The organism is Phascolarctobacterium succinatutens YIT 12067 (genome assembly GCF_000188175.1).
GTDB classification, from domain to species: domain Bacteria; phylum Bacillota; class Negativicutes; order Acidaminococcales; family Acidaminococcaceae; genus Phascolarctobacterium_A; species Phascolarctobacterium_A succinatutens.
This window is the reverse complement of the sequence record NZ_GL830857.1, coordinates 1-57,671: the sequence shown is the minus strand read 5'-3', so window position 1 is coordinate 57,671 and position 57,671 is coordinate 1. Positions and strand designations below refer to the sequence as shown.

52 protein-coding genes, 1 tRNA gene, 4 riboswitches and 1 other annotated feature (1 of these 58 running past the window's edge) are annotated in these 57,671 nt (G+C 46.0%); of the genes, 43 read left to right on the top strand and 10 right to left on the bottom strand.

All coding sequences use genetic code 11. The annotated features are described in order from the left end of the window. From HMPREF9443_RS02085 to meaB, 14 genes are all read left to right on the top strand, one after another. Positions 1 to 80, top strand: partial view of a hypothetical protein gene (locus HMPREF9443_RS02085; protein ID WP_009144843.1) — the 3' portion only. It extends 367 nt beyond the left edge of the window; 80 of the gene's 447 nt are visible here — the last part of the coding sequence; its start codon lies beyond the left edge, outside the window; it ends in the stop codon at positions 78 to 80. 136 nt (positions 81 to 216) lie between these two features. Further along, complete coding sequence (locus HMPREF9443_RS02080) at positions 217 to 663, top strand: hypothetical protein (RefSeq protein WP_009144842.1); 447 nt, start codon at positions 217 to 219, stop codon at positions 661 to 663. 3 nt (positions 664 to 666) lie between these two features. After that, the gene (locus HMPREF9443_RS02075) at positions 667 to 954 is read left to right on the top strand and encodes a hypothetical protein (RefSeq protein ID WP_009144841.1); all 288 of its coding nucleotides are present in this window, start codon (positions 667 to 669) and stop codon (positions 952 to 954) included. A 103-nt stretch (positions 955 to 1,057) separates the two neighbouring features. Then, positions 1,058 to 1,132, top strand: a tRNA-Gly gene (locus HMPREF9443_RS02070). Positions 1,133 to 1,309: 177 nt separating this feature from the next. Further along, positions 1,310 to 2,593, top strand: a complete 1,284-nt coding sequence (gene tig, locus HMPREF9443_RS02065) for a trigger factor (protein WP_009144840.1) — start codon at positions 1,310 to 1,312, stop codon at positions 2,591 to 2,593. A 36-nt stretch (positions 2,594 to 2,629) separates the two neighbouring features. Next, positions 2,630 to 3,223, top strand: a complete 594-nt coding sequence (clpP, locus tag HMPREF9443_RS02060) for an ATP-dependent Clp endopeptidase proteolytic subunit ClpP (RefSeq protein ID WP_009144839.1) — start codon at positions 2,630 to 2,632, stop codon at positions 3,221 to 3,223. 25 nt (positions 3,224 to 3,248) lie between these two features. Further along, on the top strand, positions 3,249 to 4,499 hold the full coding sequence (clpX, locus tag HMPREF9443_RS02055) for an ATP-dependent Clp protease ATP-binding subunit ClpX (RefSeq protein WP_009144838.1): 1,251 nt from the start codon (positions 3,249 to 3,251) through the stop codon (positions 4,497 to 4,499). A gap of 123 nt (positions 4,500 to 4,622) precedes the next feature. Further along, complete coding sequence (gene lon, locus HMPREF9443_RS02050) at positions 4,623 to 6,956, top strand: endopeptidase La (RefSeq protein ID WP_009144837.1); 2,334 nt, start codon at positions 4,623 to 4,625, stop codon at positions 6,954 to 6,956. After that, positions 6,949 to 7,599 carry a ribosome biogenesis GTP-binding protein YihA/YsxC gene (gene yihA / locus HMPREF9443_RS02045; RefSeq protein ID WP_009144836.1) on the top strand — a complete coding sequence of 217 codons (651 nt, stop codon included), beginning with the start codon at positions 6,949 to 6,951 and terminating at the stop codon, positions 7,597 to 7,599. The genes lon and yihA overlap by 8 nt, the downstream gene beginning before the upstream one ends. Before the next feature lie 5 nt (positions 7,600 to 7,604). Further along, entirely contained in the window at positions 7,605 to 8,642 is a 1,038-nt protein-coding gene (locus tag HMPREF9443_RS02040) for an AbrB family transcriptional regulator (RefSeq protein WP_009144835.1), read from the top strand. Positions 8,643 to 9,271: 629 nt separating this feature from the next. Further along, a riboswitch (cobalamin riboswitch) is annotated at positions 9,272 to 9,446 on the top strand. A gap of 398 nt (positions 9,447 to 9,844) precedes the next feature. Continuing rightward, positions 9,845 to 10,267, top strand: a complete 423-nt coding sequence (locus HMPREF9443_RS02035; RefSeq protein WP_009144834.1) for a conserved domain protein — start codon at positions 9,845 to 9,847, stop codon at positions 10,265 to 10,267. Between the two features lie 238 nt (positions 10,268 to 10,505). Next, positions 10,506 to 12,731: an acyl-CoA mutase large subunit family protein gene (locus HMPREF9443_RS02030; protein ID WP_009144833.1), complete on the top strand. Its 2,226-nt coding sequence runs from the start codon at positions 10,506 to 10,508 to the stop codon at positions 12,729 to 12,731. Continuing rightward, on the top strand, positions 12,731 to 14,926 hold the full coding sequence (scpA, locus tag HMPREF9443_RS02025) for a methylmalonyl-CoA mutase (RefSeq protein ID WP_009144832.1): 2,196 nt from the start codon (positions 12,731 to 12,733) through the stop codon (positions 14,924 to 14,926). Before HMPREF9443_RS02030 ends, scpA begins: the two co-directional genes overlap by 1 nt. Positions 14,927 to 14,936: 10 nt before the next feature. Next, the gene (meaB, locus tag HMPREF9443_RS02020) at positions 14,937 to 16,112 is read left to right on the top strand and encodes a methylmalonyl Co-A mutase-associated GTPase MeaB (protein WP_009144831.1); all 1,176 of its coding nucleotides are present in this window, start codon (positions 14,937 to 14,939) and stop codon (positions 16,110 to 16,112) included. 802 nt (positions 16,113 to 16,914) lie between these two features. On the opposite strand, the gene HMPREF9443_RS02015 is transcribed toward meaB, so the two are convergent. Then, complete coding sequence (locus tag HMPREF9443_RS02015) at positions 16,915 to 17,847, bottom strand: LysR family transcriptional regulator (RefSeq protein ID WP_009144830.1); 933 nt, start codon at positions 17,845 to 17,847, stop codon at positions 16,915 to 16,917. A gap of 300 nt (positions 17,848 to 18,147) precedes the next feature. Here HMPREF9443_RS02015 and HMPREF9443_RS02010 point away from each other — a divergent pair, with 300 nt between their 5' ends. From HMPREF9443_RS02010 to HMPREF9443_RS02000, 3 genes are all read left to right on the top strand, one after another. Next, the gene (locus HMPREF9443_RS02010) at positions 18,148 to 18,327 is read left to right on the top strand and encodes a hypothetical protein (RefSeq protein WP_040564748.1); all 180 of its coding nucleotides are present in this window, start codon (positions 18,148 to 18,150) and stop codon (positions 18,325 to 18,327) included. A 446-nt stretch (positions 18,328 to 18,773) separates the two neighbouring features. Then, positions 18,774 to 18,971 carry a hypothetical protein gene (locus HMPREF9443_RS02005; protein WP_021720459.1) on the top strand — a complete coding sequence of 66 codons (198 nt, stop codon included), beginning with the start codon at positions 18,774 to 18,776 and terminating at the stop codon, positions 18,969 to 18,971. Positions 18,972 to 18,987: 16 nt separating this feature from the next. Then, a complete protein-coding gene (locus HMPREF9443_RS02000) occupies positions 18,988 to 20,265 on the top strand; it encodes an SLC13 family permease (RefSeq protein WP_009144827.1) in 1,278 nt (425 codons plus the stop codon). 406 nt (positions 20,266 to 20,671) lie between these two features. Here the strand turns inward: HMPREF9443_RS02000 and HMPREF9443_RS01995 are convergent, their stop codons facing one another. From HMPREF9443_RS01995 to HMPREF9443_RS01980, 4 genes are all read right to left on the bottom strand, one after another. After that, complete coding sequence (locus HMPREF9443_RS01995) at positions 20,672 to 21,001, bottom strand: branched-chain amino acid transporter permease (protein WP_009144825.1); 330 nt, start codon at positions 20,999 to 21,001, stop codon at positions 20,672 to 20,674. Continuing rightward, on the bottom strand, positions 20,998 to 21,693 hold the full coding sequence (locus HMPREF9443_RS01990; RefSeq protein ID WP_009144824.1) for an AzlC family ABC transporter permease: 696 nt from the start codon (positions 21,691 to 21,693) through the stop codon (positions 20,998 to 21,000). Before HMPREF9443_RS01990 ends, HMPREF9443_RS01995 begins: the two co-directional genes overlap by 4 nt. A gap of 73 nt (positions 21,694 to 21,766) precedes the next feature. Beyond that, on the bottom strand, positions 21,767 to 22,834 hold the full coding sequence (locus HMPREF9443_RS01985; RefSeq protein WP_009144823.1) for a LacI family DNA-binding transcriptional regulator: 1,068 nt from the start codon (positions 22,832 to 22,834) through the stop codon (positions 21,767 to 21,769). 48 nt (positions 22,835 to 22,882) lie between these two features. Then, complete coding sequence (locus HMPREF9443_RS01980; protein ID WP_009144822.1) at positions 22,883 to 23,611, bottom strand: glycerophosphodiester phosphodiesterase; 729 nt, start codon at positions 23,609 to 23,611, stop codon at positions 22,883 to 22,885. Between the two features lie 249 nt (positions 23,612 to 23,860). On the opposite strand from HMPREF9443_RS01980, the gene HMPREF9443_RS01975 reads away from it, so the two are divergent. The 4 genes from HMPREF9443_RS01975 to glpK all read left to right on the top strand — a co-directional run bounded on the left by HMPREF9443_RS01975 (position 23,861) and on the right by glpK (position 28,432). Beyond that, positions 23,861 to 24,901 (top strand): C4-dicarboxylate TRAP transporter substrate-binding protein, encoded by a 1,041-nt coding sequence (locus HMPREF9443_RS01975; protein WP_009144821.1) that lies wholly within the window; start codon positions 23,861 to 23,863, stop codon positions 24,899 to 24,901. Positions 24,902 to 25,028: 127 nt separating this feature from the next. Continuing rightward, positions 25,029 to 25,511: a TRAP transporter small permease gene (locus HMPREF9443_RS01970; protein ID WP_040564727.1), complete on the top strand. Its 483-nt coding sequence runs from the start codon at positions 25,029 to 25,031 to the stop codon at positions 25,509 to 25,511. Next, the gene (locus tag HMPREF9443_RS01965; RefSeq protein ID WP_009144819.1) at positions 25,511 to 26,788 is read left to right on the top strand and encodes a TRAP transporter large permease; all 1,278 of its coding nucleotides are present in this window, start codon (positions 25,511 to 25,513) and stop codon (positions 26,786 to 26,788) included. Before HMPREF9443_RS01970 ends, HMPREF9443_RS01965 begins: the two co-directional genes overlap by 1 nt. 141 nt (positions 26,789 to 26,929) lie before the next feature. Next, positions 26,930 to 28,432 (top strand): glycerol kinase GlpK, encoded by a 1,503-nt coding sequence (glpK, locus tag HMPREF9443_RS01960; RefSeq protein ID WP_009144818.1) that lies wholly within the window; start codon positions 26,930 to 26,932, stop codon positions 28,430 to 28,432. A 190-nt stretch (positions 28,433 to 28,622) separates the two neighbouring features. Here glpK and HMPREF9443_RS01955 read toward each other — a convergent pair whose 3' ends face one another. From HMPREF9443_RS01955 to HMPREF9443_RS01940, 4 genes are all read right to left on the bottom strand, one after another. After that, positions 28,623 to 29,198 carry a substrate-binding periplasmic protein gene (locus HMPREF9443_RS01955; protein WP_009144817.1) on the bottom strand — a complete coding sequence of 192 codons (576 nt, stop codon included), beginning with the start codon at positions 29,196 to 29,198 and terminating at the stop codon, positions 28,623 to 28,625. Next, positions 29,188 to 29,412: a transporter substrate-binding domain-containing protein gene (locus HMPREF9443_RS11100; RefSeq protein ID WP_009144816.1), complete on the bottom strand. Its 225-nt coding sequence runs from the start codon at positions 29,410 to 29,412 to the stop codon at positions 29,188 to 29,190. The genes HMPREF9443_RS01955 and HMPREF9443_RS11100 overlap by 11 nt, the downstream gene beginning before the upstream one ends. Positions 29,413 to 29,569: 157 nt before the next feature. After that, on the bottom strand, positions 29,570 to 30,514 hold the full coding sequence (locus tag HMPREF9443_RS01945; RefSeq protein ID WP_009144815.1) for a cation diffusion facilitator family transporter: 945 nt from the start codon (positions 30,512 to 30,514) through the stop codon (positions 29,570 to 29,572). 76 nt (positions 30,515 to 30,590) lie between these two features. Further along, a riboswitch (NiCo riboswitch) is annotated at positions 30,591 to 30,685 on the bottom strand. A 178-nt stretch (positions 30,686 to 30,863) separates the two neighbouring features. After that, complete coding sequence (locus HMPREF9443_RS01940) at positions 30,864 to 31,841, bottom strand: M14 family metallopeptidase (protein WP_009144814.1); 978 nt, start codon at positions 31,839 to 31,841, stop codon at positions 30,864 to 30,866. 255 nt (positions 31,842 to 32,096) lie between these two features. Here HMPREF9443_RS01940 and HMPREF9443_RS01935 point away from each other — a divergent pair, with 255 nt between their 5' ends. From HMPREF9443_RS01935 to HMPREF9443_RS01840, 20 genes are all read left to right on the top strand, one after another. Beyond that, positions 32,097 to 33,404, top strand: a complete 1,308-nt coding sequence (locus HMPREF9443_RS01935; protein ID WP_050787091.1) for an MATE family efflux transporter — start codon at positions 32,097 to 32,099, stop codon at positions 33,402 to 33,404. Between the two features lie 103 nt (positions 33,405 to 33,507). Then, a riboswitch (cobalamin riboswitch) is annotated at positions 33,508 to 33,636 on the top strand. A gap of 108 nt (positions 33,637 to 33,744) precedes the next feature. Further along, a complete protein-coding gene (nikB, locus tag HMPREF9443_RS01930; RefSeq protein WP_009144812.1) occupies positions 33,745 to 34,686 on the top strand; it encodes a nickel ABC transporter permease in 942 nt (313 codons plus the stop codon). A gap of 6 nt (positions 34,687 to 34,692) precedes the next feature. After that, entirely contained in the window at positions 34,693 to 35,529 is an 837-nt protein-coding gene (nikC, locus tag HMPREF9443_RS01925) for a nickel transporter permease (RefSeq protein WP_009144811.1), read from the top strand. 82 nt (positions 35,530 to 35,611) lie between these two features. Continuing rightward, on the top strand, positions 35,612 to 37,186 hold the full coding sequence (locus HMPREF9443_RS01920) for an ABC transporter substrate-binding protein (protein WP_009144810.1): 1,575 nt from the start codon (positions 35,612 to 35,614) through the stop codon (positions 37,184 to 37,186). 22 nt (positions 37,187 to 37,208) lie between these two features. After that, positions 37,209 to 38,003: an ABC transporter ATP-binding protein gene (locus tag HMPREF9443_RS01915; protein WP_009144809.1), complete on the top strand. Its 795-nt coding sequence runs from the start codon at positions 37,209 to 37,211 to the stop codon at positions 38,001 to 38,003. After that, positions 37,993 to 38,973 carry an ABC transporter ATP-binding protein gene (locus tag HMPREF9443_RS01910; RefSeq protein WP_009144808.1) on the top strand — a complete coding sequence of 327 codons (981 nt, stop codon included), beginning with the start codon at positions 37,993 to 37,995 and terminating at the stop codon, positions 38,971 to 38,973. The genes HMPREF9443_RS01915 and HMPREF9443_RS01910 overlap by 11 nt, the downstream gene beginning before the upstream one ends. A 939-nt stretch (positions 38,974 to 39,912) precedes the next feature. Then, positions 39,913 to 42,285, top strand: coding sequence for a heavy metal translocating P-type ATPase (locus HMPREF9443_RS01905; RefSeq protein WP_009144806.1), 2,373 nt, complete (start codon positions 39,913 to 39,915; stop codon positions 42,283 to 42,285). A 244-nt stretch (positions 42,286 to 42,529) separates the two neighbouring features. Continuing rightward, complete coding sequence (locus HMPREF9443_RS01900; protein ID WP_148495308.1) at positions 42,530 to 42,739, top strand: FeoA family protein; 210 nt, start codon at positions 42,530 to 42,532, stop codon at positions 42,737 to 42,739. A 17-nt stretch (positions 42,740 to 42,756) separates the two neighbouring features. Next, positions 42,757 to 42,978 (top strand): FeoA family protein, encoded by a 222-nt coding sequence (locus HMPREF9443_RS01895; protein ID WP_040564725.1) that lies wholly within the window; start codon positions 42,757 to 42,759, stop codon positions 42,976 to 42,978. Between the two features lie 14 nt (positions 42,979 to 42,992). Then, on the top strand, positions 42,993 to 45,140 hold the full coding sequence (gene feoB / locus HMPREF9443_RS01890; protein ID WP_009144803.1) for a ferrous iron transport protein B: 2,148 nt from the start codon (positions 42,993 to 42,995) through the stop codon (positions 45,138 to 45,140). A 14-nt stretch (positions 45,141 to 45,154) separates the two neighbouring features. After that, the gene (locus HMPREF9443_RS10685) at positions 45,155 to 45,325 is read left to right on the top strand and encodes a hypothetical protein (RefSeq protein ID WP_009144802.1); all 171 of its coding nucleotides are present in this window, start codon (positions 45,155 to 45,157) and stop codon (positions 45,323 to 45,325) included. A 398-nt stretch (positions 45,326 to 45,723) separates the two neighbouring features. After that, positions 45,724 to 45,806: riboswitch (ZMP/ZTP riboswitch) on the top strand. 76 nt (positions 45,807 to 45,882) lie between these two features. Continuing rightward, the gene (locus HMPREF9443_RS01880; protein WP_009144800.1) at positions 45,883 to 47,094 is read left to right on the top strand and encodes an L-lactate MFS transporter; all 1,212 of its coding nucleotides are present in this window, start codon (positions 45,883 to 45,885) and stop codon (positions 47,092 to 47,094) included. 181 nt (positions 47,095 to 47,275) lie between these two features. Next, positions 47,276 to 47,815: a hypothetical protein gene (locus HMPREF9443_RS01875; RefSeq protein ID WP_009144799.1), complete on the top strand. Its 540-nt coding sequence runs from the start codon at positions 47,276 to 47,278 to the stop codon at positions 47,813 to 47,815. Positions 47,816 to 47,958: 143 nt separating this feature from the next. After that, positions 47,959 to 48,498, top strand: a complete 540-nt coding sequence (locus tag HMPREF9443_RS01870; RefSeq protein ID WP_009144798.1) for a hypothetical protein — start codon at positions 47,959 to 47,961, stop codon at positions 48,496 to 48,498. Between the two features lie 222 nt (positions 48,499 to 48,720). Beyond that, on the top strand, positions 48,721 to 49,002 hold the full coding sequence (locus tag HMPREF9443_RS01865; RefSeq protein ID WP_009144797.1) for a DUF7724 family protein: 282 nt from the start codon (positions 48,721 to 48,723) through the stop codon (positions 49,000 to 49,002). Further along, entirely contained in the window at positions 48,995 to 49,231 is a 237-nt protein-coding gene (locus HMPREF9443_RS01860; protein WP_009144796.1) for a DUF7723 family protein, read from the top strand. Before HMPREF9443_RS01865 ends, HMPREF9443_RS01860 begins: the two co-directional genes overlap by 8 nt. Further along, on the top strand, positions 49,215 to 49,496 hold the full coding sequence (locus tag HMPREF9443_RS01855; protein ID WP_009144795.1) for a DUF4160 domain-containing protein: 282 nt from the start codon (positions 49,215 to 49,217) through the stop codon (positions 49,494 to 49,496). The genes HMPREF9443_RS01860 and HMPREF9443_RS01855 overlap by 17 nt, the downstream gene beginning before the upstream one ends. A 130-nt stretch (positions 49,497 to 49,626) precedes the next feature. Beyond that, positions 49,627 to 50,121, top strand: a complete 495-nt coding sequence (locus HMPREF9443_RS01850; RefSeq protein WP_009144794.1) for a hypothetical protein — start codon at positions 49,627 to 49,629, stop codon at positions 50,119 to 50,121. Positions 50,122 to 50,149: 28 nt separating this feature from the next. Further along, on the top strand, positions 50,150 to 51,469 hold the full coding sequence (locus tag HMPREF9443_RS10270) for a uracil-DNA glycosylase family protein (RefSeq protein ID WP_009144793.1): 1,320 nt from the start codon (positions 50,150 to 50,152) through the stop codon (positions 51,467 to 51,469). A 72-nt stretch (positions 51,470 to 51,541) separates the two neighbouring features. Beyond that, positions 51,542 to 51,754, top strand: a binding site (T-box leader). Between the two features lie 41 nt (positions 51,755 to 51,795). Next, complete coding sequence (locus HMPREF9443_RS01840; protein WP_040564723.1) at positions 51,796 to 54,450, top strand: valine--tRNA ligase; 2,655 nt, start codon at positions 51,796 to 51,798, stop codon at positions 54,448 to 54,450. Between the two features lie 352 nt (positions 54,451 to 54,802). On the opposite strand, the gene HMPREF9443_RS11095 is transcribed toward HMPREF9443_RS01840, so the two are convergent. Beyond that, positions 54,803 to 54,931, bottom strand: a complete 129-nt coding sequence (locus tag HMPREF9443_RS11095; RefSeq protein WP_009144791.1) for a hypothetical protein — start codon at positions 54,929 to 54,931, stop codon at positions 54,803 to 54,805. Between the two features lie 215 nt (positions 54,932 to 55,146). Here HMPREF9443_RS11095 and HMPREF9443_RS10265 point away from each other — a divergent pair, with 215 nt between their 5' ends. After that, positions 55,147 to 55,950: a DUF805 domain-containing protein gene (locus HMPREF9443_RS10265; RefSeq protein WP_050787090.1), complete on the top strand. Its 804-nt coding sequence runs from the start codon at positions 55,147 to 55,149 to the stop codon at positions 55,948 to 55,950. Between the two features lie 173 nt (positions 55,951 to 56,123). Beyond that, positions 56,124 to 57,428 carry a bifunctional folylpolyglutamate synthase/dihydrofolate synthase gene (locus HMPREF9443_RS01830; protein ID WP_009144789.1) on the top strand — a complete coding sequence of 435 codons (1,305 nt, stop codon included), beginning with the start codon at positions 56,124 to 56,126 and terminating at the stop codon, positions 57,426 to 57,428. Positions 57,429 to 57,671: the final 243 nt, after the last annotated feature.

Here is a 57,671-nt window from a genome sequence, read left to right as displayed (position 1 = left end):
CAATCGTTGTCTTTGTAGGCACCTATATTGCCAGCGCGATTATCGCTCAGTGCATTTTGAAGGCTTTGGGACAAATTTAAAAGAATTGCTTTTGAACCGGCATCAGCTTGATGCCGGTTTTTTAAAAGTTTGAGACTTATTGTATACATGCTTTTTTGTTGAAATAATCTGCAAGTTAGAGTAAAATATGACTATAAACCATGAGGAGGTATCAGTATGTCTGAAATCTTAGCGGAAGCAACTTTTCCGAGCGTAATCCATAATAATGAAGTTTGCGAAGAAATCGTTAAATGGGGCAATAAAAATGGTTTCCCTGTACAAAAAGCAAAATTATATAATAAAATGAATGGTTATGTAGGCTTTTCTCCTGATAATTATTTCATTAAAGCAACCCGTCTGCCGCCTGTTCCCGGTGGCTGGAAGGTTGTTGTAGAAAAATATGAGGCTGAAAGCCGCATTATTCCTTTGAATGTTAAGCCCGGTACCAATGAAGTTAACCGTTTCATTCTGAAAATGATGGATGAATATGTTAAGGAAGGCCTGAAAATGGAGCTGAGTGACGAGGTTTATGAATCCTACGGCACTTATCTGCGCGATTTGAAGGTTACCGGTCACACTGTATTGATTAACACCTTTGAAGACTTTATCGAAAACATGCGTTAAGCTATGGCCGGTGTTTTAGAAAAACAGCTGGCGCGGGCGCTGGATATGCGCCTTGCGGTTTTCGCATCCAAGGCAGCAAGCGGCAGCCTGCTGCAGGATGAAATGTCTTTGCGCGCCGCTGCCTATATGGCCAGCGAAATCATTATGCCTTGCTGCTGCATTATGTGCAACAAGGCTAAGCTGGAAGCATTGCTGTCACAGACGAAGCTTTGTGCGGAAAACCAGGAATTAACGCAGCGTCTGGCGGCGCTTGTCTATGATGATTTGGCGCGTTGTAATGGGTTAGGATAGGGCTGAGAAAAAAACTTGAAAAAAATCTCAACTTTTTTCAAAAAAGGTGTTGACAAAAGTCGCCTGATGTCTTATACTTATATTCGTTGCTGATGCACACGATGCGGAAATAGCTCAGTGGTAGAGCACCTCCTTGCCAAGGAGGGGGTCGCGAGTTCGAATCTCGTTTTCCGCTCCACTTAAAAATTTGCCCGACAGATTGCTTCTGTCGGGTTTTTTGGTATTGTCAAGAAGCGAGCATTGTGATATGATATTATGAGCGATTTGTGTCAGCACATTTTCGCTAAGGAAAGCTGACAGTTTAATCCGATTATATTATTTTTTACCCACATAAATTTAAGGGAGGATTTTATTAATGAACGTTACTGTTGAAAGAGTAGAAAATGAGGCAACTTTAAAAATTACCGCTCCGGCTGCTGAGGTAAACGCAGGCTATAAAAAGGCTGTACAAAAAATTGCTGACCAGGCAAATATCCCTGGCTTCCGTAAAGGCAAAGCTCCGCGTGCTATCATTGAAATGCACTATGGCAAAGAAGCTGTAAAACAAGAAGCTTTTGAAATCGTTGCTAACAAAGCATACAGCGAAGCTCTGAATCAGGAAAAACTGATCCCTGTATCCGATCCTAAAGTTGAAGAATCTACCTTCGAAGAAGGCAAAGATATGGAACTGACCATTAAAGTAACCCTGAAACCGGAACCGGAACTGGGCGAATACAAAGGTCTGCATGTAGAGAAAAAAGAAGTTGAAGTAACCGACGAGCAGGTTGACGCTCAAATTAAAGACATGATGGGCCGCGACGCTAAAATGGTAGTTGCTGAAGAAGGCGCTGTAATTGAAAAAGGTGACTTCGCTATCATCGACTTTGCAGGTACTGTTGACGGCGAACCGTTCAGCGGCGGTGAAGGCAAAGGCTATCCTCTGGAAGTTGGTTCCAACTCCTTCATCCCCGGCTTCGAAGATCAGCTGGTTGGCCTGTCTAAAGGCGATTCTACTGACGTAGAAGTAACCTTCCCGGAAGATTACTTTGTTAAAGACCTGGCTGGCAAAGAAGCTATCTTCAAAGTAAACATCCAAGACGTAAAACGCAAAGAGCTGCCGGAACTGAACGACGAATATGTTGCTTCCAAGACCGAATTCAAAACTGTAGAAGATCTGCGTGCTAACTACAAAGAGCGTATGCAAAAAGCTGCTGAAGCTAACGCTAAAGCTGAATACGAGCATGAACTGATTGACCTGGCTGTAGCTAACGCTAAATTCAGCGTTCCGGAAATCATGATCGAAGACAAAATCAGCCAAATGGTTGAAGAAATGAAAATGAGCCTGGAAAGCCGTAAAATGAGCCTGGATATGTACATGCAATACACCGGTCTGGACATGGCTAAAATCCGTGAAAACCAACGCCCGGTTGCTGAAGAAAACGTTAAGACCGATCTGGTTCTGGACGCTATCGCTAAAGCTGAAGACATTCAGGTTGACATGGCTGACGTTGATGCAGAAATCGCTGCTATTTCCGCACAACACGGCGCTTCTCCTGAAGAAGTTAAGAAAATCATCAAAGGCAACGGCACCATGGGCTTGCTGCTGGCTAACATTCTGCGCCGCAAAGCTGCACACGTTGTTATCGACAGCGCAAAATAATTTTAGGTTATACTTACAGTAAAGGAGTGTGACAAAATGAATTATGTGCCTATCGTTGTTGAACAATCTAGTCGTGGAGAACGTTCCTATGATATTTATTCACGTCTTTTGAAGGATAGGATTGTTTTCGTTACCGGTCCGATTGATGACAATATGGCAAATGTTGTAATTGCTCAGTTATTGTTTCTGGAGTCCGAGGATCCGGACAAAGACATCCATCTGTATATTAACAGCCCCGGCGGCAGCGTAAGCGCCGGTATGGCTATTTATGATACGATGCAGTATATTAAGCCTGACGTTTCTACTATCTGCATGGGCATGGCTGCCAGCATGGCATCCGTGCTCCTGGCAGCAGGCGCGCCGGGCAAACGTTTTGCATTGCCGTATTCCCGTGTTATGATTCATCAGCCCTTGGGCGGTGCACAGGGACAGGCAACGGAGATTGAAATCCATGCCCGTGAAATTCTGCGTATCCGTGAAGAAATGAACCAGGTTCTGGCAAAGCATACCGGTCAGACAGTGGAAAAAATTGCTGCCGATACCGAGCGCGATCATTATCTGACAAGTAAAGAAGCTAAGGAATATGGCCTGATTGATGAGGTTGTTTCCCGTAGTAAATCTGCAGAGTAAGATATACTATAAGGAGATTTAAAATATGAATTTTGATGAAGGACATGATGGAAAACCATGCTGTTCCTTTTGCGGCAAGCGTGAAGGTCAGGTAAAAAGACTGATTTCCGGTCGTGGAGTATTTATCTGCGATGAGTGTGTCGACTTCTGCAAATCCATGCTTGACGAGGAAAAAGAAAGCGATGCTGCCGAGCAGTTGGCGAATGCAGCTGATCTGCCGAAGCCTCAGGAAATCAAGGCAATCTTAGATGAGTATGTTATTGGTCAGGATGAGGCTAAAAAAACCTTGTCCGTAGCAGTATATAATCATTACAAGAGAATCAACTACGAAATCCAGAATCCGGAGTCCAAGCGCGACCTGGAGCTGCAGAAATCCAATATTCTGATGCTCGGTCCTACCGGTAGCGGCAAAACACTGCTCGCCCAGACTCTGGCAAAGATTCTGCAGGTTCCCTTTGCTATTGCTGATGCTACTACCTTAACGGAAGCAGGCTATGTAGGCGAGGATGTTGAAAACATTCTGCTCAAGCTTATTAGCAATGCCGATTATGACATTGAAGCTGCTCAACGCGGCATTATCTATATCGACGAGATTGATAAAATTGCCCGTAAATCCGAAAACGTTTCCATTACCCGTGATGTTTCCGGTGAAGGTGTTCAGCAGGCTCTGCTGAAAATCCTTGAAGGTACTGTTGCCAGCGTTCCGCCTAAGGGAGGACGTAAGCATCCGCATCAGGAGTTTATCAATATTGATACAACCAATATCCTGTTTATCTGCGGTGGTGCCTTTGCTGGACTGGAGCATATCATCAATGCCCGCGTAGGTAAGAAAAACCTGGGCTTTGGTGCTGATATCCGCCGTAAGGAAGAGGTTGATAACGAGGCTGTATTTGCCAAGGTATTGCCTGAGGATATCATGAAGTTCGGTATTATTCCGGAATTTGCAGGACGTATGCCGGTAGTAGTAACACTCAATCCGTTGGATGAGGCTGCCCTGGTACAAATACTGACTGAGCCGCGTAATGCTTTGGTTAAGCAATACCAGCGTTTCCTGGAAATGGATGGCGTGGAGCTGGAGTTTGAACCGGGTGCTCTTACTGCTATTGCTGAGGAAGCATTGAAACGTAATGCCGGAGCGCGTGGCCTGAGATCTATTATTGAATCCACCATGCGTAACGTAATGTATGATGTTCCTTCCCGTGATGATGTAACAAAGTGCATTGTTACTGAAGCTACTATACGCCAGCATTGCGAGCCGCAAATGCTTACAAAATAACAAAATATCTAAGGGGGAAGGATTATTATACCTTCTCCCTTATTTTATCGCTATGGCAAGTATGCCTGTGTGCGTACTGCCGATAAATTTCTCTCTTGTTTTGGGAGCTTAAGGAGGGATTATATGGCTAATTTGATAATTACAAAGCCCCTTCTTGCTTTGAGGGGCGTCTTGATTTTTCCGGGCATGATTGCCAATCTGGATGTCGGCCGAGAAAAATCTATAGCTGCTATTGACGCAGCCGAAGGTACGGATAAGCAAATTATTCTGGTTGGGCAAAAACAGCCTGAGCAGGAAAATGTTGCTGCCGATGATTTATATGAATGGGGGGTTCTGGCTAATATCAAGCAAAGGCTGCAGCTGCCTAACGGTGCTGTGCGCTTGCTGGTAGAAGGCCTGGAGCGCGTACATGTGCTGAATGCGTTAGAGGTTCATGAGAATGAGCAGGATTTCTTTGTCGGTGAGGTAGAAGTAGTGCCTGCTGACGATGCGGTCGATGCCGAAGCAGAAGGCCTGCGCCGTCTGCTGCTGGATGCCTTTGAGCAATGGGTACTGCTTACGAAAAAGGTTAATCCCGATACGGTGCAGTCGCTTAAATCTCGTACTGATTTAAGCAAGGTGCCTGATATTATTGTCGGCTATCTGCCGCTGTCTTTGACCGAAAAGGAAGAGCTGCTGGAAATGGCGCCGCTGAAGCTGCGTCTGCGTAAATTATACGAGATTCTGGTGCGTGAGCAGGAAATTGCCGATGTAGCCAAAAATATTTCCGAGCAGGTACACCAGCAGGTGGAGCAGAATCAGAAGGAATATTATCTGCGTGAACAGATTAAGGCTATTAGCAAGGAGCTTGGCGAAAACGAAGACGTGCAGGCAGAAATCGCTGACTACAAGGAGCAGATGTCCAAGCTGGAAATGCCGCAAAACGTTGCGGAAAAAATCAATAAGGAGCTGGGACGTCTGGCGAAAATGCCGTCGATGACGCCGGAGGGAGCGGTAATCCGCACCTATATTGATTCTTTGCTGGCATTGCCTTGGGGCAAATTTACTAAGGATAATTTTGACCTGGATAAGGCTCAGGCTGTTCTTGATAATGACCGCTACGGCCTGAAGAAGGTTAAGGAGCGCATTCTGGAGTATCTGGCAGTACGTGCATTGTCCAAAAGCACACGCGGCCCTATTCTGTGTCTGGTAGGACCTCCGGGCGTAGGCAAGACCAGTTTGGCAAGCAGTATTGCCAAGGCTATTAAGCGTAAATTTACTCGCGTTTCTTTGGGCGGTGTGCGTGATGAAGCGGAAATCCGCGGTCATCGCCGTACCTATATCGGTTCTATGCCGGGACGCATTATTCACGGTATGCAGGCTTGCGGCTGCATGAACCCGGTATTCCTGTTGGACGAGATTGATAAAATGGCTTCTGATTTTCGCGGTGATCCGGCTTCAGCGCTGTTGGAGGTGCTTGATCCGGAGCAGAACAACAGCTTCAGTGACCACTTTATTGAATTCCCGTTTGATTTGTCGCATGTATTCTGGATTGTAACAGCTAATGCCGTAGATACTATTCCGCCGGCTCTGCTGGACCGTCTGGAGATTATCCAGCTGAGCAGCTATACTGATGAAGAAAAGGTTAAGATTGCTCAATTGCATCTTTTGCCGAAGGAGCTTAAGCTGAACGGCTTGGAAAAATATAAGGTAAGCGTCAGCGAAAAGGCTATCCGCCGTGTAATTCACGACTATACCAGGGAAGCAGGCGTGCGTAACCTGGAGCGTAAGCTGGCAGGCATTTGCCGTAAGGTTGCGTTCAAAATCGTCAAGGGCAAGAGTAAGGGCGCTCAGGTAACAGAAAAGAATCTGGAAAAATATCTGGGACCGGTTATTTACCTTGATGATGATATCAGCCTGAAATCAAGTGTCGGCGTTGCCAATGGCCTGGCATGGACCAGTGTCGGCGGCGAGCTGCTGAAGGTAGAGGTGCTGGCGTTTAAGGGCAAGGGCAACCTCACGCTTACAGGTCAGCTGGGCGATGTAATGAAGGAGTCGGCTCAGGCCGGTTATACCTATATCCGCAGCCGTGCGGAAGCGCTGGGGATTGCAGCCAACTTTGGTGAAACGATGGATATCCATATCCACCTGCCGGAGGGCGCTGTGCCCAAAGACGGACCGTCTGCCGGCGTAACAATGGTTACTGCCATGGTATCGGCGCTGACAGGTAAAAAGGTTAAAGGCAAGCTGGCGATGACCGGCGAAATTTCCCTGTCCGGCAAGGTATGGCCTGTCGGCGGTATTAAGGAAAAAATGCTGGCGGCTTATCGCTATGGCGTAAAGACAGTACTGCTGCCGAAGCGCAATATGCAGGATCTGGACGAGCTGCCGGAAAATATTCGTAAGGAAATGCAGTTTATACCTGTTGAGCATCTTGATGATGTTTTGAAGCTGGCATTGGAGGATAAAAATGAGTAAAGATAATTGGGATATTATCCGTGCTAAATATGTGGCCTCTGCAGTACGTGCAGACCAATATCCGCAGCCTGCTCTTATTGAGGCTGCCTTTATCGGCCGCAGTAATGTCGGTAAATCGTCGCTTATCAATTCACTCTGCCGCCGCAACGGCCTGGCACGCGTAAGCTCTACTCCGGGAAAAACGCAGACCATCAACTTTTATGAGCTGGAGGCTAAGCGCGTAGTTGAGGGTGAGGATGAAAGGGCATCCTTTTATCTGGTAGATTTACCCGGCTACGGCTTTGCTAAAACAAACCATAATAATAAGGACCAATGGTCCGGGTTTATCAGCAAATATTTATCCGGCAGTGAAAACCTCGGTGTTGTCTGCCAGCTGATTGATATCCGCCATAAGCCTATGGACAGCGATATGGAATGCTTTAACTGGCTGCGCAGCTGCGGCCTGAAGGTACAGGTTGTACTGACAAAATCCGACAAGCTTTCTAAAAATGCGGCAATGTCCCAAAAGGCACTCTTCAAGCGTGAAATGGGCCTGAAGGAGCATGAGATTATCACTTATTCCTCCTCACAGCATACAATGCGCGGCGAGCTGATTGAGCGCATCATGAATGCTTTATCCGCTAACGGTGTAGAGCAGGAGTAAAAGCTATGTTTTTAAACCGCTTATTGCTTTTTATCATGGCGCTTTGCCTGGGAAGCCTGCTGGTACGCATGCATCTGCCGATACCGTTTTTGCTGGGCGGCCTGCTGACTGCTTTGCTTTGTAAAACTCTGACACATCGCAGCGACGTAAGCTGGCCTAAGCAATGGCGTGAATATGCATTGATGGTTGCAGGCTACGGTATCGGTTCTACCTTTACAGCCGACACTTGGAATAACTTTCTGGCTGAGCTGGTTGGTGTAGCGGAAGCAACGATAGTTATTTTGGCTGCCAGTATTGCCTTGGCCTTTGTTACGGCAAAGCTGGCGCGGGAAAACCTCAAAAGCTGCATTATGGGTATGCTTCCCGGCGGCATGACGCTGACGATGTTGCTTTGCGAGGACGACAAGGAGGTCAATCCTAATGTTGTCATGGTAATGCAGATTCTGCGTCTGCTGGGTGTAGTTATTACTGTGCCGTTTCTTGTAATCTGGCTGCTGAACGCGCAGGTGACGGGCAGCAGCGTAGCATTGCCCAATCATGGCGGAGTGCATTGGCTTGTTGTAGTGCCATTGTCTATATTGGGCAGCTTTATAGCAACAAAAATACATATGCCGACGCCGAAACTGTTAGGACCGATTTTGGCGACGGCTGCATTTTCCGTCTTTGACGGCGGTGTGCAGCCTGTGCCTTTTTGGCTCATGGCGGCGGCGCAGGCCAGCATCGGTCTGTTCATGGGTATGCAGCTTGATGCGGACCGCATCGTAAAAACAGAAAAAATGGTGCCCTATATTCTTATCGGTACGGCGATACTCATTGTTGTGAGTATCGGTATGGCTAATGTGCTTTCCGCACGCTACAGTTTTTCGCTGGTAACGGCGTTTCTGGCGATGGCGCCGGGAGGTATAGCCGAAATGTCTTTAGCCGGTATGAGTATGGGTGAGAATGTTTCGATTATCCTGACCTATCAGCTGGTGCGTGTGCTGGTGATAAATATCTTTATCCCGCCGCTGCTGGCATGGTGGTTTAAGGCTAAGCAGGCATAATTTTAGAGGATTGCAGAAAAATTTTTCATGATTTAAGAAAAATTTTTCTAGCAGTCCTCTTTGCTTTTGTATGTAAAATCCTTGTAAAATAGCATGGTGCAAGGCTTTGAAGCATTATAAACATCTATCGGGACATAAAAAGTCCATAGTGGACAAAAACGTCATAAGGTGTTATACTTAATGCATGTTAAGGCAAGACCTTAAAATAAAGCAGAAGGGATGATATAAAAATGACTTTTGAAAAATTTGTTGAAACTCTGTGCAACTTTAAATGGTATATGATTCACTGATCTCGGGAGGTGAGAATAATGCTGGAAAAATTTGTCAAAGCTTTATATGAAATGAATTTCTACTATATCCATTAACAGGTGGTATAAAAATGAAGATTGCTAAATCGTAAGAACGCTTGCAGCTGAGCTGTAGGCGTTTTTTATTGCCTTAAAGCCGGTTGCGGCTGATATAATAGATTTTTTATTGTATTATATGTAAATTAAACACAAAGAACAGTTAATCAGAAATGGATGCAGCTACACATAAGACTGATATATACATGGAACGAAAACACAAAAATAAAAATCAATGAAAAAGGTTGACAAGATAAATAGTAACTGCTATAATTAAGTCAACAAGTTGATATTGATATTACAGGTGCGAATGCTCAATAGAGAAGCCGGTGAAAGTCCGGCACGGTCCCGCCGCTGTGACGTGGAGCGTGTTTTGTTTATACCACTGGAGGGGTCCTCTGGGAAGGTGAAACACGTGAAGAAGCGAAGCCAGAAGAACTGCCTGTAAGATGCATCGTCGTTTGACCTGCGAGAGACGGGGAGAGATGTCGTAGAGCTGTAGTATAGGCTTGTGCGCCTAGTAGCTTTTGATATTTCACCGTTTTTCAAAAGTCCTGCCCATATTGGGTAAAGGATTCTTTTTGAGAAACGGTTTTCTGTTTCTTATGCCATTGAAGGTCATGTGATGGCTGTGACCTTTTGGAGAGTGGCCGGGCCATCGATGTTATCTGTCATACTTGTCCGCGATACTGGACATATCGTGTTTTTCAAATCCCATTCTCAAATTTTTCTTTTAGCTGAGAACATTTCCTTTCTCCTCTCAAGTACGACAGCGTAGGGGTGCGCTGTCGTGCTGACAATCCAGCCATCACAAATGTGGTGGCTTTATTTTTTGCTGTTTAAAGGGAGGTTATTGATATGAAAGAATTATATTTGGCAGGCAAAATTGCTGAACTGCTAGCAGCCTTTGAAGGTATGAAAGGCGTTGAAGAAGTTGTTGCCGGACGTGCTAAAGCCAGCGGTGAGCTGGAAGTAAAGTGCGTACGTGTGCAATATAACCCCAAAAAGACAGATATCTGCGAGCTTTTGAAAAAATACTTTAATGAAGGTGTAAATCCCTATATCATCGCAGAAGATCCTTTGGAACAGGCTGCTGTTATTTACAAGGCTGCCGAAGATGTTCCGCAGATTGAATACTATGCCCGTTTTATGCAGAACCGCGGCGCAGAGCCGGGTGCTGCTTTAGGCAACATGATTCTTAATGATACTATGCCTGAAGAAAACGAGCTGCGCAGAGTCCAGATTAATTACGGACGTCTGCAGGAGTTCCTGGCAGATTAAACTGCCTGTTATTTTGTTATATACGGCCTGGACAACCGTGACCGTGTATATAAATGCTGTTTGCTTCTTAAAATCTATCCAAGCAAGGATGCGGCACATGTCCCCTGATGACCGGGTGAGAGCGGTCGGATAGCAGCTGCATCAGCAGACGAGATTGGCTGGAGGTGATATGCGTTTCAGCTTGGTGCTGTGAGCTTTTTCACAGTAATGATTAAATTATTAAAGGAGGATTATTTGAATGGCTGATGAACAACAAAAAACTGCAGCAGTCGTTGATGGCGAAAGACCGTTGACAGACAAAGAACTGGAAGCCATGTTGCGTAAGTCAGAGAAAGTAACCGAATTCCCGGAGGTAACTTTTGATGAATTTACCGAACCCACCTGGGATGAATGGGTGGAGGCATGTAATGCACTGTTGAAGGGCAAACCCTTTGACAAGATCATGTATACAAAAAACTACGAGGGCATTACCTTTGACCCGATTTATACTCGTAAAGGCACTGATGCAATTCTGCCGACCAACGATTATCCCGGTATGGGCGATTTCCTGCGTGGCGCAACTGTTAACGGTTATGTACACGAGCCTTGGGGCATTGCACAAGCTTGCGATGAAACCCTGCCGGCTGAAAACAACGAGCTGCTGAAGGAAGAAATTTCCAAGGGCTCCACTGTTTACAATATCAAACTGGATACTGCAACCAAAAACGGCGTAGACGTTAAAGATGCAGAAAAACCCGGCGATATTGGCGTGAACGTTACTACCGTTGAAGATATGAGCGTTCTGCTGGATGGTCTGAAACTTGACAAATATCCTATTATGATGTACACCGGTGCCGGCGCTAAAAACCTGCTGGCTCTGACTGTTGCTGCTCTGAAGGGTGCAGGTCATGATGTAAAAACCCTGCGCGGCGTTATCGGCGGCGACCCGATCGGCGAGCTGGTAAAAACCGGTAAAACCGAAACCTCTCTGGATGCTTTGTATGATGAAATGGCTGAAACCATTAAATTTGCTAAAGCTAATACTCCGGAGCTGCGCACTGTTTTCATCAACAGTGATGCTTACACCGATGGCGGTGCTGAAGCAGTACAAGAGGTTGCTTACACCTTTGCTACTGCAGTTGAATATGTACGTCAAATGCAAAAACGCGGTGTTGAACTGCACGATATTGCTAACTCCCTGTACTTCTGCTTCAACCAAGGTGCTAACTTCTTCATGGAAATCGCAAAACTGCGTTCCCTGCGTATGATCTGGGCAGCTATTATGGAAGCATTCGGTGCTGAAGAAGCAGACCGTGCTATTAAAGTTCATGGCCGTTGCGCTCGCTTCACTAAAACCGTTGTTGACCCGTATGTTAACATGTTGCGTAACTGCACCCAAACCTTCTCCAGCGTTGTAGGCGGCGTTTGCACTTATGACAATCCGCCGTTTGACGAGCTGATCCGTAAAGGCGACGTATTCTCCCGTCGTATCGCTCGTAACCTGCATGTAATGCTGCAAGAAGAATTTGGTATGCTGAGCCCGATTGATGCTGCTGGCGGTTCCTGGGGCATTGAAACCCTGACCAAGCAGATTACCGAAAAAATCTGGGCTGAGTTCCAAAAGGTTGAGGAAATGGGCGGCATCATTAAAGCTCTGGAAGCCGGCTATCCGCAAGCACAAGTTGCTGACGTTCTGGCTAAGCGCTTCAAAGCTCTGGAAATGCGCAGCGATCGCGCTGTTGGCGTAAACATGTACCCGAACATGACCGAAGAACCGCTGGAGCGCCGCGAAGAGGACACTCCGAAACTGAAGAAAGAACGCGAAGCTGCTGTTGCTGCTTACGTTGCTGACATCGACACCAACTACCTGGCCGGCAAGCTGGCTGCTGTTGAAACTGTTGAAGGCGCAATCGAAGCATTCAGCAACGGTGCTACTATCGGCCAGGTTGCTGCTGCATCCTGCAAGGCTGAAGCTCCGGAAACCGTTGAAGCAATCGCTGCTCATCACTGGACCGAGCGCTATGAAGCACTGCGTTTCGAAACTGAAGACTATGTTAAGAAAACCGGCAAAAATGTTGAAGTATTCCTGTGCAACATGGGACCGATTCCTCAACATAAAGCTCGTGCCGACTTCTCCACCTCTTTCCTGCAGGTTGGTGAATTCAACGTTCATCTGAACGATGGTTTCCAAGACGGCGAAGATGGCGATCAATACGAAAAATGCCTCAAAGCTTTCAAAGAAGGCGACTACGATGTTGCAGTTATCTGCTCCACCGATGCTACCTATCCGGAAATCGTTCCGAAACTGGCTCCGATGATTAAAGCAGCTATGAAACCGTCCGCTACTCTGTTCCTGGCCGGCGCTGCTCCAAAAGACATGGAACAAGTTTACAAAGATGCTGGCGTTGACGATTTCATCAGCGTAAAAGCTAACTGCTTCCAAACTCTGAAGATGCTGCAAAAGAAGAAAGGGATGATTGAATAATGAGCATTAATCCGGATTTCACTAAAGTAGCCCTTCCTGATCATCCTTCTTGTTCTTATGACGAATGGAAGAAAAATCTGGAAGAAAAAATGGGCGAAAATTATGATGCCCTTTATGATACTACCTTGGAACGTATTCCTAAAGCTCCGCTGTACACCAAGGATATCTATGATAAATGTAACCATTTGGACTTCATGAGCGGTATTCCTCCGTTCCTGCGTGGTCCTTACTCCACAATGTATGTATTCCGTCCGTGGACTGTACGTCAATATGCAGGTTTCTCCACTGCGGAAGAATCCAACGCATTCTATCGTCGTAACCTGGCTGCAGGCCAAAAAGGTCTGTCCATCGCGTTCGACTTGCCGACTCACCGCGGCTATGACGCTGATAACCCGCGTGTAGTTGGTGACGTTGGTAAAGCAGGCGTATCTGTTTGCTCCATGCTCGATATGAACATCCTGTTCTCCGGTATTCCTCTGGATCAGATGTCCGTATCCATGACTATGAACGGCGCAGTACTGCCTGTACTGGCATTCTTCATCGTATCCGGTGAAGAACAAGGTGTTGATAAATCCATCATGGCCGGTACCATTCAGAACGATATTCTGAAAGAGTTCATGGTACGTAACACCTACATTTATCCGCCTGCTATGTCCATGCGTATCATCGGTGATATTTTCGAATATACCACCAAATATATGCCTAAATTCAACAGTATTTCCATTTCCGGTTACCATATTCAAGAGTGCGGCGCAACCTGCGACCTTGAATTAGGCTACACTCTGGCCGATGGTATGGAATATATCCGTACCGGTGAAGCTGCAGGCCTGCCTGTAGACGCATTCGCAAAACGTCTGTCCTTCTTCTGGGATATGGGCAAAAACTACTTCATGGAAGTTGCTAAAATGCGTGCTGCTCGTGTTCTGTGGGCTAAGATTCTTAAGAGCTTCGGCGCTAAGAACCCGAAATCCATGGCACTGCGTACTCACAGCCAGACTTCCGGCTGGTCTCTGACCGAACAGGATCCGTTCAACAACATCTCCCGTACTTGTATGGAAGCTATGTCTGCTGCTCTGGGCCATACCCAATCCCTGCATACAAACGCACTGGACGAAGCTATCGCACTGCCGACCGACTTCTCCGCTCGTCTTGCTCGTAACACCCAGCTGTACATCCAGGATGAAACCAAAGTCTGCAAGATTATCGATCCGTGGGGCGGTTCCTACTATGTTGAATACCTCACCAACGAAATCATTCGCCGTGCTTGGGCTCATATCCAGGAAGTTGAAGCACTCGGTGGTATGGCAAAAGCTATTGCAACCGGCCTGCCGAAAATGCGTATCGAAGAGTGCGCAGCCCGTCGCCAAGCTAACATCGATAGCGGTAAAGAAACCATCGTTGGCCTGAACAAATATCGTCTGGCTAAGGAAGATCCTCTGAACGTACTGTCCATCGATAACACCGCTGTACGTAACGCTCAGATTAAACGTCTGGAAAAACTGAGAGCAGAACGCGACAACGACGCTGTTGCACGCGATCTGGAAGCTATTACCCGCGCAGCAGAAACCCGTGACAACGGCAACCTGCTGGAAATGGCTGTACAAGCTGCTCGCGACCGTGCTTCCCTCGGTGAAATTTCTGACGCAGTTGAAAAAGTATCCGGTCGTTTCAATGCTGTAATCCACACTGTATCCGGTGTATACTCCAGTGAATTCAGCGGCAACGATGACATGGAAAAAGCTACCAAACTGGCTGATGAGTTTGAAAAACTTGAAGGCCGTCGTCCTCGTATCTTCCTGGCTAAAATGGGCCAAGACGGTCATGACCGCGGACAAAAAGTTCTGGCAACCTCCTTCGCTGATATGGGCTGGACCGTCGACGTTGGTCCTCTGTTCCAGACTCCGGAAGAATCTGCACAAGACGCTGTAGATAACGACGTTGATATGGTTGGCTTCTCTTCTCTGGCTGCAGGTCATAAAACCTTGCTGCCGGCAATCGTTGAAGAACTGAAGAAACGTGGCCGTGAAGATATCATGGTATGTATCGGCGGCGTAATTCCTGCACAGGATTACGACTACCTGTATGAACATGGTGCAGCAGGCATCTTTGGACCTGGTACCAACATTCCTAAGTGCTGCATCCAATTACTGCAAATGTTGGTTGACCGTGCAAAAGCTGAACACGCTGAAGACTGAGGTGATATAAATGCCTGAAACTGGTGAAAAAGATATTAGGCCGAGTTGGGTACCCCTGAAAAAAGATCCTAACTTTGCCTGCTCTGTAATGGGCGGGATTGACAGTGCCGTAAACGCTGTCAGCGAGGAGAAGTATAACCCTGTGGATAAAATTAGGAAATTCCCCTTGAGGAAAAAGCCTAGTCCGGAAGAGTTAATAAAAGGAGTCAGTGAAGGCGATCGTAAAACCTTATCTCAAGCTATTACTCTTATAGAAAGCAATGCACCGAGGGATTTTGATAAAGCACAGCGTGTCCTGCAGGCTCTTCTGCCGCGTACAGGCAAAGCTTTGCGCATCGGCATTTCCGGTGTACCGGGTGCCGGCAAAAGTACCTTTATCGAGTCCTTTGGCCAGATGCTGTGTCATCAGGGCTACAAGGTCGCAGTTCTTGCTGTCGACCCTACCAGCTCTATTACCGGTGGCTCTATTTTGGGTGATAAAACGCGTATGCAGATGCTTTCGCGTGAACCAAATTGCTTTATCCGTCCGTCCCCTGCAAAGGGTACCTTGGGCGGCGTTGCCCGTAAAAGCCGTGAAACCATGCTGCTTTGCGAGGCTGCAGGCTGTGACGTTATCTTAGTAGAAACCGTAGGTGTAGGCCAGTCCGAAATCACTGTCCGTTCGATGGTTGACTTCTTTATGCTGGTAGTACTGACCGGTGCCGGTGATGATCTGCAAGGCATCAAGAAAGGCATCATGGAGGTTGCCGACGCTATCGTTGTCAACAAAGCCGATGGTGACAATCTGCCGAAAGCTATTGTTACCCAGGGTGAGTATGAGCGTATGATTGAATTCATCCGCCCTGCTACCGAAGGCTGGAAAACTCACGCCTACAGATGCTCTGCTTTGACCAAGGAAGGCCTGCTTGAGCTTTGGGCAGTAATGCGCAAGTTCGAAAAGGTTACCAAGGAATGCGGTTCCTTCGACAGACGTCGTAAATCGCAGACTATTTCTTGGGTTAACAGCATGATTGACGAGCATTTACATAACCTGTTCTTTGAAGACCCGATGATTAAAGGACGCTTACCGGCAGTAATGGAAGCAGCTGTTAATGGCGTGGTATCCCCAAGTCAGGCTGTTACCGAGCTGATTAATGCCTTTGATATTGATCGTGCTTCAATGAGGCATCGCAATCAAAACAAATAAAGTCTGGCAAGAAAGCACCCAGTGGTGATTTTTGACCGGCAAGCTAAAGGCTGTCATTGATGAAGCTTCATCGGTGACAGCCTTTTTGTTTTTTATAATGGCTTATAGGTGCTGCAAAACATTAATATAAAAGTGTAAAAACACAATGTAAAACAAAGCGGGGCGTGAGAATTTTTAACCTAAAAAGAGTAAGAGATGCTAATTCTTTTATTGTCAACAAATAAGCGCCTCTTTAGTGATATAAGTTCTTACAATATTTTTTTCGAGAACTTTTTCGCTAAAGTCTTGACATTCTTAATCGGACTTAGTATAATTAAAAGCAACAAATCAATATTTCGTATGAAGCGCTAATTGGTGAAAATCCACACGGTCCCGCCGCTGTAACAGGTTTGCCTGGAGTCAGCAAAGCACTTCGTACAAGCATATGCTTGACCTGCGAGCGACAGGAGAAGATGTTAACAGACAAGATACTGTTTATGTGAGAGTGGCAGCTATCTTAATTGTGCGCATTAACCGTCTTTGCTTGCAAAGACGGTTTTTTTCAACTATCAAATGTGGGTCGAAATATTGATTTCCCAAACATTAGAACAAACCAAGCAAATCGGACAATTTGCTGTTCTGTTACGTAAAGATTTTTCAAATTCTCCTTCTCCTCCAATTTTATCGTGTGTAGCTTGTTACAGGGGTGTGGCAATGCAACAATAAAAAAACCGCCAGGTAAGGCGGCTTTTTTATTGCCTTCGCAAGGAAAGCATAAGCATAGTATTATAAAACAAAAAACCGCCGTGAGGCGGTTTTTGTTTTATAACGAGGAGTTTTTCAGGACTTCATCCAGGTTGCATACCTGTTGTGAATTACGTGTCTTGGAATAGAATTTGAGGAAATGCTGGGCAACGACGGAAAGCGGTCTGTCCTTAACCTTTACTACGGTTTTGTAAACGTCTGCCTTGATGTCGGATATAGGACGGGTGATAAATTCTTCACCAAGGTCCTCTCCGGGCTCTACAGGCACTATAGAAACAGCTGCCTTGACGCGTGTCCATTCCAATGTAGTGCTGCGGGTTGTGCTGGTGCAGGTGATACGCGGCACGATGGATGTCTGCGCACAGGCCTTGAGAAAAATTTCGGAGCAGCCGGAGCTGATGCTCAGAGGTACATCCTCTAATTCCTTAAGGGTGACAACCTTTTTGCTGTCGTCCAAAAAAACAGAGTTTTTATGGAAAACGGCTGTAAGCTCTTCATCGCGACGGAAGAGAACCTCAAAGTTATCCTGATGCTCTACCGGAACACTCAAAATTCCCAGCTCGGTAATACCGTTAAGCATTTGCTGTGTCTGTTCATTTATGCTTGCTTCAAACAGCTCACATTTGATATTAGGATAAAGAGCACAGAAATCCTTGAGTGAGGATTTGATGAATAAAGCACTGCGGGAGTTGGCAATGCTGAAACGCAGGGTGCCTACAACACCGCCCATGATGTTTTCGATTTCGCTTTTGGCAAGATCCTCCAAAGCGCACATGTACTTTGCTTTTTGATAGAGGACGCGTCCTGCTTCGGTCAGGAGAATCTGACGGCTGCCGCGGGTGGTAATTATAAGCTTGGTGCCGAAATAGTTTTCCAGGGCACGCAGCTGCTTGCTGAGGGCCGGCTGAGCGATGTGTACGTAATCAGCCGCACCGGTAAAACTGCCGGCTTCGATAATTGCCAAAAAGTTTCTGTAATTGTCTAATTCCATGTTTTGCAGACCTCCAACTAAAACTAAACTTATGTAAAACAAAAACAGTAATGAATTCTAAATATAGGAATAATATAATTAGTTTATCATATTGCTAGTATGATTTCAAGAATTTAAGTGGTTAAGGCTATTATAGAACAGAAGAATGCTAAAAAGCAATAATAAAATGTCATATCTATAATTCCTATTAGCTATTTTTCTTATTAAGCAATATCTGTTATACTAAATGCGTATAAAGCAGGGGCCTTATACAGAGCAAATTGACAAATTGACTTATTCAAAGCAAAGGAGAGAACAATCATGGCTGAAACAAAAATGGCAGTCGAAAAAGAAATCGGTTTATTCGCACATCTATGCCGTCAACGCAACGGTGCAGCAAAAGTATTCCCGCATTGTGGTGAAAAAGGCTTTGCCTTCAGCAAAAGAGTACAGGGCTTCAAACTGAGCGAAGCATCCCTGAAAGCATTAAAAAGAGGTTAAGAAGAAAGATGAGCTTTGTACTGAACTATCTCAAAGAGTTGGACAGAGAATACTATAGTAAGTGGTTTAAGAATATTTTGCTTTAAGCTTTAGACAGCAGCATTATAATATGCCAGTCCGCGAGCGATGACGTTATAGCCTACCTCCTTGTACGTCGTTGGCAGACTGGCTTTTTGTTCGCCTAAAATATTCCTGACTGATATATGAATAATGCTACATAGGTATTTTTATTCCGGCGATAATTTAATTATAGTATAATGTAAAACTGCCTGCTGTAAAAAATAAGTGGAAATTAGTTCCAAAATATATTTAATTACTTTCCGAAATATACTTAATTCATATAACTTCTATTCCAACTAGGTATTTTTATTATTTTGGAATATATTGTATAATCTCTAACAGTGAAAGGCACTCTCCAAAAGGAACAAGAAAGGAGCTGATAAGTTTTGGACATTGCACTTATCATGAATGATGAAAAAGAAGATTCTAAGATTCGGGAGTACCTGAAACAGGTAGACAAGAAGTTTTACTATCGAGCTATCGAGAACAGGAAAAAGGAAGGTAAAGTCTTCCCGCATCGAGGCGAAGATGGCAAGCTCTTTGTAAACACTTTTCAATATGTAAACCTATTTAAGAAGAAATAAGTGGAGGGAAATTTTTATGACACCAGCAATTAAATGCTTGATTTTGTTAGCAGTAGTTGCACTGTTATTCGTTACCGAAATGATTCCGCTGGCAATGACCGCGGTTCTGGCTGCTATAGCCTGCAGTGCATTGGGCCTGGTTCCTGAGAACCAAATCTTCCTTGGCCTGGCAGATTCTACTGTAGTTCTTTTTGGCGGTATGTTCGTCGTTGGCGCTGCTATGTTTTACACCGGCCTTGCTCAAAAGGTTGGCGGCGCTGTAGTAAAGCTGTTTGGTACCAATGAAAACAGCCTGATGTTTGGTCTTATGATTATTGCAGCTGTTATGTCTGCGTTCTTGTCTAACACTGGTACCACCGCTTGCCTGATTCCTGTAGTTATGGGTATCTGCGCACAAGCAAAGCTTTCCGCTTCTCGTCAGCTGATGCCGTTGGCTTTCGCTGCCGGCCTTGGCGGTACCTGTACCTTGATTGGTACCCCGCCGAACATTCTGGCAAACGTTGCTCTGAAAGCAGCTGGTATGCCGGAGCTGCAATTTGGCTTCTTTGAATATGCCTACATCGGCATTCCTATTACTGTTGCCGGCATAGTTTACATGATGTTCCTTGGCAAATATATTCTGCCGGAAGCTAAAACCGACGAGGTTGCAGATGTAGAGCAGGAGATTGATGCTACTAACACTACTCCTAAAAAACAGATGATCTGCGGTATCATCATGGTTGGCGTTATCGGTTCTATGGCAACCAGCGTCGTTCCTCTGGAACTGGCTGCTGTTGTCGGAGCGGTACTGTGCGTACTGACAGGCTGCATCACTGAAAAACAAGCCTATAACTCCATTGACTGGATTACTATCTTCCTATTTGCAGGCATGATTCCTGTTGCAACAGCTATGAACACCAGCGGCGCCGGCAAGCTGATTGCTGAATTTACCGTAAGCCTGATGGGCGGTAACCCGTCTCCGTATCTGGTAACTGCTGTACTCTTCGGTCTGGCAGTTGTCCTGACTCAGTTTATGAGCAACACCGCTTCTAAAGCTCTGCTGTGCCCGGTTGGCATTGCACTGTCTACTCAAATGGGTGCATCTCCGAAAGCTGTACTGATGGCAATCCTGATTGCTTCCAGCTGCGCATTCGCTTCTCCGGTAGGTACTCCTCCGAACACCCTGGTACTTGGCCCTGGCAAGTACAAATTCATGGATTATGTAAAATGCGGCGGCGGCTTGGTAGCAGTCAGCATGATTGTTGCAATCATCGTTATTCCTATCGTATGGCCGTTCTTCCCAACTGCAGCATAATTAATTAAAGACATAAGTCTTACCACCTTTCTTAAAACGTCTGCAACGCTCCCAAATGGGAGCGGTCAGCAGACGCAAATTGGATAGAGAACAATTTATTATAGACGGGGCGGAAGCTGCCCTGACGCACAAAGCTTCAAAGATGCTTACAATTACAAATTCCTTCTTTCTGTATATATTTGCTTAGGGGACATTGGCAGTATATATAGGATATAAATGAAAAGACTACCCTTCGTCATGTTGGACAGAGCATGGCGGAGGGTAGTTTTAATTTTGTACGGCAGATAAAAAACATTCCCCTATACTATATATAATAGTAGAAAATCAATTTACCATTATATATGGGGAATATTATCTTTCGTATTACAGCTTTGCTGATATCTTTGTGCTTGCTTTCGAACATTCTTTACATAAATACATATTGCACCAGCAGCATATAGCCTATAGTGCCTGCTGCTATCGTCAGCAGCAGATTGCGCAGGGTTGCCTGCAGGATAACTGTCAGCGCTACGGCTATGGCTTCAGGCAGGCCGTGGCTGCCGCTAAGAATTTGCGTATCCTTGAGGGAGTAGACAACAAGCATGCCCATAACGGCCGCAGGCAGCATTTTACCTAAAAATGCTACCAGAGGCGGCGTTTTTTTATTGGCCGGAAACAGGATGAAGGGCAGAAAGCGCGTTAACATCGTACCTGCGACAACGGCGGCAATGGTTATGATTTGTTCTGCGAAGCTCATAATTTAATGCCCCCTTTGTAATATGCGGTGATGAATACCAGCAGCAGAAGCAGCATAGCCGGCGGAATAAAGCTTTGCGGACCGATGAGCACGAGGCAAACCAACGGAATGACAATGCCTAAAACAGCAGGAGTGTTATTTTCTGTCGATTGCCATTGGCTGACGAAAATTGCCGTGAAGAGAGCGACGAGGGCAAAGTCCAGGCCTTTGGTATTGATTTGCAGACTGTTGCCTAAAAGACCGCCGATGGTTGCGCCAGCTACCCAGTAGATTTGGTTCAGCAGATTTACGCAGAGCATGAAGCAGCCCTTGTCGATGCCTTCAGGTATAACAGTATTGCAGTTGATGGCGAAGGATTCATCACACATACCGAAGATCAGATAAAATTTCTTCAGACCGGTATTCTTATACTTTTCCAACATGCTCAGGCCATAGAAAAGATGACGCGAGTTAATCATCAGTGCCATAAAAAAGCAGTATAAAGGATTGAAGGGGCTCAGCAGCATCGTGACCAGAACGAATTCCATGCTGCCGGCAAAGACAAGCGCACTGGTAAAAAACGGATACCAGGGCGAAAAGCCCTTGCTGCAGATGTAAAAGCCGTAGGAAATGCCTAAAAAAAGAAACGCTGCGCAAATTGGCAGCGTTAGTGGAAAAGCAGCTTTGAGTGCTTTTGTATATTTGTTGTTCATAATTAAAACCTGCACAATTCTTTAATTCATAGAAACTATGTAGGCTTTATTGTACAGTATCCTGCGGGAATTGTCAACGCATGGGAGCAGTGCCGCTGCTGGAGCGGGCAACAAGACGGCATTTGTATTCTACATGGGTAATAGGCTCAAATTTACCGTGGTGCTCGTAGCTGGCTATTTCCTCCTGCAACAGCTTAAAGGCGCTTTTGCCGCATTCTGTCAGCGAGTTGTCGATAGTTGTGAGGCTGACACCGCGCAGATACGAGGGGAAGATGTTATCGAAGCCGCAAAGGCTGATATCATCGGGAATCCTTAGGCCTCTGTCGATAATGGCATTATATGCACCGTAGGCAACCATATCGTTGATAGCGACCATGGCTGTTGTTTCCGGCGCTGTATCAAGACAACGGTTGGCAAGCTCATAGCCTGTGCTGTATTCTACTTCAACGTGCGAAAGCTCGTAGTCAGAAGTAATCTCTTGGGTGAAGAGGGAAAGCTTGGCATCTGCTGCCTTGCAGGCATCCTCCAGACCCTGATAGCGGCGCACACGTGAGGTGTGCTGATCGTTGAGCGTTGTAGAAAGATAGGCAACATGTTTATGTCCCAAATCCGTAAGATGCTTGCCGATGAGCTGACCTGCAGTAAAATTATTCATATCTACTGTAGCAAGCTCCAGATCACTGCGTCTGTCACCGATGGCAACAACCGGCAGATATTTGCTCAGCTGATATGCCAGCTGCGGCTGTTGGGGAATCATGGCAAAGATGACACCGGCAACGTTGAATTTACGGGCCTGCTCCATGATAAATTTTTCTGTATCCGTATCCCAATAGGTGGTGCGGACGGAGGTGACAAAGCCCTGCTTACGGGCAGCGATTTCAATACCCTGTATAATAGTAGTATAGAAAGGATTGAATAATGAAGGACAGATAATAATAATCAGTGTATCTGAGGGCCTGACGAGGGCGTAGGCCTTTTCCTTGCTGCTTTTGTAGCCGAGCTCAGTGGCGATAGCGTAGACCTGTTCAACAGTTTCTGCATTGAAACGGTCAATACTGCGCCTGTTGAGAATCATCGATACGCTGGCAGGCGAAAGACCTGCCTTGGCAGCAATATCCTTCAGGGTAACCTTCTTAGGCATAAACACAATCCTTTCTAATTTAATTATGTATCAGGTTGCTGATATAAATTATCTGCCTAAAACCTTTGCGGCAATGTCAGGATAATTGGTAATCAGAACGTCAACACCGGCATCAACCAGCTCCTGCATCATTTCAGCATCGTTAGGAGTCCATGCCTGCAGAGCGATGTTGTGTGCGTGCAGATCAGCAGCAACGCCTTCCTTAGCACAGAAATAGGTGCGAGCGTTAACACTTGCAGCGCCTTGGGAAGCAGCATATTCACCGATGTTCATCAGCCAGGTGTCGGTTAAAAGACCGCATTTTGCTTCCGGCATCAGTTTTTTGATTCTGGCAACAGTGTAATGGTTGAAGGAAGAATACCAGATCTGGTCTTCCAGACCGAATTCCTTGACCATAGCAATGAGCTTTTCTTCAATGCCTTCATATTCAAAATAGCTGGTTTTGAGCTCGATATTGGTAATCAGCTTGGTGGTTTTCAGCCAGGTGAAATATTCGCGTAATGTAGGAATGGTTTGGCGAGGGAAGAAGCCTTTGACATTAACGCCTACAGAAAGCATTTTCAGCTCTTCCAGGGTATGGTCCTTCAGCCAGCCGCTGCCGTTAGTGGTGCGGTCGAGCATTTCGTCATGCATGATAACGATTTCACCGTCTTTGGTGAGCTGGATATCCAGTTCAATGCCGTCAGCAACAGTTTCTTCTGCTACCTTTTGGAAAGCAAGCATAGTATTTTCAGGATAATAGCCGCTGAAGCCGCGGTGCGCAAAAATTTGAACCATTTCTATTCCTCCTTGAAATTTTCAATAATGTTCAACACTATCTTAGCATAAGATAAGCGAAAAAACAAGTGGGACACAATAAGGCCAATAGGGATAAAAAACGGCCAAAAACAAGACTGCAAGTGCATTTGCTAAATATGCGTAAAATTATTGACAATTCTGTGTCACTCTGTTAATATGATATCAGATTCAAAACGGGAATCTCTATAATAATAAATTTCAACAAAATTCAACAAGGGATTTAGGAGGATGAACATGAAAAAGATCGTAGCTCTTCTGTTAATGTCTGTTATGATGTTGGCGCTGACCGGTTGCGGCGGTTCTGACAAAAAGGATGAAAAGGCAGCAGGTTCTGACAAAAAGGTTGTTTTGAAGCTGAGCCATGTATTTTCTCCCGATGAGCAGCTGTACAAATCCATGGAATTGGTTGCTGAACGTATCAAGAAGAAAACCAATGGCCGTGTAGAAATTCAATGCTTTGGTCAAAACCAGCTGGCTTGCTACAAGGATGGTCTGGAGCAGGTTGCTAACGGTGCCAACTTTATTTCTGTAGAAGACCCGTCTTATCTGGGTGACTATGTACCTGATTTCAAACCTTTGGTTGGTCCGATGCTGTATCAATCTTATGACGAATATGAGAAGATGATTGAAACTCCGTTGGTTAAGGATATGGAAAAGAAAGCTGAAGAAAAAGGTATTAAGGTTCTGGCTCTGGACTACATCTTCGGCTTCCGTAATGTTATGACCAACAAGGTTATTACTAAACCTGAAGACATGAAAGGCCTGAAACTGCGTACTCCCGGCAGCAAGCTGTTCATTGACACCATCAATGCTATGGGCGCTACTGCTACCAGCCTGCCGTTCTCCGAAACTCTGTCCGGCGTTTCCCAAGGCGTTGTAGATGGTCTGGAAGGCTCCGAATTCACCAACATCGGTACCAAATGCTATGAGCACGTTAAAAACGTAGCTACCACCAAGCATTTCCTGGGTACCTGCGGCGTATACATTTCCACCAAAGTATTCAACAGCCTGTCTCCGGAAGATCAGAAGATCGTTGCTGAAGAATTTGCTTACGGCGGTAAAGAAATGACCAAGATTTCCACCGAATCCTATAACAAGGTTTATAAGGAACTGGAAAGCAAGGGCGTAAAATTCAACGATGTTAACCATGCTGCTTTCGAAAAAGCTACCGAACCTGTATTCAAACAGATGGAAGAAAAAGAAGGCGCAACTCCTGGTATCTATGAAAAGCTGAAAGCTGAGTTGGCAAAAATCCGCGCTGCAAAATAAGCTGTAGATTTTTTCAACATTACTAAACCGTTATAATGAAACACTAAGGAGCTACCACGCTGCATGTATGCGGCGTGACAGCTCCTTCCTTTGCATAAGTATTACTATAAAAAATGGAGGTAAAATTTTGGGTAAAAACCTGAGCTTCGTGCTAAATAATCTGGAAGATTTAGTTGCTGCATTTTTCATCAGCATTACTACTATCCTTGTTGTCATCAATATTGTTCTGCGTTATGTTTTTAACTCCGGCCTTGTTTGGTCTGAAGAGGTTGCTACCGGCTGCTTTGTCTGGTCGGTATTTATCGGCGCTGTTGCCGTATTCAAGCATCGTGGTCACGTTGGCGTTGATATCATTGTTAAGAGAATGCCCCAAGGTATGCAGAAGGCTATCGGCCTGATTACCGACGTTATTCTTGTCGCGCTCAACGGCTACATGTCTTATCTTTCTATTATCTATATTTCCAAATCCTATACGAAAATGACCCCGGTACTGGGTATTTCTTCCGTTTATATCAGTTCTTCCGTACTGATTGCGTTTGTACTCATGACCATGTATTCTATTAAATTTGTCTGGCAGGATGTTACCGGTTCCGGAAAGGAGGAAAAATAATGGCTTATTTGCCCGTCATCATCGTTTTTGTGCTTTATTTTTCCAGTATTCCAATCGCTTATGCCCTGTTCGGTGCAACGATTTCCTACTTTACCTTTTTGGATGCGACTTCTCCTGCGCATCTGGTATTCCAACGTATTATTACCAGCACGCAGTCCTTCCCGCTGCTGGCAATTCCCTTCTTTATTATGGCAGGCTCCATCATGAACTATGCCGGTATCAGCGATAAGCTGATGAAATTTACCGACGTGCTCATGGGTCATATGACCGGCGGTCTGGCTCAGGTTAACGTACTGCTCAGCCTGCTGATGGGCGGTGTTTCCGGCAGTGCTAACGCTGATGCTGCTATGCAGAGTAAAATGCTTGTTCCGGAAATGGAAAAGCGTGGTTACGGCAGAGCCTTCAGTGCCGCGGTAACAGCTGCATCCTCCGCAAGTACGCCTGTAATTCCTCCCGGAATTAACCTGATTATTTATGCGCTGATTGCCAGCGTATCCGTAACTAAAATGTTTATGGCAGGCTATGTGCCCGGCATTCTCATGGCAGTATCTATGATGATTGTTGTTGCCATTGTTTCCAAAAAGCGTGGATACAAGCCTTCGCGTGAAAAGGCTGCTACCTTCGGCGAAATCATGACTCAGCTTAAGGAATCTATCTGGGCGCTGCTGTTCCCGTTCGGTATTATTGCCGGCCTGCGCATGGGTATGTTCACTCCGTCCGAGGCAGGCGCTGTAGCAGTAGTATATTGCATCTTGGTAGGTGTCTTCATTTATAAGGAGCTGAAATGGGAATATGCCTGGCCTATTATGAAGGAAACTATTTACGGTACCAGCTCCGTTGTACTGATTATCGTTGCAGCTTCTTTCTTTGGCTATTATCTGAACTGGGAGCGTATTCCGCAGCATATAACTTCCGCAATGCTTGACTTTACCCGCAATCCGTACATGATGCTGATGCTGGTAAATATCCTGCTGCTGATTTTGGGCATGTTCCTTGAGGGTGGCGCTGCACTGATTATTCTGGCTCCGCTGCTGGTTCCTGTTGTAACCAAACTGGGTGTAGACCCTGTACACTTCGGTATTATCTGTATTGTTAACATTATGATCGGCGGTCTGACGCCACCGTTCGGTTCGATGATGTTTACGGTTTGTGCGATAACGGAAACGCCGCTCGGCGAATTCTTCAAGGAAGTTTGGCCGTTTATCGTAGCGTTGTTAGTAGCATTACTTATTGTCACCTATGTTCCGGGGTTGGTAATGTTCTTGCCTAATTTATAAGACGTCCGATAAGGCACCGTATACATTATCAGGATTCCAATCAAATATAATTAAATATGCTTTTTCAGGAGCTGCTACGAAAGTGGCGGCTCCTTATGTTTTGTGTTATACTTAAAAATATCAAGGAAAGGTCGTGAAAGTATGAAGAATAAATATATCATGGCGCTGGATTTGGGAACTACCAGCTGCCGCTGTATTTTATTTGACAAGCATGGAGAAATCTGCAGCGTAGCACAAAAGGAGTTTACGCAGTATTATCCGCAGGCAGGCTGGGTAGAGCATGATGCCGAGGAAATCTGGGCTACTCAGGTAGGCCTGATGTACGAGGCAATGAGCAAGCTGGATGTTACTCCGGCTGATATTGCCGGTATCGGTATTACGAACCAGCGCGAAACTACCGTAGTTTGGGACAAGAACACCAGTCGTCCTATCTGCAAGGCGATTGTTTGGCAGTGCCGTCGTACCGCTGAATATTGCGATTTACTGAAAATCCGTGGCTATGCTAATATGTTCCGTGAAAAGACAGGCCTGGTTCTGGATGCTTATTTCTCCGGTACCAAGCTGCACTGGATTCTGGAAAACGTACCTCATGCACGCGAGCGTGCGGAAGCAGGACAGCTGCTGTTCGGTACTATTGACAGCTGGATTATCTGGAAGCTGACCGGCGGTAAGGTTCATGTTACGGATTATTCCAATGCTTCGCGTACATTGATGTTTAATATTCATACTCTGCAATGGGATGACGAAATCCTGACTGTTTTGGGCATTCCGCGCCAAATGTTGCCGGAGGTTAAACCATCCAGCTGTGTATACGGTTCTACCGATGCCAAGCTTTTTGAGGCTTCTATTCCTATCGCCGGCGCTGCAGGTGACCAGCAATGTGCGCTGTTCGGACAGACCTGCTTTGCACCCGGCGAAGCAAAAAATACCTACGGTACGGGCGGTTTTATGCTGATGAATACCGGCGAAAAGCCTGTAGACAGCAAAAACGGTCTTGTTACAACTATCGCCTGGGGTGTAGACGGCAAGGTGGAATATGCGCTTGAAGGCTCCATTTTTGTTGCCGGTGCTGCTATCCAATGGCTGCGTGATGAGCTGGGGCTGATTCGCAATGCTGCCGAATCCGAAGCTATGGCGAAATCTGTGCCCGATTCCAACGGCTGCTACATGGTTCCTGCTTTTGTAGGCTTGGGTGCGCCGCATTGGAACCAATATGCGCGCGGGGCGATTGTAGGCCTTACGCGCGGTGTTAACCGTAATCATATTGTGCGTGCAACGCTCGAAGCTATTGCTTATCAGGTGTACGACGTACTGAAGGCTATGGAGGAGGACAGCGGTATTAAGCTGAGCTCGCTGCAGGTTGATGGCGGTGCCTGTGCCAACAGCTTCCTGATGCAGACGCAGGCGGACATCATCAATGTTAAGGTGGAACGCCCGAGCTGCATTGAAACCACTGCCATGGGCGCTGCCTATCTTGCAGGTCTGGCAGTAGGCTATTGGGATGACAAGGAAATGATTAAGGGCAATCACGTTATTGAGCAGACGTTTACGCCTGCTATGGATGAAGAAACGCGTAATCATCTGCTGCGTGGCTGGCATAGGGCGGTGCGTGCGTCCTGCATTAAGCTGCATCCGGAGGATTAAACTGAATATAAAAATACAGCAAAAAAGCCTTGCAGTTTGGACTTACTGCAAGGCTTTTCTGCGTTTTGATGAGTTGAGTGTTTGTTAGCCGGCTTTAGGTGATGCCGGCTGATAAGGAGTATTATAAAAAGAGTATTGTAAGGGGTGTGATATATATAAGCTATTAGCTTTTAGCTGAGTTAGGGGTGTATCAGGACTGTTTTTCGATATCGCCGAAGTAGAATTTGATGAGTCTTTTGTATTCGCCGCTCTTTTTATAGTCGCTCAAAGCAGCGTTAAACTTTTTAATCAGCTCTTCATTTCCTTTTTCAGCATAGACAACAAGATCATCCTGGCGTTCGGAATGGCCTACAACCTGCAGGCAATTGTCGTCATCGGTATGAGTCATATAGTAGGCAGTGGTCAGGTTACCGCAGATAGCGTAATCTGCTTCGCCGGTTTCTACTGCATGTAAAGCGCTGGCATTTTCCGGATATTCAACAATGATGCTGCCGGGGAAGGATTTAGCGACGCGTTCGGCAGAAGCACCTTTTTTGATGGCAACCTTACGGCCGTTCATGCTGTCGATGTCTGCTTTGAGGTTGCTGCCTTTTTTGGCAACGATGGAGAAAGCAGCTTTAGCATAGGAATCACTTGCAGCATAGTCAATGGAACGTGCCTTGGTTTTACTGAAGTTGTTCATGGCAATATCATATTTTTTGTGATTCAGGCCGGGCAGAAGCTCGTCGAACGGGGTATTGATAAATTCAACCTTGTCATAGCCCATTTTTTTTTGCTACATCGTTGATTAAATCGATATCAAAGCCGGTAAATTTATTTTGCTCCTTAAGATAAAGCTCAAAGGGCGGAGAAGCAGGTGATGTTGCCACACGCAACACCTTGTCGGCGGCAGGTGCTTGCGCTGCCTGTTTGTCGCTGCCGCAGCCGGCTGATAAAAGCAGGCACAGCATGCTGACAAGAATAAATAACATCTTTTTCATTAGCAGATACCTCCATGCATTTATTAATATGTTCAATAATACATATGAGCAATCACTCATTAATTACCTAAATTATATACCCCCTTAAGATAGCTTGTCAAGAGGGTATATCAAGAAAAATTTAAAATTATTTTATGTGGCGTAAGCTGAGTTTTGTTTAATTATTCTGATTGTGCGGACGCAAGTCCGGAGGCAGCATAGTGCAGGATTCATGGCTGTCCTCGCTCAAAGGGTTGACATGCACCATGCAATGCTTTACCAGCGGAAAGTTTGCTTCAACAGCGGTGTGTACCATTTCTGCGATGTGATGTGCCTGCAGCAGGGTAAGGTTATCCTTGACGCTGATTTCAATATCAACGTAGATACGGCTGCCGAAAAGGCGGCTGTGCAGACTGTCGAGATGCTCTACGCCTGGAACACGGGAAACAAGGTCTTCCATTGCGATGGTAGTTTCTCCATCGCAGCTGCGGTCAACCATTTTATCCATAGAATCCTTGAATACTTCGTAGGCAGCATATAAAATCATCACGCAGATTACCAGGCTGGCGATGGGGTCTAAAATAGGATAGCCCATGCGTGCGCCCAAAATACCGATAAAAGCGCCGACGGAGCTCATAGCGTCACTGCGGTGATGCCATGCTTCTGCCATCAGTGCGCCGGAATTGATTTTTTGTGCAGCGTTGCGGGTGTACCAGAACATTGCTTCCTTAGCAACAATGGAAATAATGGCTGCCCACAGAGCAAGCTGGCCGGGGATTTCCAGCTCAGCAGGGTCACCTACGATTTTTTCGTAACCACTGTAGCCGATGAGCAGTGCGATAATCGTCAGGATTATTGCCAAAAGAATAGCTGCAATGCATTCAATACGCTCGTGGCCGTAAGGATGGTCATCATCCGAAGCCTTGTTGGAAAATTTTACGCCGGCCATAACAATGAGGGTACCGAAAACATCGGACGCAGAGTGGATACCGTCGGAAACCATGGCAGCGGATTGGGCGACGAAACCGGCAATAAGCTTGCCCAATGATAAAAGCAGATTACCGATAATACTGTTGATGGAAACAATCATAGCGATTCTTTCGGCATCATTTTCAAATTTCATAATAAAACCTCCTAAAGTGATCTTTGCATTTTTGCAGGCCTTTTTACATATAAAAAACGCCTGCGAGATAGTAGTTAACTGTCCCGCAGACGTTGCGTCAAGGTCTGCTGCCCAGAGGGCCCGGCTGCAAAAACCCGGAAGAAGGTTTACCGCCTGATCAGTTTGTACTGTAGCTAAAATTGCAGTGCAAAGAGATTATCTGAATTATAAGCGGTTAGCAAAGGCTTTGTCAAGCGTTTTTTGCAAAATATTTTACAGTTTTCAGAGAAAAAATTCCTGCATAGAGATTAAGTGCTAACTTAAGCAGGAGGATACCTATGGCTAATCGATAAAGGCCATCAAGCAATTTTTACTCTTCGTCATCAAATTCCTTGATGGTGCCGTAGGCTACAAGAATGGTGCCCTTGGGAGATGCCAGTGCAGGGCAGACGTAAAGGATTACGCCTGTCTGCTCTGCGTAATAGGTTGTCAGCGTATTGCCGAAAACGTCGGTAATGCGTCCCAAAACCTGGCCTTCCTCAACAAAATCGCCGCTATGGATGTGGTGCAGCCAGCAGCCTGTTTCCAGCGCTTCCAGATAAATAAGATTTTCTACATCACGCGGAGAGTGATGGCGTGGCTTTACAGGCAGGGAGAACATTTTCAGCTTGCGCAGGATATTGCGGATATCATCCTTGTAGGCTTCGATATCCTCGTGCAGGCAGAGACCGGCACCGCCGCGTTCGATAAGGATAGAAGGAAGTCCGGTGCTGGCGGCGTAGTTATAGGCACCGCCGGTTGCAAGCGAACGTACCATATATTCCATATCGAGTACGCGTGCCACGGAACGGGATTTCTTTTCTACTTCAGGCGTAGGCTGGCCGGGGTAGTAAACATAGGGATGCAGGCTTTCGTGGATATCGCCGCTGTGCATGTCTACATAAAAATCGGCAATAGAGAAGAAGTTATTGCTGATTAAATATGCAGTTTTATCGGCAAGCGTTCCCATGGGGTCACCGGGGAAAACGCGGTTCAGGTTTTTGCCGTCTTCAGGAACAATCATTTCGCGACGTGCCCAGAAGCCCTGGATATTTACCGGGTGCATCATAATCAGGCAGCCTGCTGCTACGTGCTCAGGCTCAATATCGCGGCCCAGCTCCATTGCTGCGGCGATACCGGGATATTCGCCGCCGTGGATGCCTGCGGTAATAAGCAGGGTGGGACCGTCTTGGTCACCGTTGATAATAGTCAGAGGGATTTTTACATTGGTGTCCGGGACAGGCAGGTACGTACGCAGTTTAGTGCCACGTTCAATAGTCAGTCCACATACCTTTAGTGTGTCAGACATGTGCTCACTCCTTTGATATATTTCTCACACTTTTTATAATAATTTTTCTATTAGCGTCAGCTAACTGAAGTCTAAAAAATTAAGCAATGGCGTATAAATTTTTCTTTTGCGAAGAATGGCAAATTTTCCGCAGAAATATTTTTGGCAATTGCTACTTTTTTTACTTGCAATAAATTATAACATATGATAAGCTATTCACACAAGATGTTTTTTTAAAATAAAATTTAGTGCGAATAAACAAGGGAGATAGATAAAGTGAACCTTCTGACTGATAGGGAATACTTGGGACTGACAGTACCGTTTATGCTGTCGACAATGACGCAGCCTTTGATGGGTGCGGTAAATACTGCAGTAATGGGGCAGCTTCCTGACCCTAAATATATTGCAGCAGTTTCTCTTGGAGCTATTTTGTTCAACAATTTATATTGGTTATTTGGTTTTTTACGTGTGAGTACTACCGGTTATGCGGCACAGGCCTTTGGCGCTGCCGATAAAAGACTTGGTATGCTCGCCTTTTTTAAGCCCTTGGTTCTGGCAATGCTGATAAGTGCCTGCTGCATCCTTTTCCAAAAGCCGATTTTGGAACTGTATCTGGCCATGATTGGTGCTGCACCGGAGGTTAACGAGCTATGCCGTGATTATTATTACATCCTTATCTGGGGTGCACCGCTGGTTTTTGGTAACTATGTGACCCTTGGTTGGCTCATGGGCCAGACGCGGGTGCGGGCGAGTGTGTTTATGCAGGTTTCCATGAACGTGCTGAACATGGCGCTGAGTATCTGGTTTGTTTTTTGGCTGCATATGGATATTACGGGCGTGGCTTTTGCTACTTTGCTAAGTCAGCTTTACGGCGGTATCTTGAGTGTAGTACTGATGTACTATTACGGTGATTTTGATTACAAAGCGTTGCCTTGGAGCGAGCTGCTGGATTGGCGTGAGTTTATCGGCATGCTGCAGGTAAACGTCAACCTGATGATTCGTACTGCCTGCCTGCTGACCGTCAACAACATTATTGCGGCAGTCGGAGCTTCCTTCGGTACTGTGGTGCTGGCAGCTAATGCTGTACTGCTGCAGCTCAAGGATATTATGAGCTATCTGATTGATGGTATGGCGAACGGCGCGGCGATTTTCAGCGGCCGTGCGGTAGGTGCGAAGAACGGTAAGCTGTTTGCCGCTACCATAAAAATGACCTTCAAATGGCTGGTGGTACTGGTCGCTATCCTGATGCTCGGCTATCACTTGAGCAATGAGTTCTTTATCCGCCTGTTTACCAATATCGAAGAGGTTGTAGCGATGGCTATGACCTACAATGTGTTTGTTTTATTCTATCCTGTTTGCGCCGGTATCGGCATGGTGCTTTACGGGGTTTTCTGCGGAGCTACCAAAACTGCACCGGTACGCAACATGATGCTGATGGCGCTCTTGGTGTTTTATCTTTTGCAGTGGCAGCTGGTGCCGCTTTGGGGCAACAGCGGACTGTGGCTGGCCTTGCTGGGCTTTATGCTGTCTCAGTCAATAATACTTTTATTCTATTTGTCCTCTTTGAGAAGAGATTTTGCCTAAGCAACACGTTTGTAACAAATTTGTTGCAAATTATGAGAACTAGTATTATTATAAATCTATAATTGTTAGCTTATTCTTTTTTGCTGATATAAGGAACTTTTACAAATCTATACTCTTCTGAGGTGCCTGTCTATGCAGGTAATAATCGGAATACGGTGCAAATCCGTAGCGGTCAAGCCACTGTGATGCCGCAAGGCTAAGTCAGGTTGATTTCCTCAGTTGATATATTCCTGCTAGCGACGGAAATATATATAATTACAATTGTGCACATTGTAAGTATGTATCCTTTCTGCGCTCATTTTGCAGGAAGGGTAATTTTTTTTGATGGAGATGATGTGCTTTGACGAAAAAGCAGCTTCTGTCCCGACTGGGGCAGATCATCCTTGTTCTGCTGGGTATCAGCTTTATTACTTTTGCTTTGGTAATGCTGGCTCCAGGTGACGTTGTTCGCCAGATGATTGCAGGTAACGAGGATATTATTGTTAGTCAGGCCGAAATTGATGCACTGCGTGCTGAACTAGGTCTGGACAAGCCCTTCTTCTTCCAATACCTTGACTGGTTAGGAAGAGCTTTACAGGGCAATCTTGGCTTCTCTTACATGGTTAAAAAGCCTGTAGTTGAAGCACTTATGGAGGGCCTTCCCGGTACTATCGTACTTTCCTTGGCTTCTCTGATTATGATGATGGTGGTGGCAATTCCTGCCGGCATCTACTCTGCCGTAAAGCGTGGCAGCATGGTTGACAATATCGTGCGTGGCTTCACTTTTATGGGCGTATCCATGCCCGGCTTCTGGGTAGGCTTGATGCTGCTGTGGTTTTTTGGTCTGAAGCTTGACCTGCTGCCCATCGTTGGTGGTGAGATTGGTATTGATACCTTGATTCTGCCGTCCCTGACACTGGCTATCGCTATGGCCTCCAAGTATACACGTCAGGTACGTACAGCAATTCTGGAGGAGCTGCATCAGGACTATGTTGTCGGTGCACGTGCCCGCGGTATGAGCGAAAGCCATATCCTCTGGAAAGAGGTTCTGCCGAATGCTATGCTGCCGCTGATTACTTTGCTTGGTTTGTCTTTAGGTAACCTTCTGGGTGGTGCTGCGGTTATCGAGATGGTTTTCCAATGGCCCGGTCTTGGCCGTATGGCGATTGAAGCTATCACCTACCGTGACTTCCAGCTTGTACAAGGTGTTGTTGTGTGGATTGCGTTGATGTATATGGTTATCAACCTCATTGTTGATATCTCTTACAATTATCTTGATCCGCGTCTGAGAAAGGTAAGGTAAGAGCAGATGGAAACAATTATCAATGGTTTTAAAACCAACCGTGCTTTTGCCGTAACCTCTGTTCTGGTGCTGTGTCTGTTGCTGATAGCAATCGCAGCTCCGGTAATTGCTCCCTATGACCCGACTCATGCTGCTATGAAAGATGCCTTTTTGGAACCCGGTGCACAACATCTTTTTGGTACAGATAAGTTAGGTCGTGACTGCTTCAGCCGTGTGCTGTACGGCGCACGAGCTTCTCTGACCGGCGTATTGGTTCTCGTAGCCAGCGTATTTGTTGTAGGTACTACGATGGGCGTTGTTTCCGGTTACTTCGGCGGTAAGGTTGATATGGTTATCATGCGTATCTCCGATATGATGATTTCCTTCCCCGGTATGATTCTGGCAATTGCAATCGCCGGTATTATGGGCGGCAGCCTGGTTAATGCAGTGTTTGCGCTGACGATTGTCAGCTGGACCAAATACGCGCGTTTATCCCGCAGTATGGTTTTAAAGGTAAAACGTCGTGACTTCGTAGAAGCAGCCATCGTTAATGGTGGTACTCCCGGCCATATCCTTTGGGTGCACATCCTGCCTAATATTCTGCCGATGATGGTTATTACCGCAGCAGCAGATATCGGTGCTCTGATGATGGAGCTTGCAGGTTTATCCTTCCTGGGCTTTGGCAGCCAGCCGCCTGCTCCTGAATGGGGCCTGATGCTGAACGAAGGCCGTCAGCAGCTGCAGACTGCACCCTGGCTGATGTTCTTCCCCGGTCTGGCAATTTTTGTTACCGTAGTAGTTTTCAACCTGTGGGGCGATAATCTGCGTGATGTGCTTGACCCGCGTGGTGATGTTGAAGATTAAGGCTTACTTGGTGAAGCTTTGATTTTCAGATATGTTTTACGTTTTTTGTTTAACTTGAGTATAAGAAATGGAGAGATGTACAATGAAAAAATCCTTAAAATTTACCGCAGCAGCGGCTATGATCGGCTTAATGGCATTTGCAGCAGCAGGCTGCGGCGGTGGCGATAAAAAAGCAGCTGTATCCAACGAAGTAGTAAAATTCGGTGTAACCAACTTTGCTGATAACTTGGATCCTGCCGATAACTTCTTCAGCTGGGTTGTAATGCGTTACGGCCTGGGCGAATGCCTGGTTAAATTCGACGAGAAAATGAACGCTACTCCGTGGCTGGCTGATAAATGGTCTATTTCCGACGATAAACTGACCTGGACCTTCCACATTAACGATAAGGTTTGCTTCTCCAATGGCGATAAGCTGACTGCTGAAATTGCAAAAGAGTCCATTGAAAGAACCTTTAAATTGAACACCCGTGCTCAGTCCATCTTCCAATATGCTGAAATCAAAGCTGATGGCCAAAACCTGATCATCAAAACCAAAAAACCTGTACCGACTCTGCCGGGCATGCTGGCTGACCCTCTGTTCATCATGATTGATACTAAAGTAACCAACCGTGATATCAAAAAAGAAGGTCCTATCTGCACCGGTCCTTATGCTGTAAAATCCTACAGCAAGGCTAAAGCAGTAATGGTTGCTAACGAAAAATACTGGAATGGCAAGGTTCCGTTCAAAAATGCTGAAATCTCGACTATCGACGATCCTAACACCCGTGCTATGGCACTGCAAAAAGGTGAAATCGACTTTGCTACCAACATTGCAGCAGGTGACCTGCAGCTCTTCAAAGATAAAGCTAAATATAACATTTCCGAAATTGCTTCTCTGCGTACCGTATTGGCTCAAATCAATATGAACGAAGGCAAACCGTTGCATGATCCTAAGGTTCGTGCTGCTCTGATTCAGTGCCTGGACCGCGAAACCTACAACAAGGTTCTGCTGAAAGATACCTTTATCCCCGGCAAAGCACCTGTTCCGCCTTCCTTGGACTATGGCTTTGACCAACTGAAGGATCCGAATGCTTACAATCCGGAAAATGCTAAGAAGCTGCTGGCTGAAGCAGGCTGGAAAGATACCAACGGTGACGGCTATGTTGATAAAAACGGCAAGAACCTGGAAATCGACTTCGTATTCTACAGCGGCCGTGCCGAGCTGCCTCTGTATGCAGAAGCTACCCAAGCTGATGCTAAGAAAATCGGTATTAAGGTTAACATGAAGAACGTTGACTATAACGTACTTGACCCGATGCGCCGCAATGGTGAATTTGACTTGATTATTTCCAACATCCTGACTGCTAACACCGGTGACCCGGAAGTTTACCTGAACTGGTACTGGAAGAGCAACATCAACGCCAGCCAACCGCAAAACTCCACCGGCTACAGCAATCCGCAATACGACGCACTGTCTGATAAGCTGTCTGTAGAATTCGATCCGGCTAAACGTCGTGAATATATGATTCAAATGCAGCAAATCCTGCTGGATGACGGCGCTGCTCTGTTCTTTGGCTATCCGAAGACCAACATGGTATCTAAAGCAGGCTTGGCTAACGCTAATATCTTCCCGGCTGACTACTATTGGCTGACTAAAGACGTTTGCCCGAAACAATAATTAATAAAGAGGTAATTGTTCAATGCTTCTTGAAGTAAAAGATTTAGACATCAGCTACGGTGACAAGCTCACCGTAACCGGTGCCAGCTTAGAATTGGATAAGGGTGAGATTATGTCCATTGTCGGTGAGTCCGGCAGTGGCAAAACAACCGTTATCCGCGCTATTATGGGTTGCCTGCCCGGTGCCGGCCGTGTTAGCCGCGGCAGCATCACATTTGACGGCAAGGATGTATTGCAAAATACTCCTGAAGAGTGGCGCAAAATGTATGGCAGCGAGATGTCCATGATTTTCCAGGACAGCGGCAACATGATTAATCCTATCCGTCGCATCGGCCAACAGTTCATCGACTATGTTCAGGCGCATCAGCCGGACAAGTCTAAGGATCAGGCTTACAAGATGTGCTGCGATATGCTGACTAACGTGCGTCTGCCGAACCCGGAAAATATCATGAACAGCTATCCGTTTGAGCTGTCCGGTGGTATGCGTCAGCGTGTAGGTATTGCTATGGCTATGATTTTCAGCCCGAAAATCCTCCTGGCCGATGAACCTACCAGTGCGTTGGACGTAACTACTCAGGCACAGATTATCCGTCAGATTGTTGATATTCGTGACGAATACGGCGTGGCCGTTATTATGGTTACGCATAACCTGGGCGTTGCTTCCTACGTATCCAACAAGCTGATGGTTATGAAGGGCGGTCATGTTGTGGAATATGGCAAGCGTGAGGACGTTATTGCTAATCCGCAGGATGAATATACGAAGCAGCTGCTTAAGGCAGTACCAGTCATAGGAGGGACGACATATTATGAGCAATAATGAAAAACCAGCCTATGAACGTACTAAACTGGTACTGGAGATTAACCACCTTACCAAAAAATTCGCAGTTGACGGCGGCAAGTTTCTGACTGCCTGCAATGACATCACCCTGCGTGCATACGAAGGACGTACCCTGGGCATCATCGGTGAATCCGGCTGCGGTAAGAGTACACTGGTGCGTACTCTGCTGCGTATTCACCCTGCTACCAGCGGTGAAGCTATTTTCGAAGGCCACGATTTGATGAAATCTAGCGGTGAACAGCTGCGTCAGGACAGAAAGAACATCCAAATGGTGTTCCAGGATCCTACTGCTGCCTTCAATCCGAAGATGCTTGTTAAGGATATCCTCACCGAGCCTTTGAAAAACTTCGGCCTGATAAAAAACAGCGAGGTAGACGCCAAAGCAGCAGAGCTGCTGGAAATGGTTGAGCTGCCTGCTGAATTCAAGGACCGCTATCCGCACAGTATGTCCGGCGGTCAGCGTCAGCGTCTGGGCATTGCCCGCGCTCTGGCACTTGAACCGAAGATTATCGTGTGCGACGAGGCAACCAGCGCGCTGGACGTTTCTGTACAGGAAAAAATCTGCGAGCTGCTGTGCCGCATTCAAAAAGAAAAAAATATTACTTATCTGTTTATTGCCCATGACCTCGGTCTGGTAGACCTGATGTGCCATCAGGTTGCGGTAATGTACTTGGGTAATGTAGTAGAATGGCTGGAGCACGGCCGCATTGCAGAACACTGCAAGCATCCGTACACCAAGGCGCTTATGGGTGCTGTATTTAAGGTAGACTTCAAGCCGGGCGAAAAGATTGAGCCTTTGGAAGGCGAAATCCCGAGTCCGTTGGACCTGCCACCGGGATGTCCCTTTGCCAGCCGTTGCGAGCACTGCACCGAGCATTGCGTACAGGTTAAGCCTGAGCTGAAAGAGGTTGAGCATGGCCATTGGGTTGCTTGTCACTTATTTGACTAAGGCAGTCCTGAAGCGATATGCGTAAGCATAGGGCTTCTTTAAAAGTAATTTTCTCCATCATTTTTTATAGTGGGTACGGCGAATGTGCTGTACCCATTTTTTCTTAGGAATTTTTATCACTAATTTCATGGGTGAGTATTGACTCATACGTTATTTGTGTTATAATATAGGTATCAAAGAATTTACTGAAAGGTGTTATCACCTTTCCTATTATTTTTTATATTACATATGAATAGATACTCATATGAAGAGTGAGACAACCTGAAAAGAAAGGTGGTAGATACAATGAAGAAAGATTTAGAGGATATCCGTAACGGTGCCGGCGATGTAAGAGCATTTCGTCATATTGACGGCCATATCAATAGTGTAGAGGATTACAGCAAGCATCCGGAAGGCTGCACCTGCGGTCACTGCGGTAAGGATCATGATCATAAAACTATGGGACATGTGCCTAAGCATACTCATGGCGATGCTTGTGGTTGCGGACACGACCACGATCATGACCATGACCATGAAGAGCATTCCCATGAGCATGGCGATGATTGCTGCTGTGGTAATGATCATAAGCATGAAGATGAAGAACACGCTCACGCACATGCGCACGGCGACGAATGCGGCTGCGGACATGACCACGGCCACGAGCACGAACACGCTCACGCGCACGGCGACGCATGCGGTTGTGGTCACGACCACGGCCATGAGCATGAACACGCTCATACACACGGTGACGAATGCGGTTGCGGCCACGGCCACGAGCATGAACATGCTCACGCACACGGTGACGAGTGTGGCTGCGGACATGACCACGGCCACGAACATGCTCATGTACACGGACATCACGTTCCCGGTCATCCTGCTGACTGTAATTGCGAAATCTGCCATCCGCATGAGGAGTACTGCGATGTATGCGGCGAAAGCCTGGCTAATTGCACCTGCCGTATGCCGGATGCCGATAAAATTAAGCGCGTATATATTCTGCAAAACCTTGGCTGTGCTAACTGCGCTGCCAAAATGGAATACAAAATCAAAGAGCTGCCGGGTGTAACTTATGCCAACGTAAGCTTTGCTACCAAGCAGCTGCGCCTCAGCGCTGCTGACCATGAGGCTTTGCTGCCGGAAATTCAAAAAATCTGCACATCTATTGAGTCCGACGTTGTGGTAGTACCGCGTGACCGCCGTCCGCAATTAGGCGGCAAGAGCAGAGTTTATCTGGTGCAGAATCTGGACTGCGCTAACTGCGGTGTCAAGATTGAACGTGCGCTGAACGCTATGCCTGAGATTGATGAAGCTACCCTGACCTTTACTACGAAAAAGCTGCGCGTAAGTGCTAAGAATTACAATGGTCTGCTGGAGAAAATGCAGGCTGTAACCGATAAGGTAGAAGAGGGCGTTGTACTGCTGGAGGCTGAAAGCAAGCATTCTCTGGCTCCTGAGCTGGAGGAACGCAAAAAATCCGGCGGTATCTTCTCCGAGCTGAGCGAAAAGCAGACGATTATCGAAATTGTACTTGGCGGTGCAGTATTCATCATCACCGAATGGCTGGGCTTGGTGCCGGAAGCATATCATATGTACTTCCTGATTTTTGCCTATATTCTGCTTGGCGGACGCATTGTGCTGACTGCTTTGAAGAATATTGCGAAGGGTAATGTATTTGACGAAAACTTCCTCATGACCGTTGCAACATTGGGTGCGTTTGCTATTCAGGCTTGGGAAGAGGCTGTAGGCGTTATGTTCTTCTATCGTGTGGGCGAATACTTTGAGCAGCGTGCGGTGGAAAAGAGCCGTGGCCAGATTATGGACGCTGTTGACCTGCGTCCTGAGGTTGTCAACCTGCTGGTAGGCGAAGATGTGAAGGTTATTCCTGCCGCTGACGCACACGTAGGCGATATCCTGCTGGTGCGCGTAGGCGACCGTATTCCTCTGGATGGCGTTGTTATCGACGGCGAAAGTCTGGTAGATACCTCTCCTGTAACCGGCGAGCCTGTGCCTGTAAAACGCAAATATGGCGATGAGGTTGTTTCCGGTTGCGTGAACACCTCCGGTATGCTGAAAATCCGTGTAGAAAAGGTTCTGGAAGAGTCCATGGTAACCCGCATTCTGGACAGCGTAGAGAACGCTGCTGCCAGCAAGCCGACTATCGACCGCTTCATTACCCGCTTCGCACGTATCTATACTCCGTTTGTTGTTGCTGCCGCAGTACTGACTGCTGTGATTCCGTCCCTGATTACTGGCGACTGGAATAAATGGATTTACACCGCGCTGACCTTCCTTGTTATCAGCTGCCCCTGCGCACTGGTGCTGAGCGTGCCGCTGGCTTTCTTCTCCGGCATCGGCGCCGGCTCCAAGTACGGCATTCTCTTTAAGGGCGGCGTTGCTATGGAGGCTTTGAAAAACATTGCTGCCGTAGTTATGGATAAAACCGGTACCGTTACCAAGGGTAACTTCGTGCTGCAGAAGGTTAATGCTGCCGAAGGCATGAAAGCTGACGAGCTGCTGCGCCTGTGTGCAAGTGCAGAGCTTGTTTCTACCCACCCGATTGCCGTAAGCATTGTAGAGGCTGCTAAGGCTGAAAAGCTTGAGCTTGTACGCCCCGATAAATTTGAAGAAATTGCCGGTGAAGGCCTGGTTGCGTACTTTGGCGCACGCAAGGTTCTGTGCGGCAATACCAAGCTGCTGCAACGCTTTAACGTTGAATACGGCGGCTATACTCCTACCGAAAGCGGCAGTGAGGTGCTTGTGGCCGACAATGGCTTATACATGGGCCAGCTTCTGATTAACGATACTCTGAAGGAAGATGCCAAGGAAGCAATTGCTTCGCTGAAGGCACAAGGCCTGGTAACTGCTATGCTCACCGGCGATGCGCAGAAGGAAGCGCAGGCTGTGGCTAAGGAAGCAGGTATTGACGAGGTACGCGCTCAGCTGCTGCCGCAGGATAAGCTTAGCGAGCTTAATATGCTGCGCAACAAGTACGGCCCGGTTATGTTCGTTGGTGACGGCATTAACGATGCGCCTGTATTAGCCGGTGCGGATGCCGGCGCTGCTATGGGCAGCGGTGCAGATGCAGCGATTGAGGCTGCCGACGTTGTCTTCATGAATTCCGAAGTGAAGGCTATTCCGCAAGCGATTGCTATCGCGCGTGCAACAGGTGCGATTGCCTGGCAGAACGTAATTTTCGCTCTGACTGTTAAGGTTATCATTATGATTGCAGGCCTTATGGGCTATGCTTCTATGTGGGCGGCAGTCTTTGCGGATACTGGTGTATCGCTGCTGTGCGTGCTGAATTCTATCCGTATTCTCTACAAAAAGATATAATAAAAAGCTATAGCTAATATGCTGATTTGCTTTACATCGGCTGACTATAAAGTCAGCCGATGTTTTTTTGTAAACATGACAGCGTAAGCTAACCAATTTTGTAAATTAGCGTAGGGTTTTACAAAAAATGCTTGACAAAAATTTATAGCTGACGTAAACTTTCAATAGTAGTTAGGAATGCCTAACTGCTATTGAAATCGTGTCAAGTTAGCATCTGCTAACATTTTTTTTGGAGGGAATTATGATGCCTTTATTAATGGCCCGTCGTGGCGAGACTAACAAGATTAGCGCTGTTCACGGCAAGGATGAAATCAAACGCTTTCTGGCTAACCTGGGCTTTGTAGAAGGCTCAGATGTAACTGTTATTTCTGAAATTGACGGTAATCTTATTGTCAATGTGAAGGATGCCCGCATTGCCCTGAGCAAGCAGATGGCAGCCAAAATATTTATCTGATGCAAGTGGAGGGTGTTATGAAAACATTAAAAGAAGTTCCTGTTGGTGAAACAGTTACCGTTGCTAAGCTCGTTGGCGAGGGTGCGGTAAAAAGACGTATTATGGATATGGGCGTGACTAAAGGTGTGAGCGTATTCGTACGTAAGGTTGCACCGATGGGTGATCCGGTGGAGGTAACAGTACGTGGCTATGAGCTGACTTTGCGTAATGGCGAGGCTGAACACATCGTTGTAGAATAATTTGGAGGGAAAAGATGAAACAGATCAAGATTGCCCTGATTGGTAACCCTAACTGCGGCAAAACAACAATGTTTAATGATTTGACAGGTTCCAACCAATATGTTGGTAACTGGCCCGGCGTAACTGTAGAGAAAAAAGAAGGCGGCCTTAAAGGTCATGATGATGTAATTATTACCGACCTGCCCGGTATTTACTCCTTGTCCCCGTACACTTTGGAGGAGGTTGTTTCTCGTAACTATTTGCTGCAAAATGATGTTGATGGTGTGCTGAATCTGGTTGACGGCTCTAACATCGAACGTAACCTGTACCTGACTACCCAGGTTATGGAGATGGGTTATCCTGTAACTATTGCTTTGAACATGATTGATATCGTCCGCAAGAACGGCGATAAGATTGATACCGCTAAGCTGGCTGCCGAGCTTGGCTGCGAGATTGTGGAAACCTCCGCACTGCAGGGTGAAGGTACCGGTGAGGCTGCCGAAAAAGCAATTAAAGCTGTCGGCGGTGCTGCACCGAAATATATGCGCTTCTGCAGCGAGGTTGAGGATGCTCTGACTGCGATTGCCCGCGAAGCCGGCAACAAGGTTCACGGTATTAGCGAGCGTTGGCTGCTGGTCAAGCTGTTTGAGCGTGATAAGAAGATTGCTGAAGCTTTGGGCCTGAGCGAAGGAGAGCAGGCTAAGATTGAAGAAATCGTTGCAGCCTGCGAGGAAGCACTTGATGATGATGCCGAAAGCATTATTACCAACGAGCGTTATAACTACATTGGCGAGCTGATGAGCAATGCTGTTGTCAAAGGCCATACCGGTCTGACGATTTCCGATAAAATCGACAGCATTGTAACGAATCGTTTCCTGGCTTTGCCGATTTTCGCGATTATCATGTTCCTGGTTTACTATATCGCTGTAGAAACTATCGGTACGGTTGTAACCGACTTTACTAATGATACACTGTTCGGCGAATGGATTCAGCCTTGGGTGCAGGAGCACATGGAGGCTGCCGAATGTGAGGATTGGCTGGTATCTCTTGTTGTTGACGGTATTATCGGCGGCATTGGCGCACCGATTGGCTTTGCTCCGCAGATGGCGATTGTTTTCCTGCTGTTGAGCTTTTTGGAGGACTGCGGTTATATGGCGCGTGTAGCCTTCATTATGGACCGTTTCTTCCGTCAGTTCGGGATGAGCGGCAAGAGCTTCATTCCTCTGCTGATTTCCGCAGGTTGCGGCGTACCGGGTATTATGGCTTCCCGTACTATTGAAAACGAAACCGACCGCCGTCTGACTATCATGACTACAACTTTTGTTCCCTGTGGTGCTAAGCTGCCTGTTATTGCTTTGCTTTCCGGCGCTATTATGGGCGGTGACTGGTACATGGCACCGATTATGTACTTCGTAGGCTTCTTTGCTGTTATTACTGCCTGCATCATTCTGAAAAAGACTGAGCTGTTTGCCGGTGATCCTGCTCCGTTCGTTATGGAGCTGCCGCCGTACCATCTGCCTGCTGCTAAGAACGTGTTGCTGCATACCTGGGAGCGTGTTGCTGGCTTCCTGAAAAAAGCCGGTACTATTATTTTCCTGTGCTGCGTTGTTATGTGGTTCCTGGCAAGCTTTGGTATTGATGAAGGCTCTGTTGCTATGGTTGATACTGAAAAGAGCTTTGTTGCTTACATCGGTAACGGTCTTGCTCCTATATTCGCTCCTCTGGGCTTTGACAGCTGGCAGGCTGTGGCTGCTGCCTTCTCCGGCTTTGTGGCTAAGGAGTCTATCGTCAGCATGATGGCTATTCTTTCCGGTCTGGCTGAGGCTGCCGAGGATGAGCCTGATTTGTGGACTGCTGTTATGGCGTTCTTCCCGAGTACTGTTGCAGCGTTCTCCTTCCTGGTGTTCAATCTGCTGGATTCTCCCTGCCTGGCAGCGATTTCCACTATGAGCCAGGAGATGAACAGCAAGAAGTGGACCTGGGCAACTATCCTCTTCCAAAACCTGTATGCTTACAGCATCTGCCTGATGGTCTACCAGTTCGGCAGAGTGCTTGTCGGTGGTGAAGCGTTCAGCTTCGGTACTGGCGTGGCTGTCGTTTTCCTGATTGCGTTTCTGTATCTGCTCTTCCGTCCGGCTAAGAAATATAACAAAGAGACGGTTATGAGCATTGATGCAAAATAAAAGAGGTGTTTCGTATGGCAACCTGGATTATTGGTCTGATTATTGTTGGTTGTGTGTATTTGGCATCCAAGCAGGTCATCAAGGCACATAAAACCGGTGGCTGCATTGGCTGTGATGCCGGCGGTGGTAAGGCTTGCTGCCCGCATTGCAAGCATACGACAACTGTAAATCTTCGTAAGAAATAATTTTAGTATGATGAGTATTGAAGGGCCGCGCGTTCGCTCGGCTCTTTTTGTGTTTGTGTGAGCTTTAGCTTAACCTTCTTGCCTGCCCCATAGGGGAAGGTGCCGAACGAAGTGAGGCGGAAGGGGGTTATGTGCATCGCAATTGATATATCGCAACCCTTCCGTCTGCTCGCAAAGCTCGCAGCCACATTCCCTTTCAGAGAAGATATAATGATATATTGAAACTCTAATTTTTTATATGCTCCCTGCAAGGGAGCTGGCATCGCCGTAGGCGATGACTGAGGGTTGTGCCCCTTGGGGAAGGTACTCTTTTTCCTACACTATATAGTAACAAAATATTAACAAAACACTATATGTTGACAATTACGGAATTTTGTGTATAATAGAGTCATAACCTAATGCAGTCTGCTTCCTGACGGATAAGTGGAATTGACCACGTGGAGGCAGATGAATGTATGCGCCGACCGTCTGGGCAAAATCGCCCAGACGTTTTTTCTTTATAAGGAGCAAAAGAGAAAACCCGGGTGACTAGGTAATACTTATAAAGAGAGGTATTCATGATGCAACAGACAAAAAACAGATGGCTGATCGTGCTGGCAGCCATCGGCATTCACATCAGCATTGGCAGCGTATACGCATGGAGTGTACTGACGAAGCCTATTATGCAGGCTATGGGTTTTTCGCTGAAGGAGGTTACCTGGACCTTTTCGCTGGCGATTTTGTTCTTGGGAACTTCAGCAGGCTTTTTGGGAACGTATGTTGAAAAATACGGACCGCGCCGCAGCGGTCTGATATCCATGTGCTTTTTCGTAAGCGGTCTGCTGGGTACGGCCTATGCACTGACGCAGCACAGCCTGCTGCTGTTATATCTTTTTTACGGCGTTATCGGCGGTATCGGTCTGGGAACAGGCTATATTACGCCGGTGTCTACACTGGTGAAGTGGTTCCCAAATAATCGCGGTCTTGCAACCGGCTTGGCGATTATGGGCTTTGGCTTTGCCAGCCTCGTTGCAGGTCCGTTGATGCAGATTTTGATTGCTAAATACGGCCTGGTAGAAAACTTTGTGATTCTGGCCTGCATCTACGCAGTAGTGATGACTGCTTCCGCGCTTTATCTGGAGCCGCCTAAGCAGGAAACTGCAGCAGGCAAAGGACAGTTTAAGGCAAAGATGCCTGAGCATGTGCAGTACTCCGTGAAGGAGGCTATGCACACCTGGCAGTTTTATGCTTTGTGGTGGATTTTCTTTACGAACATCACCTGCGGTATCGGTCTTTTGGCTGTGGCTTCGCCTATGGCACAGGAGGTTATCGGTATGTCTCCGATTGCGGCGGCGTCTATGGTTGGCATCATCGGCTTGCTGAATGGCGGTGGTCGTATTGTGTGGTCCACTATTTCCGACTACATTGGTCGCGCAAATACCTATCTGGCATTTTTCGTGATTGAGATTGTGGCCTTCTACCTTTTGGGTGGCGTAAATGAAAGCTTTATGTTCCAACTGCTGGTGTTTATCATCATCACCTGCTACGGCGGCGGCTTTTCCTGCATGCCGGCATATCTGAGCGATTTGTTCGGCACCAAGCAGCTGAGCGCAATTCACGGACGTATTTTAACAGCGTGGGGCCTGGCAGGTATTGCAGGACCGCTGCTTTTATCCGTAATTTACGAGCGCACACACAGCTACAGCTTTACCCTGTACTTCTTCAGCGCTTGCTTTGTAGTAAGTCTGTTGCTGGCAGCAGTGCTTAAGCTGAAGGGCAAAACTGCCTGAGCTTTTGCCTGAAGAAGTAATTTCCACTGAAAAATAACTTTTTTAGCTCAAAAAACGAAAAATTTTAAGCGTCCTACCCTAAAACATGTTTTGGGGTAGGGCGCTTTTTCGTTACCGGGCATATAATAAGCGTAGAGAAAAGCAAAAAGCTTAAGCAGATGTAAAAAAGGGGGCGTACATTATGAAAAAGCATTTTAAGTATTTGGCTGCGGCAGGTTTGATTGCTGCGCTGTTTTTGTCGGCGGGCTGCGTAGATGATGCCAAGGACAAGAAGCCTGCGCCTGAGCCGGAGAAGAGGGTGGAGAATGTTGTAGTAAAACCTCAGGACGGGAAATATTACAGATATCCCGATTACATTAATGATGTGACCAAAACACCGAAGATGACACCGGAAATAGTTAAGTACATTGATGATTTTGCTTCGACGCTTAAATTCCACCCGGATTCCAAGGGCAAATTCACCAATACCTCCCTGATAAAGAATCCGGAAGAAACAACTCACTATATCAATATGTCTGCCCTTGGGCCCAATCATAACAATAAGATAAAGTTTAAAAATTCCAAAGGTAAGGAAGTTTATCAGCAGGAAGTTTACAGCATCAATATGACGATAGATGCCGCTACCGATAAATTAAAGTCTGTAAGATGCTCTATTTTCGAACAGAATCCGGATATTCCTGACGGTCAAACTACATATGTTGTGAAAAAAAGATTTGATTGACCTGTTTTAGCATAAATCAATAAAAATTTTAAGCGTCCTACCCTAAAACGGCTTTTGGGGCGGGGCGCTTTTTAGTTCCCTAGCATATAATAAGCGTAGAGAAAAGCAAAAGCTTAAGCAGATGAAAAAAGGAGGCGAAGATTATGAAAAAGCAATTTAAGTATGTGGCTGCGGCGGGCTTGGTTGCAGCACTGCTTTTGGCAGCAGGCTGCGGTGATGATGCCAAGGACAAAAAGCCTGCGCCTGAGCCCGATAAGAAGGTGGAGAATGTTGTAGCAAAACCTCAGGACGGAAAATATTACAGATATCCCAGTTACATTAAGGATGTGACGAAAACACCTAAAATTACGCCGGAAATGCTTAAGTACATTGATGATTTTGCATCGACGCTTGAATTCCATCCGTCTTACAATGGTAAATTCGTCAATGATTCCAAGATAAATAATCCTGATGAAAAATATCATGCTATTTATCTGTATGCCCTTGGACCCAAGCATAACAATAAGGTAAAGTTTAAAAATTCCAAAGGTAAGGAAGTTTATCAGCATCAGGTTTACACCATCAATATGCAGTCAGAGGCTGCTACCGATAAATTAACGTCTGTACTATGCTCTATTTTCGAGCAGAATCCGGATATTCCTGATGGCAAAACTACATATGTTGTGAGAAAATCCTTTGATTGAGTTGCACTTTGCAATGGTGTTATGGTATTTACTAAGAAAGAAATGCTTATCTTAACAAGCTGCCGATGAAAAGCAGTATATGTGGCGGTGAGATAAGTGAACTGCTGTGAGCCGCTGCGCGTGAGCGTGGCGGCTTTTTGAAGTGGTAAATAGTTATCAAAAAGTTATTCGTGTGATATAATTTGAGTAGAGCTGATCAGCAATTTATGAGGTGGTGAAAATATGGAGAACAAAGATACAGCTTATTTGAGCAACAAAGATGGGTTTACGACTTTTTCTTATGGTGGTTATGATTTTCGTTTTAAAACATCAGATAGGTTAGTGAAATATTTAAAAGTTAAAGAATGGGATGCTCCATATGGATACATTGTTGTTGATTGTTTGCACGAAAAGTTAGGTGTGGTTGAAGACTATATTGATTTACTTCCCATGCTGGATAACTTATATTTTAATGCTAAGAAATTTTTAGCGCCGATAAAAAAAGTGGAGGTGCGTTATGGCTGATGTTCAAAAATTAGCAGATGCTGCTGAGGTTATCGTTCAAGGATATGCGTTTATTGATAGGGGCGAGGGTGTAACTGTTATAAATTTGCATAAGCCTGATCATGCTGCTTATTTCTATAATCATGAGCTTGTAGAAACTAATATGGATGATATCGAAGCGTATAAAGTCAACAAGCTTTATCAGGCTAATGTGAAGTATATGGAGAAGGATTATGCCAAAGTACTTTGATTTTAAAGTTTGCGGATATTATCTTTATTTTACAAATAAGTGCATTATTGAATGTATGCATGTACATGCTAGTGATAAAAGACTTTCAGAAGCGGGTTCAGCAAAGTTTATTGTAAAAGGTAACGGCGATACAGAACTGATGAAGCAAGGTACGTTAAATGATTTGGATGTACGTAAAATACAAGGATTTATCAAAGAACATTATGTAGAAATGTATGACTTGTGGTCAGCATGGAGTGATAATGGATATTATAGGGGAAAGTAATAATATGCCTTTGATTTGGGAGATGGCTAGGGAGAAAGAGCTTGGGGTAGCTGTGCCGTTTTTGCCATAACGTGTGTAGTATAATGCAAATTAAGATGAATTAAAAATATTCTTGTTGGAGGTATAGCTCATGTCAGGAATAGGTCCGTGTTTAATTTTTCTTTTTTTAGCGCCAATTATATTCGTTGCGTTGATTGCATTCGATTCTGCTAAGAAAATGAAGCCTGAGCAAGATAATTCTTCTATTTGTGATAATACTAGAGCAACTGAGCTTCCTAGCTCTAGTCCTATTGCCAAAACAGATGCTTATGCTGTGTCTGCTTTGAAGAAAGATCGCTATAATCCTAATAATAAAGAAACTCGTACTTTAGAATTTAATAGAATATTAAGTGAAAATAATAATGAGAGTAAGCGTGTAGCTAAAAAACAAAAAGATTATAGCTTAGTTAATGATGCGTATTATAAAGCTTATAACGAAGTGGAATCAATGATGACAGATTATAATGCAGCTAAAGAAATTACTAATAATCGTGCGGATTTAGCTACTTTTGAAGATGGCTATCATTTTGATAATTATGCTGAAGATTTTAAACAGGACACTGACAGCGATAATGAGAATTATTGACGTAATATAAGTTTTGGAGGTTAAGGGTATGTCTGACACAAATAACCCTAACAACTTTGAATTTCCATTTCAAAAGAAGCATATTAATGCTTGCTCTGGTGTTGAAGAATTATTGCCTCTGTGGAAATTAGCACATAAATGCGAAGTTAATACAGACTATATTACCGGGAATGTACCTGGTAATGCTTTTTTACCTGATGGGATAATTAACGAAGAAAGTTTTGCTAAAAGTTCGCCAAGAATTTTGTTTATTGCTAAAGAAGCTTATTGGTATGGTGAACACGATGATGATAAAGCGGCTACTAAAAATGCTGAAACTGTTATGTTTTGGCATCGCAGGGTAGCTTATGGTGAAGTGCCGGAAACGATTTTCTCTAAGCGTCTTGCTATGCTGGCTAATGCTATTTTTAATGATGATTTTAAGACGATAAATAAAGACCATACCGCTTTGCGTTCTGTTGCAGTTATAAATTTGAATAAGCGTGGAGGGTTTGTTGGTTGCGTATGGAAAACTTTAGAGGAATATGTAAAACGGTATGCTGAATTTATCAGCCAAGAGATAGAATTAATTTCTCCTGAATTAATAGTGTGTTGTGGAGATGGAGTACGCTGGCTGTTAGAAAATTATATTCGATTAGATAAGCAAATCAATGTTATTTCATTGTATCACCCTAGCTGTTGGAGTATTAGCGATGAAAAATATCTTCAGATGCTGCAAAAAGCTCTTGCAGGTAATGTTGTAAGTGATAGTGAAACTCTTTCCGTTATAGAAAATGCAATTGAAAGTGAAAATAAAAACCTTTCTGCTGATAAAGATATAATTGAAAGCGAAAATGTCGAACTTCCTGCTACGAAAAATGTAATTGAAAAAGAAGATTCGGCTAGAAGTACTTATATGAAGATGTATGGTGCTGGGACTACATTCCAATTTAACAAAAAAGCAAATGTTTATTATGATACGTTAGCACACAGTCCGCAAAACTATCCATATATAGCTTTATATACGGATAAGACAGTAAGAGCTATAGGTAAGGTGAATGCTGTTATTGTAACTGAATTTGCAGATAATGTATTACTGTATCGTGCTGAACAGGGTGAAATAACAGATGAACGTAAGCAGACGATACTTGAAGCTATAGAGGATGGTAAAAAGTATGGTTACAATTTGCTTAGATGTCCGCATAAATACTTTTTTGTTGAGCAATTTTTCCAGACGGAATATAAAAAGACTTCGTATGGTGGAGCGCGATTTGTTAAAGTGTTTGATTTAAACAAATTGCTGGGAATTGATGAATTGCCTTCAACAGAAGAAATAGCCAATATACTTGCTGAAAAAACATGGGAGTGAGAATAATTGCTTTATTTCTCCTCTTGACAATCCCACCTGTTCCTTGCTAAGATATAGAGTATAACAAAATATCTACAGGCAAGGAACGAGAGGCTTATCTCCGTAAAGCCACTAAAGAGAAGCAGCGGTTGGTGCAAGCTGTGTGGCGGTGAGGTGAGTGTAGCTCGGGAGCTGTTTTGCTGAACATTGCAGTAGGCAAAAACGTGCGCACACGTTACGTGCATTGAGTGCCTTGTGCAAAAAGCATGAGGAAGATAGGTGGTACCACGATTATTCGCCCTGTCCGTAAAGGACAGGGCTTGTTTATTTTAAGGAGGAATTTTTTTATGTGTGAAGAGCATAATATCCCTAAGGTTTATGATCCTGCTTCCGTAGAGAAGAAATGGTATAAATTCTGGGAAGAGCATCGTTATTTTCATGCCGAAGTAGAAGAGGGCAAGGACGCCTTTAGTATTGTTATCCCCCCACCGAACATCACCGGTCAGCTGCATATGGGCCATGCGCTGGATAATACTCTGCAGGATATTTTAATCCGCTGGCACCGCATGATGGGCCACAACACCCTGTGGATGCCCGGCTACGACCATGCAGGCCTGGCAACCCAGATTAAGGTTGAAGAGGTTATCAAAAAAGAGGAAGGTAAGACTCGTTACGACCTGGGCCGCGAAGAGTTCCTGAAACGCGTTTGGGAATGGAAGGAGCAATACGGCGACCGCATTATCAACCAGCTGAAGCATCTGGGCGTTTCCTGCGACTGGGAGCGTAAGCGCTTCACTATGGATGAGGGCTGCTCCAAGGCTGTTCGCGAGGTTTTCTGCACTCTGTTTGAAAAGGGCCTGATTTACAAAGGCACCCGTATCACCAACTGGTGCGTAAACTGCAACACCGCACTGAGCGATATTGAGGTTGAGCATAAGGATGACCCGGGCCATCTCTGGTACATCAACTACCCGGTAGTTGAAGAAGAAGGCCGCAGCCTGATGATTGCTACCACCCGTCCGGAAACTCTGCCCGGCGATACTGCTGTAGCAGTTAACCCGGAAGACCCGCGTTATGGCGATTTGGTTGGCAAAACCCTGCGTCTGCCGACTACCGACAGAATTATTCCTATTATCGCCGACAGCTATGTTGATACCAAATTCGGTACCGGCGCTGTAAAAATTACTCCATCCCATGATCCTAACGACTATGAGATGGGTATCCGCCACAACCTGCCGAGCATCGTTGTTATCGGCATGGACGGCATTATGACTAAAGAAGCAGGCAAGTACGAAGGCATGACTCGTGAGGAATGCCGTAAGGCGATTGTTGCCGATTTGAAGGCTGACGGTTATCTGGTTAAGGTTGAAGAGCATTCCCATGCTGTTGGTCACTGCCAACGCTGCGGCCATGCTGTTGAATCTCAGGTTTCCACCCAATGGTTCGTTAAGATGGAGCCTTTGGTTAAGGCTGCTGTTGATTGCGTTGAAGACGGTCGTACTCAGTTCGTACCGGAACGCTTCACCAAAACCTATACCGGCTGGATGGATAACATCCGTGACTGGTGTATTTCCCGTCAGATTTGGTGGGGCCACCGCATTCCTGTATGGTACTGCGATGACTGCGGCGAAATGAGCGCCAGCCGTACCGATTTGACTGTCTGCCCGAAATGCGGCAGCGCACATATCCATCAGGACGAGGATGCACTGGACACCTGGTTCAGCTCCGCTCTGTGGCCGTTCTCTACCATGGGCTGGCCGGATAAAACTCCGCTGCTGAAGCAATTCTATCCGACAAGCGTACTCGTAACCGGTTACGATATCATCTTCTTCTGGGTTGCACGTATGCTGATTATGGGTATGGAATTCATGCATGAGATTCCGTTCGACAAGGTATTTATCCATGGTCTGGTTCGCGACAGCCAGGGCCGCAAGATGTCCAAATCCCTTGGCAACGGCATCGACCCGCTGGAGGTTATTGACCAATACGGCGCTGATACCCTGCGCTTTATGCTGATTACCGGCAACACCCCGGGCAACGATATGCGTTTCTACTGGGAGCGCGTTGAGGCAACCCGTAACTTTGCCAACAAGATCTGGAACGCTTCCCGTTTCGCTCTGATGAACATGGAAGGCTACGATGCCAACGCTAAGCTGGCTCCGTATACTCTGGCAGATAAATGGATTCTTTCCCGTCTGCAGCACACCGCTAAGAGCGTTACCGAAATGCTGGAGAAGTTCGAGCTTGGCGAAGCAGGCCGCATGATTTACGACTTCATCTGGGGCGAGGTTTGCGACTGGTACATCGAGCTTGCTAAACCGCGTCTGTATAATAAAGAAAACGCCGAAGAGCGTGCAACCGCACAGCATGTTCTGGCAACCGTACTGACCAGCGCTATGCAACTGCTGCATCCGTACATGCCGTTCATCACCGAGGAAATTTACCAATGCCTGCCGCATGAAGCAGAAAGCATTATGATTTCCAAGTGGCCTGAGGCTGACGAAGCTCTGATGGACGACGAGGCTGAGCGTCTGATGGGCGCAATTATGGAAAGCATTAAGGCTATCCGTAACATGCGTGCAGAAGTAAACGTACCGCCCGGAAAGAAGGTTCCGGCAACCATGCTGGTTGCTGCCGACCTGAAGGACGGCATTGAGGCTAACGCCGACTACATACACCTGATGGGCGCTATCAGCGAGCTGACTGTGCTGGCTGACAATGCTGCTAAACCGGGAAATGCTATGGCTGCAGTTGTAGCAGGCATTGAGGTTTATCTGCCGCTGGCAGGCCTGATTGATGTCGAGAAGGAAAATGCCCGCCTGAATAAAGAGCTGGCTGCTATCGACAAGGAGCTGAGCCGTGTTGAAGGTAAGCTGGGCAACGCCGGCTTCCTGGCTAAAGCACCTGAGGCTGTTATCGAAAAAGAGAAGGCTAAGGCTGAAGAGCTGAACGGTAAAAAGGCTGCGATTAACGAGCGCCTGGAATACCTGAAGACTCTCTGATAAAACCGTACAAACCGTACAAAACCGTACAAAACCGTACACCCCCTTGCCACACAAGGATTTGGGGCTGTACGGTTTTTTGCATGTGTACGGTATGGAGTTGGCGGATATTAAAATGTCCTCATGAAAATGTAGTGAGTACCTCAAAATAGGCTCATGAAATTGTAATAAATGCCAAAAATATTCTCATGAAATTGTTGTCAGTACCCAGAAATAGGCTCATTTTTTTGTTGAAGGAGTATTTGCGCAGCTTTGGCAAGTAGGCCTGCCTAAACTTGCCAAAAGCTTGTATCTGTGCTATTATAAATATAGAAATGGTGCTTCCGATAGACGGTTGCCCTAAAAAGATAAGTTATAAAAAAATAACCGTTAGTTTTCTCAGGACTGGGCGGTTATTTTTTTGCGTTTTGTTGATTTCCATACCTAATTTAATGCAAGCTATGCATAAGCTCAGCAAAGCAATAACTTCGAGTATATCCATCAGTAACACCTCCCTCTTGCGGGATTTTCAGTGAAACTGAATTTATCGCGTCAGAGGGCAACCGCCTACCGTTATGGAAGCACCATAAAAATATTTTAACATATATAAAGGAAAGTGTACAACGAACAAGCTGTGAAAGTTTGGCGCTGTACGCTTTTTACTCTCTTGAATTGCAGTGCTTCTTGGGTTACAATAAAAAAAAGGGGGCGATGAAAATGGCTAAATTCTGTACTAATTGCGGAAGTGAAATTAAACCAGGTACCAAATTTTGCGAGAATTGCGGACAAAAGCTGGAGCAGGAGCAAAAGCCGCAGGAGGGAGCAGGCGGAATTGCCGCGGCTGCCGGAGCTGCTGGTGCAGCCGGTGCTGCTTCTGGTGCCGATGCAAGCTATAAAAAAAGCATTTGCGACAGCCATGATAATTTTGAGTCGGGAGCTAAGGCTGATGCTGCGCAGGTAAATCATAATACCGATGGTCAGGCAAATACCTATAATAATTTTGCTGCCGATAATCAGCAAAAGTTTGCGGATGAACGTTTTGGCAGCAATGATGATAACGGTTCTGCCGCTTATAATACACCGCCGAGAGCAGGCAAGAAGTTTTTGAATCTTGGCGAAGGCCTGGACCTGCTGTTTAAGGACAGCAGTGCGGATAAGGAAGCTGTTTTCAAGGAGCTGTTCTTTACGTCTGAGGGACGCTTGAACCGCAAGTCATATATTTACAGAAGCTTTTTCCTGTCAATTGTGCTTTTTGTAGTGCAGGGAATTTGGTCCTTTGCAGCCGATACTTTCGGCGCTCTGGATCCTCTCTTTTCGATTGTCGCTTTTGTGCTTGGTATATTCCAGCTGGCAGCTAATATTATGATGGGCGTGCGCCGCTTGCATGATTTGGATAAATGCGGCTGGTGGATGCTGCTTTTGATTGTGCCGCTGGTTAACCTTTTCTTCTGCCTTTATCTTCTGTTCTTCAAGGGAACGGAGGGGCCGAACCAATACGGGGACGACCCTTTACAGCAGTAGGCTTGCATTGGCAGCTAAAAGCTGCTATATATAATGTATAAGTATTTCGCTTAGCAAAATAGTCGCTCGTCCTTGGGGACGCAGCGGCTATTTTTGTGCTTTTCGCAAGACGCAGTGCGCAAAACTATGTTATAATAAACTGTTAGTTAATTATTAATGGAGGCGTAAGCACAATGAATTATACAGAAAGCCTGGCATATTTAGACAGCCTGGGCAAATTTGGCATTAAGCTCGGTATGGAGCGTATTGAAGGACTTTTGCGTGAGCTGGGAAACCCGGAGCAAAAGATTAAAACAGTGCATGTAACCGGCACTAACGGTAAAGGCTCTGTTACCAGCATGATTACGAGTATTTTGCTGGCAGCAAACCTGAAGGTGGGCAAGTTTACTTCCCCGCATCTGGTGAAGTACAACGAACGCATTAACCTCAACGGCAAGGATATCAGCGACGAGGATTTTGCTATGGCAATTACTGCGGTAAAGGTTGCTGCTGACAGCGTTGTCAAAAAGGGCGTCTGCGAGCAGCCGACGCAGTTTGAGATTTTGACGGCTGCAGCGTTTTTATATTTTTATCTGCAGAAGGTTGATTACGCCGTTATTGAGGTAGGCATGGGCGGCCTGTGGGATTCCACCAACGTAATTACGCCGGTGGTCAGCGTTATTACCAATGTTGCGCTGGACCATACCGACCGCTGCGGCAAAACGCTGGAGCGCATTGCTATGCAGAAGGCAGGCATTATCAAGGAGAAGGTGCCTCTGGTTACCGCTGCCGAGGGCAATGAAGCTCTTGGTCCTATTGTAAGCCTGGCTATGTTTAAGGAAGCGCCTGTTTATCTTTACGGCAAGGCTTTTCACGGCACGGAGGTAAAAAGCTCGATGGAGGGCCAGGCCTTTACGCTGCATGCAGGCGATTTTTATCATTCCGATTATGAAATCAAGCTGCCGGGCGAGCATCAGATTAAGAATACGAGCGTAGCTATTGTGGCTGCCAAGCTGGTGAGCAAGCAGGATGACCGCATTAACGAGCTGGCGCTGCATGTGGGCGTGGCCAATACCGTTTGGCCGGGACGTTTGGAGCGCATTCACAAGAACCCGGATATTATTCTGGACGGTGCGCATAACCCTGACGGTGCCAAGGCTCTGCGTAATGCTTTGGATAAATATTATCCCGGCAAGCAGGTGCAGTTTGTCTTTGGTATGATGGGGGACAAGGATATGAGCGGTGTTATCAAAACGCTGATTAATCAGGATGATGTTGTTTATACCGTGCGTGCCGATGAGGGTGCGCGTGCTGCGGAGGCTGCGGATTTGGCGAAGCTGGTGGGCAGCAATGCTGTGGCGGAGACTAATCTTGCTACGGCGTATGATGCTGCTATCCGCGGGGCAGGCACTGACGGTGTTGTATGTGTTTGCGGCAGCCTGTATCTGGTGGGCGAGTTTAAGAAGATGCTGCTGGCGGATAAATGTAGAATGAACTGAAGGCGATATTGAGGTTTATTGACTTCGGGAACGAGTATCTGCGTCGCAATTAAATATCGTTCCAGTCAGAAGCAATTTTCCCGTGCCTTAGGGCACAACGCAAATTTCGTGTGGAACCAGGACGAAGCTTCGGTAAAATTTGTCAGACGGTAAGAGAAAGTTACGTACCCTTGCTTAGCGGTTCGTGTCAAACCAATCAGCTGCGCTCTTTGAGCTTGCTTCTTGGGACACTATCGCATGGCG

Excerpts from the sequence above, each read along its gene's own strand:
- HMPREF9443_RS02080 (WP_009144842.1), top strand. The coding sequence starts at position 217 with ATGTCTGAAATCTTAGCGGAAGCAACTTTTCCGAGCGTAATCCATAAT.
- HMPREF9443_RS02075 (WP_009144841.1), top strand. The coding sequence starts at position 667 with ATGGCCGGTGTTTTAGAAAAACAGCTGGCGCGGGCGCTGGATATGCGC.
- tig (WP_009144840.1), top strand. The coding sequence starts at position 1,310 with ATGAACGTTACTGTTGAAAGAGTAGAAAATGAGGCAACTTTAAAAATT.
- clpP (WP_009144839.1), top strand. The coding sequence starts at position 2,630 with ATGAATTATGTGCCTATCGTTGTTGAACAATCTAGTCGTGGAGAACGT.
- clpX (WP_009144838.1), top strand. The coding sequence starts at position 3,249 with ATGAATTTTGATGAAGGACATGATGGAAAACCATGCTGTTCCTTTTGC.
- lon (WP_009144837.1), top strand. The coding sequence starts at position 4,623 with ATGGCTAATTTGATAATTACAAAGCCCCTTCTTGCTTTGAGGGGCGTC.
- yihA (WP_009144836.1), top strand. The coding sequence starts at position 6,949 with ATGAGTAAAGATAATTGGGATATTATCCGTGCTAAATATGTGGCCTCT.
- HMPREF9443_RS02040 (WP_009144835.1), top strand. The coding sequence starts at position 7,605 with ATGTTTTTAAACCGCTTATTGCTTTTTATCATGGCGCTTTGCCTGGGA.
- HMPREF9443_RS02035 (WP_009144834.1), top strand. The coding sequence starts at position 9,845 with ATGAAAGAATTATATTTGGCAGGCAAAATTGCTGAACTGCTAGCAGCC.
- HMPREF9443_RS02030 (WP_009144833.1), top strand. The coding sequence starts at position 10,506 with ATGGCTGATGAACAACAAAAAACTGCAGCAGTCGTTGATGGCGAAAGA.
- scpA (WP_009144832.1), top strand. The coding sequence starts at position 12,731 with ATGAGCATTAATCCGGATTTCACTAAAGTAGCCCTTCCTGATCATCCT.
- meaB (WP_009144831.1), top strand. The coding sequence starts at position 14,937 with ATGCCTGAAACTGGTGAAAAAGATATTAGGCCGAGTTGGGTACCCCTG.
- HMPREF9443_RS02015 (WP_009144830.1), bottom strand. The coding sequence starts at position 17,847 with ATGGAATTAGACAATTACAGAAACTTTTTGGCAATTATCGAAGCCGGC.
- HMPREF9443_RS02010 (WP_040564748.1), top strand. The coding sequence starts at position 18,148 with ATGGCTGAAACAAAAATGGCAGTCGAAAAAGAAATCGGTTTATTCGCA.
- HMPREF9443_RS02000 (WP_009144827.1), top strand. The coding sequence starts at position 18,988 with ATGACACCAGCAATTAAATGCTTGATTTTGTTAGCAGTAGTTGCACTG.
- HMPREF9443_RS01995 (WP_009144825.1), bottom strand. The coding sequence starts at position 21,001 with ATGAGCTTCGCAGAACAAATCATAACCATTGCCGCCGTTGTCGCAGGT.
- HMPREF9443_RS01990 (WP_009144824.1), bottom strand. The coding sequence starts at position 21,693 with ATGAACAACAAATATACAAAAGCACTCAAAGCTGCTTTTCCACTAACG.
- HMPREF9443_RS01985 (WP_009144823.1), bottom strand. The coding sequence starts at position 22,834 with ATGCCTAAGAAGGTTACCCTGAAGGATATTGCTGCCAAGGCAGGTCTT.
- HMPREF9443_RS01980 (WP_009144822.1), bottom strand. The coding sequence starts at position 23,611 with ATGGTTCAAATTTTTGCGCACCGCGGCTTCAGCGGCTATTATCCTGAA.
- HMPREF9443_RS01975 (WP_009144821.1), top strand. The coding sequence starts at position 23,861 with ATGAACATGAAAAAGATCGTAGCTCTTCTGTTAATGTCTGTTATGATG.
- HMPREF9443_RS01965 (WP_009144819.1), top strand. The coding sequence starts at position 25,511 with ATGGCTTATTTGCCCGTCATCATCGTTTTTGTGCTTTATTTTTCCAGT.
- glpK (WP_009144818.1), top strand. The coding sequence starts at position 26,930 with ATGAAGAATAAATATATCATGGCGCTGGATTTGGGAACTACCAGCTGC.
- HMPREF9443_RS01955 (WP_009144817.1), bottom strand. The coding sequence starts at position 29,198 with ATGGGCTATGACAAGGTTGAATTTATCAATACCCCGTTCGACGAGCTT.
- HMPREF9443_RS11100 (WP_009144816.1), bottom strand. The coding sequence starts at position 29,412 with ATGAAAAAGATGTTATTTATTCTTGTCAGCATGCTGTGCCTGCTTTTA.
- HMPREF9443_RS01945 (WP_009144815.1), bottom strand. The coding sequence starts at position 30,514 with ATGAAATTTGAAAATGATGCCGAAAGAATCGCTATGATTGTTTCCATC.
- HMPREF9443_RS01940 (WP_009144814.1), bottom strand. The coding sequence starts at position 31,841 with ATGTCTGACACACTAAAGGTATGTGGACTGACTATTGAACGTGGCACT.
- nikC (WP_009144811.1), top strand. The coding sequence starts at position 34,693 with ATGGAAACAATTATCAATGGTTTTAAAACCAACCGTGCTTTTGCCGTA.
- HMPREF9443_RS01920 (WP_009144810.1), top strand. The coding sequence starts at position 35,612 with ATGAAAAAATCCTTAAAATTTACCGCAGCAGCGGCTATGATCGGCTTA.
- HMPREF9443_RS01915 (WP_009144809.1), top strand. The coding sequence starts at position 37,209 with ATGCTTCTTGAAGTAAAAGATTTAGACATCAGCTACGGTGACAAGCTC.
- HMPREF9443_RS01910 (WP_009144808.1), top strand. The coding sequence starts at position 37,993 with ATGAGCAATAATGAAAAACCAGCCTATGAACGTACTAAACTGGTACTG.
- HMPREF9443_RS01905 (WP_009144806.1), top strand. The coding sequence starts at position 39,913 with ATGCCGGATGCCGATAAAATTAAGCGCGTATATATTCTGCAAAACCTT.
- HMPREF9443_RS01900 (WP_148495308.1), top strand. The coding sequence starts at position 42,530 with ATGCCTTTATTAATGGCCCGTCGTGGCGAGACTAACAAGATTAGCGCT.
- HMPREF9443_RS01895 (WP_040564725.1), top strand. The coding sequence starts at position 42,757 with ATGAAAACATTAAAAGAAGTTCCTGTTGGTGAAACAGTTACCGTTGCT.
- feoB (WP_009144803.1), top strand. The coding sequence starts at position 42,993 with ATGAAACAGATCAAGATTGCCCTGATTGGTAACCCTAACTGCGGCAAA.
- HMPREF9443_RS10685 (WP_009144802.1), top strand. The coding sequence starts at position 45,155 with ATGGCAACCTGGATTATTGGTCTGATTATTGTTGGTTGTGTGTATTTG.
- HMPREF9443_RS01880 (WP_009144800.1), top strand. The coding sequence starts at position 45,883 with ATGATGCAACAGACAAAAAACAGATGGCTGATCGTGCTGGCAGCCATC.
- HMPREF9443_RS01875 (WP_009144799.1), top strand. The coding sequence starts at position 47,276 with ATGAAAAAGCATTTTAAGTATTTGGCTGCGGCAGGTTTGATTGCTGCG.
- HMPREF9443_RS01870 (WP_009144798.1), top strand. The coding sequence starts at position 47,959 with ATGAAAAAGCAATTTAAGTATGTGGCTGCGGCGGGCTTGGTTGCAGCA.
- HMPREF9443_RS01865 (WP_009144797.1), top strand. The coding sequence starts at position 48,721 with ATGGAGAACAAAGATACAGCTTATTTGAGCAACAAAGATGGGTTTACG.
- HMPREF9443_RS01860 (WP_009144796.1), top strand. The coding sequence starts at position 48,995 with ATGGCTGATGTTCAAAAATTAGCAGATGCTGCTGAGGTTATCGTTCAA.
- HMPREF9443_RS01855 (WP_009144795.1), top strand. The coding sequence starts at position 49,215 with ATGCCAAAGTACTTTGATTTTAAAGTTTGCGGATATTATCTTTATTTT.
- HMPREF9443_RS01850 (WP_009144794.1), top strand. The coding sequence starts at position 49,627 with ATGTCAGGAATAGGTCCGTGTTTAATTTTTCTTTTTTTAGCGCCAATT.
- HMPREF9443_RS10270 (WP_009144793.1), top strand. The coding sequence starts at position 50,150 with ATGTCTGACACAAATAACCCTAACAACTTTGAATTTCCATTTCAAAAG.
- HMPREF9443_RS01840 (WP_040564723.1), top strand. The coding sequence starts at position 51,796 with ATGTGTGAAGAGCATAATATCCCTAAGGTTTATGATCCTGCTTCCGTA.
- HMPREF9443_RS11095 (WP_009144791.1), bottom strand. The coding sequence starts at position 54,931 with ATGGATATACTCGAAGTTATTGCTTTGCTGAGCTTATGCATAGCTTGC.
- HMPREF9443_RS10265 (WP_050787090.1), top strand. The coding sequence starts at position 55,147 with ATGGCTAAATTCTGTACTAATTGCGGAAGTGAAATTAAACCAGGTACC.
- HMPREF9443_RS01830 (WP_009144789.1), top strand. The coding sequence starts at position 56,124 with ATGAATTATACAGAAAGCCTGGCATATTTAGACAGCCTGGGCAAATTT.